At 53.7% G+C, this 57,671-nt stretch carries 52 protein-coding genes and 1 riboswitch (1 of these 53 cut by a window edge); of the genes, 38 read left to right on the forward strand and 14 right to left on the reverse strand.

Annotation, left to right across the window (positions count from 1 at the left end):
• Positions 1-237 precede the first annotated feature (237 nt).
• Positions 238-2,304 (reverse strand): TonB-dependent receptor domain-containing protein, encoded by a 2,067-nt coding sequence (locus tag NHM04_RS16660; protein WP_254264879.1) that lies wholly within the window; start codon positions 2,302-2,304, stop codon positions 238-240.
• 148 nt (positions 2,305-2,452) lie between these two features.
• On the opposite strand from NHM04_RS16660, the gene NHM04_RS16665 reads away from it, so the two are divergent.
• The 9 genes from NHM04_RS16665 (at position 2,453) to NHM04_RS16705 (ending at position 12,976) form a co-directional block, all read left to right on the forward strand.
• The gene (locus NHM04_RS16665) at positions 2,453-3,418 is read left to right on the forward strand and encodes a helix-turn-helix transcriptional regulator (protein WP_254264880.1); all 966 of its coding nucleotides are present in this window, start codon (positions 2,453-2,455) and stop codon (positions 3,416-3,418) included.
• 198 nt (positions 3,419-3,616) lie between these two features.
• On the forward strand, positions 3,617-5,485 hold the full coding sequence (locus NHM04_RS16670) for a metallophosphoesterase (protein WP_254264881.1): 1,869 nt from the start codon (positions 3,617-3,619) through the stop codon (positions 5,483-5,485).
• Positions 5,486-5,815: 330 nt separating this feature from the next.
• Positions 5,816-7,132 (forward strand): PAS domain-containing methyl-accepting chemotaxis protein, encoded by a 1,317-nt coding sequence (locus tag NHM04_RS16675; protein ID WP_254264882.1) that lies wholly within the window; start codon positions 5,816-5,818, stop codon positions 7,130-7,132.
• A 193-nt stretch (positions 7,133-7,325) separates the two neighbouring features.
• Positions 7,326-8,246 (forward strand): hypothetical protein, encoded by a 921-nt coding sequence (locus NHM04_RS16680; RefSeq protein ID WP_254264883.1) that lies wholly within the window; start codon positions 7,326-7,328, stop codon positions 8,244-8,246.
• Between the two features lie 62 nt (positions 8,247-8,308).
• Positions 8,309-8,725 (forward strand): DUF1801 domain-containing protein, encoded by a 417-nt coding sequence (locus NHM04_RS16685; protein ID WP_254264884.1) that lies wholly within the window; start codon positions 8,309-8,311, stop codon positions 8,723-8,725.
• Between the two features lie 27 nt (positions 8,726-8,752).
• On the forward strand, positions 8,753-9,085 hold the full coding sequence (locus tag NHM04_RS16690) for a YnfA family protein (RefSeq protein ID WP_254264885.1): 333 nt from the start codon (positions 8,753-8,755) through the stop codon (positions 9,083-9,085).
• Between the two features lie 20 nt (positions 9,086-9,105).
• Entirely contained in the window at positions 9,106-9,435 is a 330-nt protein-coding gene (locus tag NHM04_RS16695; protein ID WP_254264886.1) for a multidrug efflux SMR transporter, read from the forward strand.
• Positions 9,436-9,618: 183 nt separating this feature from the next.
• Complete coding sequence (locus tag NHM04_RS16700; protein ID WP_254264887.1) at positions 9,619-12,489, forward strand: SprB repeat-containing protein; 2,871 nt, start codon at positions 9,619-9,621, stop codon at positions 12,487-12,489.
• Positions 12,490-12,544: 55 nt separating this feature from the next.
• Positions 12,545-12,976, forward strand: coding sequence for an MmcQ/YjbR family DNA-binding protein (locus tag NHM04_RS16705; RefSeq protein ID WP_254264888.1), 432 nt, complete (start codon positions 12,545-12,547; stop codon positions 12,974-12,976).
• A 1-nt stretch (position 12,977) separates the two neighbouring features.
• Here NHM04_RS16705 and NHM04_RS16710 read toward each other — a convergent pair whose 3' ends face one another.
• On the reverse strand, positions 12,978-14,075 hold the full coding sequence (locus tag NHM04_RS16710; RefSeq protein ID WP_254264889.1) for a Gfo/Idh/MocA family protein: 1,098 nt from the start codon (positions 14,073-14,075) through the stop codon (positions 12,978-12,980).
• Positions 14,076-14,295: 220 nt separating this feature from the next.
• Positions 14,296-14,423: riboswitch (cobalamin riboswitch) on the forward strand.
• A 101-nt stretch (positions 14,424-14,524) separates the two neighbouring features.
• Between NHM04_RS16710 and NHM04_RS16715 the strand changes: the two genes are divergently transcribed.
• The 12 genes from NHM04_RS16715 to NHM04_RS16770 all read left to right on the forward strand — a co-directional run bounded on the left by NHM04_RS16715 (position 14,525) and on the right by NHM04_RS16770 (position 26,222).
• The gene (locus NHM04_RS16715) at positions 14,525-16,345 is read left to right on the forward strand and encodes a TonB-dependent siderophore receptor (RefSeq protein ID WP_254264890.1); all 1,821 of its coding nucleotides are present in this window, start codon (positions 14,525-14,527) and stop codon (positions 16,343-16,345) included.
• Positions 16,346-16,500: 155 nt separating this feature from the next.
• Complete coding sequence (gene cobO, locus NHM04_RS16720; RefSeq protein ID WP_254264891.1) at positions 16,501-17,112, forward strand: cob(I)yrinic acid a,c-diamide adenosyltransferase; 612 nt, start codon at positions 16,501-16,503, stop codon at positions 17,110-17,112.
• Positions 17,113-18,579, forward strand: a complete 1,467-nt coding sequence (locus tag NHM04_RS16725; RefSeq protein ID WP_371872559.1) for a cobyric acid synthase — start codon at positions 17,113-17,115, stop codon at positions 18,577-18,579.
• A complete protein-coding gene (locus tag NHM04_RS16730) occupies positions 18,576-19,613 on the forward strand; it encodes an iron ABC transporter permease (RefSeq protein ID WP_254264892.1) in 1,038 nt (345 codons plus the stop codon). Before NHM04_RS16725 ends, NHM04_RS16730 begins: the two co-directional genes overlap by 4 nt.
• Positions 19,610-20,386, forward strand: coding sequence for a heme ABC transporter ATP-binding protein (locus tag NHM04_RS16735; RefSeq protein WP_254264893.1), 777 nt, complete (start codon positions 19,610-19,612; stop codon positions 20,384-20,386). Before NHM04_RS16730 ends, NHM04_RS16735 begins: the two co-directional genes overlap by 4 nt.
• 30 nt (positions 20,387-20,416) lie before the next feature.
• Positions 20,417-20,959 carry a bifunctional adenosylcobinamide kinase/adenosylcobinamide-phosphate guanylyltransferase gene (gene cobU, locus NHM04_RS16740; RefSeq protein WP_254264894.1) on the forward strand — a complete coding sequence of 181 codons (543 nt, stop codon included), beginning with the start codon at positions 20,417-20,419 and terminating at the stop codon, positions 20,957-20,959.
• Between the two features lie 18 nt (positions 20,960-20,977).
• A complete protein-coding gene (gene cobT / locus NHM04_RS16745) occupies positions 20,978-22,021 on the forward strand; it encodes a nicotinate-nucleotide--dimethylbenzimidazole phosphoribosyltransferase (protein WP_254264895.1) in 1,044 nt (347 codons plus the stop codon).
• Complete coding sequence (locus tag NHM04_RS16750) at positions 22,011-22,607, forward strand: histidine phosphatase family protein (protein WP_254264896.1); 597 nt, start codon at positions 22,011-22,013, stop codon at positions 22,605-22,607. Before cobT ends, NHM04_RS16750 begins: the two co-directional genes overlap by 11 nt.
• Entirely contained in the window at positions 22,591-23,364 is a 774-nt protein-coding gene (cobS, locus tag NHM04_RS16755) for an adenosylcobinamide-GDP ribazoletransferase (protein ID WP_254264897.1), read from the forward strand. The genes NHM04_RS16750 and cobS overlap by 17 nt, the downstream gene beginning before the upstream one ends.
• Complete coding sequence (gene cbiB, locus NHM04_RS16760; RefSeq protein WP_254264898.1) at positions 23,358-24,278, forward strand: adenosylcobinamide-phosphate synthase CbiB; 921 nt, start codon at positions 23,358-23,360, stop codon at positions 24,276-24,278. The genes cobS and cbiB overlap by 7 nt, the downstream gene beginning before the upstream one ends.
• Positions 24,275-25,324 carry a threonine-phosphate decarboxylase gene (locus tag NHM04_RS16765; RefSeq protein ID WP_254264899.1) on the forward strand — a complete coding sequence of 350 codons (1,050 nt, stop codon included), beginning with the start codon at positions 24,275-24,277 and terminating at the stop codon, positions 25,322-25,324. The genes cbiB and NHM04_RS16765 overlap by 4 nt, the downstream gene beginning before the upstream one ends.
• Before the next feature lie 19 nt (positions 25,325-25,343).
• On the forward strand, positions 25,344-26,222 hold the full coding sequence (locus tag NHM04_RS16770) for a cobalamin-binding protein (protein WP_254264900.1): 879 nt from the start codon (positions 25,344-25,346) through the stop codon (positions 26,220-26,222).
• A 46-nt stretch (positions 26,223-26,268) separates the two neighbouring features.
• Here NHM04_RS16770 and NHM04_RS16775 read toward each other — a convergent pair whose 3' ends face one another.
• Positions 26,269-27,138 carry an EamA family transporter gene (locus NHM04_RS16775; RefSeq protein ID WP_254264901.1) on the reverse strand — a complete coding sequence of 290 codons (870 nt, stop codon included), beginning with the start codon at positions 27,136-27,138 and terminating at the stop codon, positions 26,269-26,271.
• A 56-nt stretch (positions 27,139-27,194) separates the two neighbouring features.
• On the opposite strand from NHM04_RS16775, the gene NHM04_RS16780 reads away from it, so the two are divergent.
• Complete coding sequence (locus NHM04_RS16780) at positions 27,195-27,434, forward strand: DUF3565 domain-containing protein (protein ID WP_254264902.1); 240 nt, start codon at positions 27,195-27,197, stop codon at positions 27,432-27,434.
• On the opposite strand, the gene NHM04_RS16785 is transcribed toward NHM04_RS16780, so the two are convergent.
• From NHM04_RS16785 to glk, 5 genes are all read right to left on the reverse strand, one after another.
• Positions 27,417-27,779 carry a hypothetical protein gene (locus NHM04_RS16785; protein WP_254264903.1) on the reverse strand — a complete coding sequence of 121 codons (363 nt, stop codon included), beginning with the start codon at positions 27,777-27,779 and terminating at the stop codon, positions 27,417-27,419. The two genes, NHM04_RS16780 and NHM04_RS16785, sit on opposite strands and share 18 nt — an antisense overlap.
• Positions 27,780-27,808: 29 nt before the next feature.
• Positions 27,809-28,222, reverse strand: coding sequence for a roadblock/LC7 domain-containing protein (locus NHM04_RS16790; RefSeq protein ID WP_254264904.1), 414 nt, complete (start codon positions 28,220-28,222; stop codon positions 27,809-27,811).
• Positions 28,212-28,790, reverse strand: coding sequence for an ATP/GTP-binding protein (locus NHM04_RS16795; protein WP_254264905.1), 579 nt, complete (start codon positions 28,788-28,790; stop codon positions 28,212-28,214). The genes NHM04_RS16790 and NHM04_RS16795 overlap by 11 nt, the downstream gene beginning before the upstream one ends.
• Positions 28,787-29,587, reverse strand: coding sequence for a BLUF domain-containing protein (locus NHM04_RS16800; protein ID WP_254264906.1), 801 nt, complete (start codon positions 29,585-29,587; stop codon positions 28,787-28,789). The genes NHM04_RS16795 and NHM04_RS16800 overlap by 4 nt, the downstream gene beginning before the upstream one ends.
• A gap of 204 nt (positions 29,588-29,791) precedes the next feature.
• Complete coding sequence (glk, locus tag NHM04_RS16805; RefSeq protein ID WP_254264907.1) at positions 29,792-30,772, reverse strand: glucokinase; 981 nt, start codon at positions 30,770-30,772, stop codon at positions 29,792-29,794.
• A gap of 251 nt (positions 30,773-31,023) precedes the next feature.
• Between glk and NHM04_RS16810 the strand changes: the two genes are divergently transcribed.
• The 6 genes from NHM04_RS16810 (at position 31,024) to cynS (ending at position 38,583) form a co-directional block, all read left to right on the forward strand.
• Positions 31,024-33,486, forward strand: a complete 2,463-nt coding sequence (locus NHM04_RS16810) for a glycoside hydrolase family 3 protein (protein ID WP_254264908.1) — start codon at positions 31,024-31,026, stop codon at positions 33,484-33,486.
• Between the two features lie 217 nt (positions 33,487-33,703).
• Positions 33,704-35,950, forward strand: a complete 2,247-nt coding sequence (gene relA / locus NHM04_RS16815) for a GTP diphosphokinase (RefSeq protein WP_254264909.1) — start codon at positions 33,704-33,706, stop codon at positions 35,948-35,950.
• 117 nt (positions 35,951-36,067) lie between these two features.
• Complete coding sequence (gene mazG / locus NHM04_RS16820) at positions 36,068-36,874, forward strand: nucleoside triphosphate pyrophosphohydrolase (RefSeq protein WP_254264910.1); 807 nt, start codon at positions 36,068-36,070, stop codon at positions 36,872-36,874.
• 1 nt (position 36,875) lies between these two features.
• Positions 36,876-37,115 carry a hypothetical protein gene (locus tag NHM04_RS16825; RefSeq protein WP_254264911.1) on the forward strand — a complete coding sequence of 80 codons (240 nt, stop codon included), beginning with the start codon at positions 36,876-36,878 and terminating at the stop codon, positions 37,113-37,115.
• The gene (locus tag NHM04_RS16830; protein ID WP_254264912.1) at positions 37,108-37,863 is read left to right on the forward strand and encodes a trans-aconitate 2-methyltransferase; all 756 of its coding nucleotides are present in this window, start codon (positions 37,108-37,110) and stop codon (positions 37,861-37,863) included. The genes NHM04_RS16825 and NHM04_RS16830 overlap by 8 nt, the downstream gene beginning before the upstream one ends.
• 279 nt (positions 37,864-38,142) lie before the next feature.
• Positions 38,143-38,583, forward strand: coding sequence for a cyanase (gene cynS, locus NHM04_RS16835; RefSeq protein ID WP_254264913.1), 441 nt, complete (start codon positions 38,143-38,145; stop codon positions 38,581-38,583).
• Positions 38,584-38,647: 64 nt separating this feature from the next.
• Here cynS and NHM04_RS16840 read toward each other — a convergent pair whose 3' ends face one another.
• From NHM04_RS16840 to NHM04_RS16850, 3 genes are read right to left on the reverse strand one after another with little or no spacing between them, the layout of a single operon-like run.
• Entirely contained in the window at positions 38,648-39,553 is a 906-nt protein-coding gene (locus tag NHM04_RS16840; RefSeq protein ID WP_254264914.1) for a histone deacetylase, read from the reverse strand.
• Between the two features lie 47 nt (positions 39,554-39,600).
• Positions 39,601-40,101 carry a transcription elongation factor GreB gene (greB, locus tag NHM04_RS16845; RefSeq protein ID WP_254264915.1) on the reverse strand — a complete coding sequence of 167 codons (501 nt, stop codon included), beginning with the start codon at positions 40,099-40,101 and terminating at the stop codon, positions 39,601-39,603.
• Entirely contained in the window at positions 40,101-42,092 is a 1,992-nt protein-coding gene (locus NHM04_RS16850) for a prolyl oligopeptidase family serine peptidase (protein WP_254264916.1), read from the reverse strand. Before NHM04_RS16850 ends, greB begins: the two co-directional genes overlap by 1 nt.
• Before the next feature lie 59 nt (positions 42,093-42,151).
• Between NHM04_RS16850 and tilS the strand changes: the two genes are divergently transcribed.
• From tilS to NHM04_RS16890, 8 genes are all read left to right on the forward strand, one after another.
• On the forward strand, positions 42,152-43,507 hold the full coding sequence (gene tilS, locus NHM04_RS16855) for a tRNA lysidine(34) synthetase TilS (protein ID WP_254264917.1): 1,356 nt from the start codon (positions 42,152-42,154) through the stop codon (positions 43,505-43,507).
• A 161-nt stretch (positions 43,508-43,668) separates the two neighbouring features.
• Positions 43,669-45,291, forward strand: coding sequence for a CTP synthase (locus NHM04_RS16860; protein ID WP_254264918.1), 1,623 nt, complete (start codon positions 43,669-43,671; stop codon positions 45,289-45,291).
• Positions 45,292-45,347: 56 nt separating this feature from the next.
• A complete protein-coding gene (kdsA, locus tag NHM04_RS16865) occupies positions 45,348-46,199 on the forward strand; it encodes a 3-deoxy-8-phosphooctulonate synthase (protein ID WP_254264919.1) in 852 nt (283 codons plus the stop codon).
• A gap of 41 nt (positions 46,200-46,240) precedes the next feature.
• Positions 46,241-47,530 (forward strand): phosphopyruvate hydratase, encoded by a 1,290-nt coding sequence (gene eno / locus NHM04_RS16870; protein WP_254264920.1) that lies wholly within the window; start codon positions 46,241-46,243, stop codon positions 47,528-47,530.
• Positions 47,531-48,370: 840 nt separating this feature from the next.
• Positions 48,371-48,718, forward strand: coding sequence for a hypothetical protein (locus tag NHM04_RS16875; RefSeq protein ID WP_254264921.1), 348 nt, complete (start codon positions 48,371-48,373; stop codon positions 48,716-48,718).
• A gap of 73 nt (positions 48,719-48,791) precedes the next feature.
• Positions 48,792-49,046 carry a hypothetical protein gene (locus NHM04_RS16880; protein WP_254264922.1) on the forward strand — a complete coding sequence of 85 codons (255 nt, stop codon included), beginning with the start codon at positions 48,792-48,794 and terminating at the stop codon, positions 49,044-49,046.
• Between the two features lie 107 nt (positions 49,047-49,153).
• On the forward strand, positions 49,154-49,552 hold the full coding sequence (locus tag NHM04_RS16885) for a hypothetical protein (RefSeq protein ID WP_254264923.1): 399 nt from the start codon (positions 49,154-49,156) through the stop codon (positions 49,550-49,552).
• Between the two features lie 513 nt (positions 49,553-50,065).
• Entirely contained in the window at positions 50,066-50,356 is a 291-nt protein-coding gene (locus NHM04_RS16890) for a hypothetical protein (RefSeq protein ID WP_254264924.1), read from the forward strand.
• Positions 50,357-50,509: 153 nt separating this feature from the next.
• Here NHM04_RS16890 and NHM04_RS16895 read toward each other — a convergent pair whose 3' ends face one another.
• Genes NHM04_RS16895 through NHM04_RS16905 form a run of 3 tightly spaced genes read right to left on the reverse strand, consistent with a single transcriptional unit; the run spans position 50,510 to position 52,949 of the window.
• Positions 50,510-51,121 (reverse strand): response regulator transcription factor, encoded by a 612-nt coding sequence (locus tag NHM04_RS16895; RefSeq protein ID WP_254264925.1) that lies wholly within the window; start codon positions 51,119-51,121, stop codon positions 50,510-50,512.
• Entirely contained in the window at positions 51,111-52,199 is a 1,089-nt protein-coding gene (locus NHM04_RS16900; protein ID WP_254264926.1) for a sensor histidine kinase, read from the reverse strand. Before NHM04_RS16900 ends, NHM04_RS16895 begins: the two co-directional genes overlap by 11 nt.
• 54 nt (positions 52,200-52,253) lie before the next feature.
• Complete coding sequence (locus NHM04_RS16905) at positions 52,254-52,949, reverse strand: tetratricopeptide repeat protein (RefSeq protein WP_254264927.1); 696 nt, start codon at positions 52,947-52,949, stop codon at positions 52,254-52,256.
• A gap of 622 nt (positions 52,950-53,571) precedes the next feature.
• On the opposite strand from NHM04_RS16905, the gene NHM04_RS16910 reads away from it, so the two are divergent.
• On the forward strand, positions 53,572-55,410 hold the full coding sequence (locus tag NHM04_RS16910; protein WP_254264928.1) for a lytic polysaccharide monooxygenase: 1,839 nt from the start codon (positions 53,572-53,574) through the stop codon (positions 55,408-55,410).
• 111 nt (positions 55,411-55,521) lie between these two features.
• Positions 55,522-57,671, forward strand: partial view of a glycoside hydrolase family 9 protein gene (locus tag NHM04_RS16915; RefSeq protein ID WP_254264929.1) — the 5' portion only. Its footprint extends 991 nt past the window's final position; the window shows 2,150 of its 3,141 coding nt (coding positions 1-2,150); its start codon is at positions 55,522-55,524; its stop codon lies beyond the right edge, outside the window.

The raw sequence follows: 57,671 nt of genomic DNA on the forward strand, positions 1-57,671 counted from the left end.
TCGCAGGTTATAAAAGTGCTGCCAGTATTTATTGTCTTGTCTATTGCACGGTAGAAGTAACGCGCAAGTGGGGAGTTGCCGGGCTTATCAGAACATAACCTGGTCAGTTGAATGCCCTGTAAATACCACGTTAGCCTTGTAAGTTATCTGCCCATTCAGAGGCAAAGCGGCGTCACTAGTGCAATGACGCCGCTTTTTATCATGCTATTAAGCGCGCTATATCAGCGCTTCACCGAGTTAAAACTGATACGCGACAGTGGCTTTCAAGTTGCGTCCAGGTTCGTAGTCGGTGAGGAACAGCTGACCAAAGCGCGGGTGAAAGCTGGTGCCGGTACGGGAGGACTGCGAGGCATAAAACTCATCAAACAGATTGTCTACCCCGGCGGTTAGTAACAGCCCTTGGGTCGGTTCCCAGCTCATGGAAACATTATGGACCGTATAGCCATCTTTAGAGTTTTCCAAAGTGGCACCGTCCAAATCCAGCGCCGCCGGCACATCACCCACTAACAGAACATCGTAGTGGAAGTTCATGTTTAGCGAGCCGAGGTCGTAGTCGAGGTTCAGGCTCCAGGTGTCCCCTTGCTGGCGGTCAAGTCGCGCGCCTTCGTACTCTTCGTAACCCTGGTAGGCCGAGAGATCGCTTTCGGCATCCGAGTAAGTCAGCAGGGTGCGCAAGCCACCAATGTCGTAGCCGATGTAGGCTTCGCCACCGGTAATTTCCATATCGCCGATATTGTCCATAACCGGGCTGGCGTATTGGTAGATATAACCTTCGATTTCGGTGCGGAACAAAGTGGCGCCCAGCGAAAAGTGACTGGCACCCAACACCGAGTCGCCGTAGGCGAATGAGATTTCATCGTTGCGTCCGGTTTCGGCTTCAAGCTCGGGGTTTGGATCTTCGAACAGGCCAGCGCCTGTGAATACTTCAGACAACTCCGGGCCTTTGAACAGCTCGGTTGACGATACTTTAAAAATCAACGCATCGGTGGGCTGAAATTCACCGGCCAGCGAGAAGGTGACATCGTCGTAGGTATTATCAACAACCGCTGAGTCGATGTCGTAATCGTTGTAGCGCGCCCCTGGAATGATCGCGAAAGCGCCAATTTCAATTCGGTCTTGAATAAACAGCGCCGCATCGGTCGCCTCTTCACCGGCCTCATCAACGCCGCCTTCTACGTAGGTGGCCTGGTAATCGGTTTCGTAGTTAATGACATCCAAACCATAGGTCAGGGTTTGCTGCACAGAACTGCCAAATACGGTTTCGGCTAACACATTAAAGCCGGTATTTTTCGCATCGCCATCGACAATGGCCGCCCAGGCGGCAAACCCCGGGTTTTGCGCGTAGCCCGATTCGTCCCGCCACAGATTACTCTCATTCATAAACGCGGCAGCTTTTACGGTGGTGCCGCCAAGCTGAAGGTCATAATTGGCGGTGTAGGTATCCCGTGAAAACTCGGTAGGCCACAGCAGGGGTACTTGCAGTGATTCGGTAATGGCAAGATCGGTCGCCAGTCCCATATCCGGGCGGTAACTGTAGTCGCCCTCATCGATGTAACGCTCGTAGCCAAACTCCAGACGTTGGTCGGGGGTCAGGTCAAAGCCGACCTTGATCAGTGCATCGTCCAGCTCGCCCGCCAGCCCTCGGACCATGCCGTCGGTGCCAGGCAGAACATTGCCATCGGCGCCCTTGATTTCGCCGCCGCCGACTTCGTAGTCGTCGCGATCCACATGGTTGTAGTAAGCCAGTAAATCGACGCTATCGCTCAACTGGGCAAAGGCGGCGATGGAGTAGTTGTAGCCGGAGTTGTCGCCATAGGTGGCAGAAACCCGGCCGCCAAAGCGCTCGCCATCGCTCAGCATGTCTTTCGCTTCTTTGGTTTCGAAACGTACGGCGCCGCCCAGACCGCCGTTAATGACCGAATTGGTACCCACGTCGATATCGACGGACTTGAGGATATCCGCGTGAATCTGCAGATTGCCCATATGGTGGTACATATAAGTGTTTTGGTTGGCGCCATCAATGCTGATACGCAGGTCTTTGTCGTCCATGCTGCGGATGGTGATGCGCTGGTTCATCGAATGCGCGCCGCCTACATCCACGCCGGGAATGGTACGCAACAGGTCACTGATGTGGTCTGCCTGACGCATTTCAATATCGGCAGTGCTCATATGAACTGATGAGGCACGAACTTCAGTGCCCCAAACGACCAGTTCTTCGATTTTCGGCTGTTCGGTGCTGTTTTGTGCCCAGCTGTTTGATGCCGCCGCCAGCAGTGCTGTTGCGGCGCAGAATGTCTTTTTCATGCCTTTCCCGTATCCGTTTGTTGTGAATATAAAAAAACCTCGGTTGCGAATGAATTTCGCCATCGAAGGTTTATCTTTATTAGAATCATTCTTATTTATGATACAGTGGACGACCGACCAAAACAGCCTGCAAAATCGTCAAGCTATTATGAGAAATAGTCACCATGGGTCTGCGGCCGCCCCACGGCTGAGCGCTAGCGAACTGCACCGGAGGGTCCGCCCCTGCAGCCCCGACCATAGTATCGACAGTGCGCCGGATGAGCCGCTTCTGGAGGGCCACCTGCGTTTCTATCGCATCGGTAACGACGTGTCCGTGCACTGCGTGGATGCCACCGAATTAAGCGACAGCCGCAGCAGTGGAGAATGCCCGGCAGGCCTCAGCGTTAATATTTTGCTAAAGGGGCAGGTGAGCTTTGCTCTGGGCACTAAGCACTACCGTTGCAGTGCTGCGCCCGGGCCGATGGGCGTGGTGCTTGCGTTGCCCAAGGCGGAACCCTTCACCCGCTTTCTAACGGCCGGAGCTCAGGTATGCAAAGTCAATGTCAGTGTGTCGCGGCAGTGGTTAAAAGAGCGCCTGGGGGCTGCGCAAACCGATCGTGTACTGCAAGGGGCCGTCCGGCTTTGGTCTGCGGATGCTGAACAGACTCGCCTTGCCCGAAAGCTGCGCGCTTTGAGTGAGACCCAAGAGAGCTCGACCATTGCGATTGAAGCTCTTGCACTGCAGTTAATCGGCCGGGTGTTGCGCGCTAGCGAGGATACCGTTCAGACGCTATCGCCCGAGTTGTCGGCGCATTCAGATGTGCAAATGCGTCAACTGGTGGCACCTTATTTGGAGGGGCAGTGCGATCTGGCTGGCATAGCCTGTAGCCTCGGTATGAGCGTTAGTACCCTGCAACGGCGCTTTAAGCAGCTGTGCGGTGTCACGGTTATGGAGTATGTGCGAAGTCAGCGTCTAGAACGGGCGCGCCGCGCTCTGTTATTAAAGGGAATGAGTTTACAGCAGGCGGCTTATCTTGCCGGGTACGATCATCCTTCAAACTTTGTCAGCGCTTTTAAGCGAGCCTACGGAACCACTCCCGCCGCTCTGGTGCGGGCACATCGCGAGCCGAGCTGAGGGCGCAAGCAGACTGTGGAGTTATTGCGTGCTAAGGGATAATAAAAGGCTGGCTATGAATAAAACCTGCGATTGCGCCATAGATATCGATGGAGTCGGAGCAGGGCAAGCTGCGACAAACTGATTTATTTCGCTGGATAGACACTGTCACATTCCCGTGATTAAACTGCGGCCAAAGCAACCGGCAAGGGAAAGACTATGCGTTTGGTGTTAGTGCGTTTTGTGGTCGCCGCTGTGGCGGCAATTGGTTCGCTGCCTACTTGGGCTCACTCGGATCATCAACATTCTCACGAGCAATCCCAGGGGATTATTATCGACGGCGCCGCTGCGGCGACCCCCTGGACGCATCTTAAATTTAACAATGATCCGCAGGCTTTTCAGTTTGCCATTGTCACTGACCGCACCGGTGGTTTGCGCCCCGGGGTCTTTTCTCAAGCCGTAGATAAGTTGAACTTATTACAGCCCGAGTTTGTGGTGAGCGTTGGCGATTTGATTGAAGGCTACACCGAAGAACGTGCCCAGCTTGAGTCCGAGTGGAACGAGTTTGATGCGATGGTAAAAAGGCTGGACATGCCGTTCTTTTACCTCGCCGGTAATCACGACTACACCAATAGTGTGATGGCAGAAGTATGGCAAGAGCGTTACGGTGACAGCTACTACCATTTTGTTTACCGCGATGTGCTGTTTGTTATGCTCAACTCTAACGATGGAGGCAAAACCCATACTTTTTCGCAGCAGCAAATCGACTGGCTGAGTAAAACGCTAAAGGATAATCCCGAGCCCAAGTGGACACTGATTTTTACCCACTCACCTCTGTGGGATCGGGATGATAAAGATCGGTGGGGCGACATAGAAGCATTGCTTAGCGATCGTAAGTACACGGTGTTTGCCGGCCATCATCATCGTTATGTCAAAGATAAACGCCACGGGCAAAAATATTTCACTCTCGCGACCACCGGCGGCATTACCAGTGGCCGCGGCACCCGTTTTGGCGAATTTGATCATGTAGTGTGGGTCACCATGGCCAACGACGGACCGATCATCGCCAATATGATGCTGGACGGAATCTGGGGTGAAGATGTGCGCACCGCCGAAATGCGAGACCTGCAAACGGATATGATCGACAAGGGGCGTTTGTCGCTGCCGGCCATATTGTATCGTGACAAATTTAAACAAGGCGAAGCCAGGCTGCGCCTTAAAAACGATTCCGACCTGCCTTACCAGTTTAGCGCTCGCTACCGCTCTTTGGGGGATGTGGCATTGACCGGTGAGAAAACGCTGAACATACAGGTGCCGCCCAATGAAATTGTCACCCCGGCTATCGCCATCGCGTCGCCGCGCACGCTTAGCGATGATCGCAATGTCGTGGTCGTTGATTGGACCCTGAGTTATCAGCTTGACGGGGAAGCCATTGAATATACAGGCGCAGAGCAGCTGGCAATCGCCCGTGAACGGCCATTGAAAAAGCTGCGCAAGCTTACTCTGGATGGCGATCTGAAAGAGTGGTCAAGCCGCAGTTTTCACGTTAATGCCGAGGGCGCCTTTTTTAATACCCAGGGGTTCAGTGGCGATGCCGACGCCAGCTTTCGCTGGGCAGCTGCTCGGTTTGATAACGGCCTGGCACTGGCGCTGGAGGTAACTGATGATCATCTGCAGCGCAGCGACGATGGCGTGATCCCTAAGCAGGACTTTGCCTTTTTTACCATTGATGCTCGCACCAAGGCGCGCCGCAGCATCAAACAAACCTATGATAACCGCGTGCCCGGTGAGCTGACCCTGGCGCTGTTGGCACCGTCAGACGCCATAGCGGCCGAGCTGCGCGGTGATCCTGAACTGCCGGCTGGGGTTGACTATGCCTCGAGCATTACGGCAAAGGGGTACAGCGCCGAAATATTTATTCCGCAGCAGGTGCTGGATGGCATTCACGGCGGCAGTTGGGATGGCGTACGGTTAAATGCTCAGCTACGCGACGCTGACCCGGGCGAACCTGGCCCCACTGGCCGCGAGTGGTTGCCCTCGTGGGGTACTGAATGGGCTATAGGCGGCGCAGGTAATTTTTACCGCTGACTGTTGTGGTAAGCCTTTCTACTAGCTACCCCGATACAGCGCCCGCTTTGCGCTGTATCGGCGGGGCTCTGCATCCGTAAACCCAACGTTTAATCCCGTCTCTTTAAACCGTAAAGTCTGGTAGTTATTGGCCGATAGGTTAGCAAGTAGCTGCAGATACGTTGTGCCGGTATCGTCGAGTTATTGGCAAAAAAAGTTCTCGGCCAGATCAGCGACTAATGGGTTTTGCTGTCTATACTGGATGAGCAGCTTATTCCAATGGAGCAGGAAGGGGCGCCTTTTGTTGGTGTGGGTGACCCAGCCCTAATAATTAGATCGAGAGTGGACCTTATGTTTTTCAAGAACAAAGAGCTTAGTGCCCGTATTGCGCAGCTAGAGCAAGAGCTACAGATATTCTCGGATATTCAAAACGACCTACAGCAAGAGATGATCAGCTTTTGGCTGGATGCCAGAGGAGTCATTGCCGGAGTGAATGAAAACTTTTGCGACTGCACGGGCTATGGCAAAAACGAACTGGTGGGCAGACAGTTTCAAGATTTGTTGGTGCCTTCATCTGTGGATAAAGAGCACTGCCGCCGCATGCTTGATTCCATTGCCCAGGGGCGGCACTGGCATGGCGCCGTCCAGCTGGTAAAGAAAAACGGCGCCGAGGCGTGGCTGCGCAGTATTTTCCAGCCTAGGGTGAAAACATCGGGTGAACCCACTGAACTTGTGACTTACTCCACCGAGTTGACTCGCACTATTTCTGAATCCCGAGAAACGCAGGACATGATGCAGGCGTTAACTCGTTCCTCAGCGGTGATCGAATTTACCCTGGACGGCATTATTCTTAATGCCAATGACAACTTTCTGCGCTGCGTTGGCTATAGCAAGGGCGATATTGTCGGTAAACACCATAGATTGTTTTGTACCCGAGAAACGGCTGAATCCCAAGAGTACAGAGATTTTTGGCAGCGACTGGGCCGTGGTGAATTCGTTTCGGATCGGTTTCAGCGGGTCGGGCGTGACGGCAATATTATCTGGTTGGAAGCAAGCTATAACCCCATTCGCGACGAGACCGGTAAATACTACAAGGTGGTCAAGTTTGCCACGGATATTACCGAGCAAATGAAGCGCGAAGCGGCCATTTCCGAAACCTCCAACATTGCCTATGAAATATCGCAGAAAACCGATGCTGATAGCACAGAGGGCCTCAAGGTTATCAACTCGACCGTCGAAACCATGAAGGGATTGTCTGCGCTGATGCAAGACGCCAGTCAAGGCATTAACGAGCTGGACACCCAATCGGAAAGGGTGTCGGCGCTGGTCGATAGCATCAAGGGCATTGCTGATCAAACCAACCTTCTGGCCCTGAACGCCGCCATTGAGGCGGCGCGCGCGGGCGAACAGGGGCGTGGGTTTTCGGTGGTGGCCGATGAAGTAAGGCAGCTGGCCTCAAGAACCAGTGCCGCCACCGAGCAGATTATTGAAGTGGTTTCAGAGAACAAGCAGCTCACCAAAAAATCAGTATCGTTAATCGAATCCAGTCTCGCCGATGCTGAGCGGGCTCTACAGCTTTCTAGTGAATCCGGCAGCATGATGAATGAAATTCAGTCCAGTGCGCGCCAGGTAGTAGATGCTGTAAGCGAGTTCAAACGGACGCTGTAATACTCTCAAAGGCCCGCTCGGGCCTTGTTTCTCTCACCGCCCTCGGTTAACGTTTAGCCCCACTATAATTCGATAATCACTGTAAAGCTGTTTCCTCTGTGGCGAGCCATTGGCTGTCGACCACGGGGGCTAGAGCCATCTGCAGCGCAGAGCCACTTAATTGATATTTACCCTATGTGGAACAGGAATACTCATGAGCACTAACTCGACTCAGTTAATTAAAGACGAAGCCAATGGCAATAGCTGGTTATCGCTGCCCGGCGAGACAGAGGTGACGATACACGACTGTGGTATTAAACCCACTGTGCTGGAAACGGAGGCCGACGTTGGCAAGGCAATGCTGAACGAACTGCTTGACACCGCCGCCAGCAAAGAAGGGGATATCAATATCGCCCTGTTGGGCGGGCGCGGCGCCCAGCAATTGCACCGGCTTTTGGGTAAGCTGGCGCGCTCGGGCGAGCGCGATGAGCTTTTGGCACGTCTCAATGTGTTTACCCAGGATGCACTGGCCCCCATGAGTATGGGCAACTGTTTTAGCTTTGTGCGAGATTTTGAGCGTATTCTGGGCGACGAATTTTTCCATAAAATTAAAAGTTTTACCCCTATGCGCACCGATGCCGCTGACCTTGAAGCCGGTTTGGTTGAGTACCTGCAAAAACTGGAATCTCTGGGTGGCCTGGATATTTTCTTTATTGGTCACGGGCCGGAAGAAAATCAAGCGTCGCATCTGGCTTATATTAAGCCTTACTCCGGCGCCCAGCAGCATCATGTAGCGGGAATAATTCCTATCTCCAGCAGTATTCTGGAGCATCACATCAGTAAATTTAAGGCCGGCGGAAGTGAAGTGAATGCCGCTGACGAGGCCGAGTGTCGCGCTGCTCAATATATTCTCACCCTGGGTCCCGCCGCCATTTTGCAGGCCAAAAAGGTGGTACAGTCGGTGGTCGATGCCGACTCGGCGCCGGCGAAAGTCAAAACCTACGCAAAGGTGCTCAACACACGCTTAAGCGATAACAAAAGTGAAGCCCTGCAGCAGCTAAACGAGAACCCTGGTTTGTGGATTCGCTTGCACCCCAATAGCAAATCGTTTGTTCTGCCAAACCTTGGCGTGTAACAACTATCTGCCGCTCTCGCGAGCTGCTTAAAGGCTCGCGAGAGCGGCAAAGGAACAAAATAGTGTCGCCAAGTTTACCTGCACAAATTGCGGCTGTTTTTAATGCTTACCCCCAAGCGGCCCGAACTCAGTTACTGGCTATTCGCTCACTTATATTTTCTCTGGCTGTTGAACATAAGCTTGCGGCGGTGGACGAATCGCTAAAATGGGGCGAAGCGAGTTATCTGGTAAAAGGCGGTACGGCCATTCGTATTGATTGGAAAGAACAAACGCCGCAGCAGGTCAAAGTGTTGTTCCATTGCCAAACAAAGTTGATAGAAACCTTCCGCGAAGTTTATCCCGGCGAATTTATTTATGAGGGTAACCGTGCAATGGGTATTGCCTTGAGTGCGGATATTCAAAAGTTGCCTCTAGCTCATTGCTTGCAGCTGGCAATGCACTACCAACGAGTAAAACACTTGCCGCTTTTGGGGCTTTAGCCGCTCTTATTAATCAGGAGTTATCTTTTGCCGGAGTTTAAAACTGTCGCTTTATTTGTGCTAACGGCCCTGGCCGAAATTCTTGGCTGCTATCTTCCCTACCTATGGCTACGGGAGGGAAAAACGATTTGGCTACTGTTGCCAGCGGCGCTTAGTTTGTCCCTGTTCGCCTGGCTGTTAACCTTACATCCAACGGCCTCTGGCCGCGTGTACGCAGCTTATGGCGGCGTCTATATCGTAATGGCTATTTTCTGGCTGTGGACAGTAGACGGCATTAAGCCTACCAGCTGGGACTTGCTCGGTTCTGCTGTAGCCCTGAGCGGTATGGCAATTATTATGTTCGCGCCGCGTGGTGCTTAATCAAATCTAGAGGGAAACATATGGCCTGGCTTTATTTAGCAGTGGCGATTATCTCCGAAGTAATAGGTACCTTAGCGTTAAAAGCCTCCGACGGCTTCAGCGAGTCCGGCCCCAGTACCATTTGTATAGTGGGCTACGCAATAGCTTTCTATGCACTGTCGCTGGTGGTCAAAACCATACCCTTGGGGATTGCCTATGCCATTTGGGCCGGAGCTGGAATTGTGTTAATTACCGCTGCAGGAGCGCTCTGGTACAAGCAGTTGCCCGACGCGCCAGCGCTGATTGGCATGGCATTAATTGTTGCCGGGGTGGTAATTATTAATGTCTTTTCAAGCAGTGTAAGTCATTGATTTGTAAAATCTGGAGGGCTGCATAGCATTCTCATCAGTACTGTTTGTAGCCGCGGTGTGCTCTTGTGTGTTGCTACCCAAATATAGGTATGACTTTGCACAGGCAGGTTTATACTTTTTAAGGTCAGCGTTGAAAATACCCGATATAATTCAAAGCTAAGCATTTTGATTGAGGGTTTTGGTATGGCGGGTGTAGCAACTGTGTGGATGAGGTGCGGTATGTTTGCCGCAGCGCTGTTAGTAGCCGGGTGTTTTGATGATGACGATTCAGATAATGGATTTTCGTCGTCGAACTCATCGCAAAGCAGCTCCAGCTCAGTTGTTTCTAGCTCATCCGAGTCCAGCTCTTCCCTCTCTAGCAGTGTAAGCTCCTCCTCCGACAGTAGCTCATCACAATCAAGCAGTGCCAGCTCACTCGCGACTGTTTATGTATCCGATACCGAGCGTTCAGTCACCGCCGGGCAGAAGGTGTCCGTACATTCCTACATTGAGGGGCTTGATACCGATGCAGCCACCTACACCTGGGAGCAAATCGCCGGGCCTAAATTAACCTGGTTGGTAAACGATGCCGCCGATGCCACCTTTATTGCCCCTCAGGTAGAAGGTTCGGAGTTGATCGCCGTTAAGGTATTGGCAGAGTTGGACGGTGCTTCAGTAGAGTCCACCAAGGTGAATTTTACTGTAGAGCCCGAGCAACACTTGATTGTTAAAAGCCTGACGCCCACGCAGCGTGTGAATGTTGGCGATACCGTGCGTTTGCACGCCCAAGGGTTCGGCGCGAGCAACCCCGAGTGGCTGTGGACTCAGGTGTCACCCAGCTATCCCCAAGTGTCGATTGTTGATGCCGATACGGCCTCGCCCCATTTTGTCGCACCCAATGTAAGTGGCCAGACTTTTCGCTTTGAATTGTTTTACCGCGATGGCGACAGCGGTGCCTCCGCCGTCGCGTTTACCGATGTGACCGTGCACAGGCCGCCAACGCACAGTTACACTACCGCCCTTAATTTAGTGCCAAGCCAAGCTATACCGGTCGCCATCCCAGTGCCCCCGGTCGTGCCCGCCAACGAAATCCCTCCCCAGGCCTTGGCGTTGTATCCGGCCCCCGACAGAACCATTATTGAAGGGACAAGCGGCAATATTGCGATGACAGTGACCGGCGGCACGCCGCCATATACTTATTTATGGGAGCAGGTCTCTGGCCCCGCGGCGAGTATTGCAGGCGAGCAGACTCAGCTTTTATCGGTAACCGCGCCCGATGTTGCTGCCGTAGAAACCTTAACTTTTAAACTGACAGTAACAGACGACAACGGGGCCGGCAGTAGTCTTACCGCCAGTGCACGGGTACAGGCCGTGCCTGCGCCGGATACCAGTGTTCCCCCGACGCCGGTGGCCGATATCGTGACTCCCATGCCGGTTCTCAGTGCCAACGTGGGTGTGCCATTAACCATCAGTACCGAATTGCAAACGCCTGTGTTTACCCAAACCGGCGGCAGCCTGGGCAGTTTATCTACCCCGGAGGTCCAAGGCGGGCGTACGCATGTAAATTTCACTCCAGCGGCGATAACCACCAACAGTGAGAGTGCGAAAATTACGATAACGGGTACCGATTCAAACGGCAACAGTGTGCATCAGATTATCCCGGTGACCGTTTTTCAGGCTCCCGGCACCGAAGTGGTGGTGGCGCCGCCTGTTGCTACCATGCCCGTGCCGGGTAAAAACCCGCCCTTGGCGGCTCAATCGTGCGGTGCGACTATCGCCGACGAAGGTCAGCAAGCGGTTGTGTTAGGAGTGTGCGCCAGTGGTGGTACTGGCACGTATCAGTATCAGTGGCAGCAGGAGGCACCTGTAAGCCCGGTGTTGGCCTTGAGTGACAGCAATGTGAGCCACCCGACGGTGGACGCTCCTATTCTGGAGGCGGGTAAAGGGCTTTATGTGTTCCAGGTGGCGGTAACCAGCGGCGCCGAGACGGTTCATGTACGAACGCATTTGGCGGTAGAGAATATTGCCTCTCAACTTTATGTGGGGGCTCAGTCCGATCTCACGGTAACGGGTGGCACTGGTGTCAGCTTGCACTTGCCAACGGTGACGGGGGGCGTGCCGCCTTATAGCTGGCAGGTAACCCAAAGCGCCGGGCCCAGCGTTATGCTAATTAATACAGCTGTTGCTACCAATAAAGCCTTCGCCGCGCCAGTGTTGCATGCCGGTGCTGCCGATGAAGTGTTGCAGTTTGATATCACCGTTAGCGATAGCTTTTTAAACAAAGTAGAGACAAGCCAGCGCGTTATCGTCAAAGCGCCGGTGGCTTTGGCCGCAAGCATTAGCGGCCCGGCATCGGCTAATCAAGGCGAGGCAATCCACTTAAACAGCAAAGTGAGCGGTGGCGTTGCGCCTTACACCTATGCTTACACCGTGGTTGGCGCATCGCTGACGGTACCGGCAACCGCTAACCCCGAGGTGACATTACCCAGCTTGAGCGCGGGTGACAGCGAGTTGCCACTGGATATCAGCCTGGAAGTTACGGATGCCCACGGCGATACCGTGGATGCCGGCACGGTGCATATTACGGTAACGCCACCGGCAGTCGCCGCTTCATCCGCCGTGGCTGATCACGCTCTGGCACAAGCGACGCAAACCCTTAGCCAAACTTTGGCCGCGCCGGGCGGGTCGGCAGACGATATGGCCGATGATTTGTTTCAGGCGATGGCCGATGCCGCCAAAGATATTCCCGAGAGCGAGTTGACCGCGACTATTGTTCCTCCGGAAAAAACTCAACTGTTGGCAGGTTGTGGTATGAGCACCGATGCTGTGGCGGCTGATGCTTGTAGGGATAGCTATGTGGGCGGTGCTGCGGGTGCGTGCGATGCCAGCTTTGGGGGTATGTACGAAGATCCTTCCATCGCGTGCTGGGTCTTGCCGTTATGCACTAAGTCCGCCGGTGCCTGCCAGGGCGTGACCCCGGAAATGAAAGCAAAAATGGATGACGCAATCAACCAAATGACGCAATGGTTTCAGGATCATCCCGGGTGCGGCACTTACTTAGATCCAAATTGCTAAATTTTTAAGCCTCCCGCTGAGTTGTCGTCTTGGCAACCCAGTGGGAAAGCTTCGTTTGTTTCAGTGGATATTTTGGTTGTTCAGTCTGGTACGGTTAATGGATTACGATCAGTTCAATGAGTATTGCCGTTCACTGCCCGCGACCACTCACGTAGTGCAGTGGGGCGGGGCGCAGGTGTGGAAAGTGGGTGGTAAAGTCTTCGCCATTGGCGGCTGGGCAAAAGCCAATAACGGAACGGGTAACCCGGCCTTTACCTTTAAAACATCCGAGCTGCACTATGAACTGTTAAAAGATGAGTCCGGCTATCGCCCGGCTCCTTATTTGGCATCGCGGGGCATGAAGTGGATACAGCAGGTGAGCACTGATAAATCTTTGGATGAGCCGTTAACTTATTATTTACGCGAGTCTCATCGATTAGTCTCGCTAAAACTAACCAAAAAATTGCAACGCGAGCTGGGTTTAAACCAGCCCGCCTGTGATGAATAAATTACAACCCAATCCGCTTTTTCTTATCTGACGACTCAATCGCCGCGCGCACAATGGCGATGTCTTTTAACCCCTCTTCACCTGGCACTTTTACAGGCGTGTTATTGATAATGGCCAGGGCGTCGTTATCCATCTGCGCCGCCTGCTGGTTGGCGATAAATTTATCCAGCTTTTTGCCGTCGCTGGTGACGCCTTGCACACCGTTATAGGACTGCATGGGGGCCAGCTCGTACCAGCCTTCGGCGCAATCAACACGCAGTTTGTTGCCGGGTTCAACCACCGACGTACGACACTTGGCAATAATCCCTTTTGGAAATTCCAGGGTCAGGCTGGTGGTGTTGTCCACCTCCTCGAATTTGGGGTGGCTAAAATCACGGGTGGCTGTGACGGCAACAGGCTCCAGGCCCGCCGCGTAGCGGGCGCCGTTAATAGCGTACACGCCCATATCGTAGAGTGCGCCGCCGCCTATATCCGCTTGCATACGCCAGTTGTCCGCCGGTAAACCGTTACCCGCGTAGGCGGCAGTGGCATTAATGGTTTGCAAGGCACCGTAGGGGCGGCTGTGGGCGTACTGCATAACGGTCTGGGTGTTGGGCTCGTGCTGCATGCGGTAGCCCACCGACAATTTCACCTTGTTTTTACGGCAGGCATCGATAATGGTTTGGCACTCTTGCACGCTCATGGCCATGGGTTTTTCGCACCACACATGCTTGCCAGCATTGGCGGCGATAATCGAGTACTTCATGTGCAGCCCGGTGGGCACCACAATATAAATAACATCAATATCAGGGTTATTGGCCAAGCGGTGCATATTGCCGTAGTTGTACACATTGGCGTCTTTAATGCCGTATTTCTGCTGCCATACCGGAATTTTCTCGGGGCTACCGGTCACAATACCGCGCAACTCGCAGTGTTCGGTTAACTGTAGCGCCGGTGCCAATAAGTCGCGGCTGTAGTAACCCAGCCCCACCAGGGCCACACCCAGTTTGCGTTTGGGTGTGGCAGCCCAAACCTGCCTGCCGGCCCCCGTGCTTAAAAGCGCGGCGCCGATACCGGCGCGTTTGATTAGCTGGCGGCGAGAAGTGTTTAACTTGTCCATGGCAAATCCCTCTTGGTGATCACAATTTGTTCATTGCAGCAAGGCGCAGAGGTGAGCGCAACGGGATTTACACTTTCTTGCTGAACGCTGAACGCTGAACGCTGAACGCTGAACGTACCGCGTCTTGCGTGCGGCGTTCCGCGGAGCCTAGGCTCCGTAAATTGACAAAACCCCCGCCACGCCTTACATTGCGCGCCACGATAGCAGGTGCCTGCTGCGTTTAGGGTCACTGACTCTAGGCGCTGAGTAGGTTAAACGGGAAGTCCGGTCAATCCGGCGCTGCCCCCGCAACGGTGATCAAGCTCCAGGCTTGTCAGCCCGATACCGGCCTGTATCGCAACGCGATGGAGCGGAGGGCTACCATCAGCAAGTATCACGCGCCTTAGCTGGCGGGTGCCGCATGCTATTCCTCCCCTCGATCCCACTTTACGTTTGTTAGGGATTGAACTGTGAAAAAGACTATTCTTGCTGCAGCGATAGTCGCTGCCGCGCCCGCTGTGGCGCAAACCGAAAACACGCAAAAAGACCTGTTACCCAACCTGGAAACCATTGTGGTGGTTAGCTCGCGCCAGCCCGAAGCTATGCGCCAAGTAGCCACCTCGGTATCGGTGCTTGATGAAACTCAAATCAAGGCGCGCGGTTTTACCGCCTTGCAGGACGTACTTCGCGCTATGCCTTCGGTCTCGGTGACCAACTCGGGTGGCATGGGTAAAGCCAGCTCCATTCGCGTGCGCGGCGAGTCCGGCTACCGCACCATGGTGCGAGTGGATGGGGTTGATGTCACCGACCCCACAGGCACCCAGGCCAGCGCTCAAATTCAGCATATTATGAGCGCCGATGTTGGCAAGGTAGAGCTGCTGCGCGGCCCCCAGGGTTTGATGTACGGCGCTGATGCCGGCGGTGTGTTGAATATCGATACCGTAACACCAACGGGCGAGACCCAGATTAAGTTGTCCGCCGAGGGCGGCAGCTTCGACAGCCAGCGCTATAACGCCAGTGTCGGTGGTGGTAGCGATGTGGTGGATTATTTTGTCGGTGCTTCATACGCCGACACCGAAGGTTTTAACACTAGCCTGAACGATACCGAGCTGCAGGATGATGATGGCTACGAAAATACCACCTTGCATGGCCGTGTCGGCTGGAACCTGACCGAAGCGCTGCGCTTGGAAGCGGTTGCGCGCGATACTGAGGCGACCAATGAGTTCGATCAATGCGGTTGGCCTTATGTTGACGCCTGCGTGGGTGACTTTGAACAAACCAATGCCCGCGTAAGTGCAGCCTATAATACCGGCGACTTCAATAACGAATTGGCGTATTCAACCACTGATGTTACCCGCAAAAATTACGCTGAGGGCGCCGTCTCTTACGACACTGAAGGCGAAATCCAAAAGCTGGAGTGGTTGGGCAGCGCTAAACTGAACGATATTCACACCATTGCTTACGGATTAGAGCAGCGCGAAGACACCGTTAAGGAAATGAGTCGCGATCAGTGGGGCGCCTACGCCGAGTATCAGGGTCATTATGGTGAAGGCCTGTACGTTACCGCCGGTATGCGCCACGACGACAGCGACGACTTTGGCGATTACGATACCTACCGGGTAAGCGGCGCCTATGTATTCGATCTGGCGGCCGGTTCGCTCAAGTTTAAATCCAGCTATGGCACCGGGTTTCGCGCCCCCAGCCTGTTTGAAATTGACTACAATCGCCAGCAAAACAATCCTGATTTGGCGCCGCTCACGCCCGAAGAAAGCGAAGGTTGGGACGCCGGGGTAGAGTATTACGCAAACTCCGGCCTGCACTTGGAACTGGTGTATTTTGATCAGAGCGTTGAGCGTGAAATTGACTGGGATGGCGGCTATGTACAAAGCGCGGGCGAGAGCACATCCGAAGGTGTTGAGGTGATTGCCGATTTCCCCGTCGCCGACTGGCTGGTGGTAAACGCCAACTACACCTACACCGATGCCAAAACCGCCGAGGATGCCGTGCGCGCCCGCCAACCCGAAAATATGGCAAACCTGGGTTTCACCTTTATACCGGTCAGCGCTCTGCAGGCATCGGTTAACCTACGCACTGCCGAGGGTACTTATGACCGCGTCGGTGATCCGATCGGCAGCTATCAGGTACTCGATGCCAGCATCCGCTATGCATTGAGTCCGGCGCTGACTTTTTATGTGCGCGGCGAAAACTTAACCGATGAAGATTATGTTGAGGTGCCTGATTATCGCACCGCAGGCGCCTCGGGTTATGCGGGCGTGGAAGTCACGTTTTAACCCGGTGCCGATCTGAGAGGGCTCGGGGTGGCCGCGCTTGAAACGCGCTGTAAACCCATCCCTGGGAGCTCGGCGCCCGAATCCCTCGGGCGACGGTTTTAAGCACGACCACCCCAAGCCCTTTGTGCCATTTACAACCTAAAAGGTTAGACACCATGAGCGACGAGCAGAGCAAAAACGAACGCCATAAAAAGGCGATGGAAAAACAAAAAGCCAAAGTGGATGCACGCATAGAAGCGGCGGATACCGAACGCGGTGTGGCGATACTGCTCACCGGTAACGGCAAAGGAAAGTCCAGCTCGGCCTTTGGTATGGTGATGCGCGCCCTGGGTTACGACCATAAAGTGGGAGTGGTCCAGTTTATTAAGGGTGAGCAGTTATCCGGCGAAGAGCTGTACGTAAAAAACCACTGCCCGCAAGTTGAACTTTACCAAATGGGTACCGGCTTTACCTGGAACACCCAGGATCGTACGGGCGATATTCGCGAGGCGGAAAACACCTGGGCGGTCGCCGAAAAAATGTTAGCCGATAGTAGTCTGGATTTAGTAATACTGGACGAGCTGACCTATATGATTGCCTATAAATATTTAGATGAAGAAAAAGTCTTGCAGGCTATTGCCGATCGCCCCCGCGAGCAAAGCGTGGTGGTTACCGGTCGCGGTGGCGGCAGTGCTTTGCAAGAGCTGGTGGATACCGTCTCCGAAGTGAAAGATATCAAACACGCGTTTAAGTCGGGCATTAAAGCGCGCAAAGGTGTGGATTACTAAGTGACCTGTTTAATGGTGCAGGGGACCACCTCCGATGCCGGTAAAAGCACACTGGTAGCGGGCCTGGCACGCCTATTAAAGCGCCGGGGCGTTAAGGTCGCACCATTTAAACCGCAAAACATGGCACTAAACAGCGCCGTCACCGCCAACGGCGGTGAGATAGGCCGCGCCCAGGCACTGCAGGCTCAGGCGGCTGGGTTACAGCCACACTCGGATATGAACCCGGTTTTGCTAAAGCCCTCATCCGATACCGGCGCCCAAGTGATTATTCACGGCAAAGCCATAGGCAATATGCAGGCGCTGGATTATCACGCCTACAAAGCCACCGCCAAGCAGGCAGTAATGGATTCTTTTAACCGGCTGAAAGAACAATACGACTGTGTATTGGTGGAGGGCGCCGGAAGCCCCGCCGAGATTAACCTGCGCGAAAACGATATTGCCAATATGGGTTTTGCCCAGGCGGCGGACTGCCCGGTCATTCTGATTGCCGATATCGACAGGGGCGGGGTGTTCGCTCATTTGGTGGGAACTCTCGCGTTGTTATCGCCTGAAGAGCAGGCGCGGGTTAAAGGCTTTGTCATAAACCGTTTTCGCGGCGATATTGCTCTGTTGCAATCCGGACTCGACTGGTTAGAAGATTACACCGGCAAACCCGTGCTGGGAGTGTTGCCTTACTTACACGACTTTTACCTGGATGCGGAAGACGCGATTAGCACCGCGCAAGCGTTAACGAATAAAAAGTTTACGGTGGTAGTGCCGGTGCTGCCGCGCATCAGTAACCACACAGACTTTGATGCTCTGCGACTGCACCCGCAGGTAGATTTGCGCTATGTGTCGGTCGCGGATGAATTGCCTCCCTGCGATTTGGTTATTCTGCCCGGCAGCAAAAATGTGCGCGCCGATTGCGCGTCGCTTAAAAACAATCAATGGCAGAAAAAACTCAACCGCCACCTGCGTTACGGCGGCAAACTCGTGGGTATTTGTGGCGGCCTGCAAATGTTGGGGAACAGTATTGGCGACCCCGACGGCATTGAAGACATTCCGGGCGAGATTTCCGGCTTCGGTTTTTTGCAATTAACCACCCGCTTAACGGATTCTAAAACGCTCACCAATGTTAGCGGACAGCTAGTTTTAAACGATGAACAGGCTGACTTTAATGGCTACGAAATCCACTGCGGTATCAGCGAGGGGCCAGCGCTCGAATTGGCGCCAGTTGTGTTTAGAAAAGGCAGTCGCAATTGCACCGACGGCGCCCTTAGCGCAGACAACCAAATACTCGCCACATATTGTCATGGCATTTTTGATACCCCCAGTGCCTTGCAATTAATCCTGCAGTGGGCGGGACTTAGTGACGCGCCTAGCTTTGATTTACAAAGCTATCGTGAAACACAGCTCAACAGGTTGGCCGATACTTTAGAGACGCACTTAAATGCCCGGTGGCTGACCGAGTTGGAGTCCTGCCAGTGACGCCCGCCTCCAATCGCAAGCGCCGCATAAAAGTGGCGGCCGTCATTTTGGCGGCTTTGTTGCTCGTCAGTTTTTTACTGGCGCTGGGCCTGGGCGCTGTGGCCATTGCACCGGTGGATGTGTTGCGCGCACTGCTGGGCAGCGATTTTAGTGATTACAGCGGAGAGATTATTACCAGTATTCGTTTGCCGCGCGCGCTTTTGGCTGCGGGCGTCGGCGCCTTGCTTGCCGTATGCGGCGCTTACCTACAGGGATTGTTTCGCAACCCCCTGGCAGATCCGTCGCTGATTGGCGTAACGGCCGGTGCCTCGGTGGGCGCCAGCCTGGCTATTGTGCTGGGCGGGGGGGCTATGCTGGGCAGCGCCTGGGGCGGTTTGTCACTGGTTTCTATGGGCGCTTTTGTCGGCGGGCTTTTATGCGTTTGGCTGGTGTACCGGGTGGCAACGGGCATTAACGGCACCTCGGTGGCTACCATGTTGTTAATGGGTATAGCCGTTACGGCTTTGGCCGCCAGTTTAACCGGGCTTATGGATTACTTTGCCGATAACGAACAGTTAAGACGCATGAGTCTGTGGCGCATGGGCGGCTTGGATGGTGCCAGCGGTGCCCGCGCGACGATTATGCTGTTAGTGCTTGGTGTGTTGTTACTTAGCATGGGCCAGTGCGCACGTCAGCTAAATACTCTGTTGCTGGGCGAGTCTCAGGCGCGGCATTTGGGAGTCGATGTTGAAGCGTTAAAAACCCGTTTGATTGTTCTGGTGGCTTTGGGCGTGGGGGTGTCTGTGGCCATGGCGGGCAGCATCGCGTTTGTCGGTTTGGTGGTGCCACATATGGTGCGTTTGTGGGTTGGGCCGGATCATCGCGCGCTGGTGCCTTTATGCGCTTTGGGCGGCGCCAGCTTATTACTGCTGGCCGATACCCTGGCTCGCACCGCGCTTGCGCCCACCGAATTACCTGTTGGCCTTGTGACCGCCCTGGTGGGGGCACCTTTTTTTATTGTTCTGCTCAGACGTCAGCGAGGCTGGGTGCAATGAGTTTGCTTGAAGTGCAACAACTGCGTGTCAGTGCAGACGATAAACTCTTACTGCGCGATGTTGATGTAAGTTTGAGCGCTGGCCAGGTAGCCGCCGTTATTGGGCCCAATGGTGCGGGTAAAACCACCTTGCTCAAAGGTATTTGTAACGACATTCCCGCCAGTGGCCAAGTGGTGTTTGCGGGCCAGCCATTATTGCAGTGGGCCGCAGCTGAACGCGCGCGCAAAATGGCGGTGCTCAGTCAACAGAACTCGCTCGCCTTTGCTTTTACTGGCGCCGAGGTAGTATCGCTGGCACGTGGGCCTCACAGCACCGGGGCGAGTATTGATTCGCAAATTTGCATTGAAGCCATGGCCGCCATGGACGTGTTGCATTTATCTGCCCGCCTATACCCAACGCTGTCCGGTGGTGAGCAGCAGCGCTTGCAGCTGGCGCGGGTGCTGGCGCAAATTTGGCGCGCCGAGGATGCCGGCGAACGCTTGCTCTTGCTGGATGAGCCGGTAACCAGTTTGGATATTGGGCATCAGCATCAACTGATGCGCGCGGTGCGTGAGTTTGCCGCGAGCGGTGTGGCGGTGTTAATGACCGTGCACGACATCACCCTGGCTGCGGCACACTGCGACCATATGCTGGTACTGCACGAAGGAAAGTGCGTTGCCAGTGGCACGCCTGAACAGGTGGTTACCGAAGCGCTTCTGGCTGAGGTGTTTGCCACCGACGTGCGCGTTATCGCGCATCCGGATACGGGCAAGCCTATAGTGGTTGCGCAATAAATAAAAAGAATACGGAGCAAACACAAAATTATGCAGCTTATTTTAGGTGGTGCACGCAGCGGTAAAAGCCGCTTTGCACAACAACAGGCCGAGGCTTGGCAAGATCAAACCGGCGGCCAACTGCTTTATTTGGCCACCGCCGAGCCCGGCGATGACGAAATGCAAGCTCGCATTCAAATGCATCAGGGCGACCGGGGCGAGCGCTGGCAAAGTTTGGAAGAGCCACTGCAGTTGGCCAATGCATTGCGACAAAACAGTGGTTCTGATACTTGTGTGGTGATTGACTGCTTAACCCTGTGGGTAAACAACTGCCTGCATCACGCACAATGGGAGGCGCAAAAAAATCAGCTCCTGCGCACTATTGATGACGTATGTCGCGATGGCCCCGCGCCGCACTGGATATTTGTCAGTAACGAAGTGGGCTCGGGCATTGTGCCTCTGGGGCAGTTATCTCGCGAGTTTGTCGACGCCAGCGGCTGGTTGCACCAGGCGCTGGCCGCTCGGGCCGAGTCGGTTACCCTGGTGGTGGCGGGCCTGCCACTTGCCCTCAAGACTGCAGCGCAACAATTGTAGACACGTTAAGCAAAAAATATGAATAAATATCCTCAGTGGCTAAACGACGCCATTTCACCGCCCGACAGTCAGGCCATGAGTGCCGCACGCGCAAGACAAAACCAGCTGACTAAACCGCCTGGTTCCCTGGGCCAGCTGGAGTCGATCGCCGTGCGCTTTGCCGGGTTTCAAGGGCGTGAAAAGCCCTCTTTAAATAAAGTGTTAGTGCGGGTGTTTGCCGCCGATCACGGTATTGCGGCAAAAGGTGTATCGGCATTTCCGCAGGCGGTAACCGCGCAAATGCTGCAAAACTTTGCCCGCGGGGGCGCCGCTGTGTGTGTGCTGGCGCAGAGTCTCAACGCCGATTTTCGCGCGGTCAATGTCGGTTGTATTCATGAAATAGACCCGCAAATATCCGTGGTACACAACCCCATTGCCTCAGGCACTGCCGATTTTTCTCGCCAGTGCGCTATGAGTCAGGCGCAGCTCATCCAGGCGCTTGAGGTCGGTGCCCAGCAAACAAGCAGCGCTGATTTATTTATTGGCGGTGAAATGGGCATAGGCAATACCACTTCTGCCGCGGCGATTTTTGCCGCTGTGTATCAACTTGCCCCCGAGGCAATCACCGGGCGCGGCACGGGGGTGGATGATCAAACACTGGCTCGTAAAACTGCGCTGATTGCGCAGGCCCTAGAGTTACACGCGGCGCAATTACATCAGCCGCTATCAATACTGCAGTGCCTGGGTGGTTTTGAAATTGCGGCTTTGGTGGGGGCGTTTATTGCCAGCGCCCAGGCGCAAACCCCTGTGCTGGTGGATGGTTTTATTGCTACCTCGGCCGCAGCGCTGGCGCTGGCTATTAATCCGAGCATTGAGCCCTGGTTGCTATACGCCCACCGCTCGGATGAACAGGGCCATGCCCTGGCGTTGCAGCAGGTACAGGCCGAGCCATTACTGCAGCTGAACATGCGGTTGGGGGAGGGCAGTGGCGCGGTGTTGGCTAGCAATATCATTCGCCAGGCTCTGTTGCTGCATTCTCATATGGCCACGTTTGCCGAGGCTGGAGTGTCCGATGCAGATTGATCTTCTGCGCCATGGCGAATGTGAGGGCGGCCGTATTTTTCGCGGCCATACCGATGTCGCACTCACTGACACTGGCTGGCAGCAGATGTTGGCGGGCTTGCAATCGCTAGAAGATAATTGGCAGGCAATAGTCAGTTCGCCTCTTCAGCGCTGCCGCCGTTTTGCGCAAGTGTTGAGCGAGAATAGACAGCTTCCCTTAACCGTTATGCCGGGTATTAAAGAAATAAATTACGGCATATGGGAAGGCCAACAAGTGGCGGATGTTTGGCGCGAGCAAGAACAGCAAGTGCTGGCCTGGAGTCGCGACCCTGAGCAATATGGCCCGCCAGAAGGTGAAGCGTTTAGCCAATTTCGTGAGCGTGTTTTGCAAACGGTGCTGAGTTTGGCTGAGACGGGTGATAACAAATTGTTGCTGATTACCCACGGCGGAGTCATTAAACTTCTGCTTAGTATTGCCAACAATAAACCCCCGCCATGGATGATGCAGCTTAATATTGGTTATGGTTTTACCGCTTCGCTGCAGCTACAGGCGGGGCAATTATCAGTGTTATATCCGGAAGCTAGCCATTATGTTTACCCAAGCTAAACAGGCATTTTTATTTGCCTTGGTGTTTTTAACCCGCCTACCGGTGGCCCGCTGGATGCAAAAGCCAGAAGCCAATACTTCTACCAATGCGGTCTACTGTTACCCGCTGGTGGGGCTAGTGATTGGTGTGATCTTAGCGGCAGTGGCCATTGCCTTATCTGGCTTGGGTGATTTGCTTGGCGCAGCCTTGGTGCTGGCGCTATGGGTCGCTGTTACCGGCGCTTTACATCTGGACGGCTTGGCCGATTGCATGGATGCCTACTACGCCGGCCATAAATGCACGGATGCCGAGCAAAGGCGCGAGCGTATCTTAAAGGTGATGCACGATCCGGCCTGCGGTGCGGTAGCGCTGGTGTCACTGGTGCTACTGTTGCTGGTTAAATTCTCCGCTCTGGCGAGCCTGACGTCCGCCTGGCAGATGGTGGCGGGATTGATATTGGCCCCGGTGTTGGCCAGAACAGCCATTCTGCCGTTTGTTGCACTGTCGGAATACGCCCGTTACCAAGGCAAGGTGCCGGATAATTTAGTCACCAACAGCCAACGCCTGTGGTTGATTACCCTGTTGGTGGCGGCGTTGTGCGTGGCAACGGTGGGGCTGGTGACCAGCGCGATTTTAGTGGCTGCTGTGGCAGCTCTGCTGGTGTATTGGCGCTCGCTGTGGCAACAGCAAATAGGCGGCTACACCGGCGATTGCCTGGGCGCCTTGGTGGAACTCACTGAGACACTGGTGCTGATAATTCTGGTAGCGGTGTGGTAGTTGCCCTGGCGCTATTGCTGGGGTTTGCACTGGACGCCAGCTTTGCCGAACCGCGCCGCTGGCATCCACTGGTGGGTTTTGGTTATCTGGCGGGGCGGTTGGATTTGGCATTCAATAGGGGTCGGTTTTTACGCTTGCGAGGTGCTCTGGCTGTGGTTGTTTTACTTCTGCCTCTCACTTCGCTGGCGGCATTGCTGTGGTCGTGGTTAATCGCGCAATCTGCCTTTGCCGCTGTTATCACGGGCGCGCTGGGGCTGTACTTGGCGTTGGGCGGTAAAAGCCTGATTCTACATATTCAGCCAATTATTAACGCGTTAAGTGCCGCTGATACGGCGGCGGCCAGAGCGGCTGTACAAAAAATTGTCAGCCGCGATTGCGCCGAGCTTGAGTCAACCCAAGTGGCACGCGCGGCGACGGAATCTTTACTGGAGAACACCTCTGATGCGGTGGTAGCGCCGCTTTTTTGGTTTGCCCTTGCGGGTTTACCGGGCGTAATCGTGTATCGCCTTGCCAATACGTTGGATGCCATGTGGGGCTATCGCTCAGAAAAATATTATTACTTTGGCTGGGCGGCGGCGCGCCTGGACGATCTGTTGAACTTTATTCCCGCGCGCTTATGCGCCCTGGCTTTTGTCGCCTGCGGTGATGCCTCAGGTGCTATCAAAACCTGGCGGCTGTGCGCCAAAGCCTGGGCTAGCCCCAACGCGGGGCCGGTTATTGCCAGTGGCGCTGGTGCTCTGGGCATCAGTGTGGGAGGCGGCGCATCTTATCATGGTAAATGGTGCGATAAGCCGATAACACCCGGCCGCGCGGCGAGCGCAGAAGGTTTGCAGCAGGGGCTGAGTTTGGTGCGCCGCGCGAGTACATGTGTGCTGATAGTGTTCGCGCTTTTTTGTTGGGGTGTTTATTTGTGAGCGATGCCAGTGAGCACGGCGGAAACCTGCAAGCCGCGACAAAGTGCTTTGGGTTGCCGCACAACGGCTGGCAGGATTTATCCACGGGAATCAGTCCGTGGGGTTATCCGGTTAACAATGTCCCTGACGATGTGTGGCAGAACTTGCCCGTTAATTCTGAACCCTTACTTCATGCGGCACAAAAATTTTACGGGGTAGACAAGAATTATATTCTTCCCTTACCCGGTAGCCAGGCTGCAATTTCCTCTTTGCCGCGCTTATTGCCAGCGGCGCGCGTGGCGCTGCCAAGCTGCGGTTATCACGAGCACGAATACCATTGGACAAACGCTGGCCATATCCCGGTTTTTTATACAACCATGGATGAGCTACTGCGGTTAACCGAAAATGGCGCGGTTGAACATGCGGTGGTTATCAACCCCAATAATCCGACCGGTCAGATCTTTGGCTGTGACATACTGCAAAAGGTTTATCACAAAATTGCCGGTGTGCTATTGGTAGACGAAGCTTTTATGGATTGGCAGCCAGAGAACACTATGGCCGCGTTTGTGGCGACGCTCCCACGTTTGATTGTGTTGCGCTCGGTAGGAAAGTTTTTCGGTCTTGCCGGCATTCGCTTGGGTTTTGTTTTAAGTGCTAATGGGAAAGTTGAGCAAATAAAAGCAGCGTTTGAGCCCTGGGCCGTTAATGGCCCAGCGATGTGGGTGGCTGAGCGAGCCTTAACAGATTTCGCCTGGCAGAAAATGCAAAGGCGACGAATCGACAAGGTATATCAGACCCTTAAACATATTTTGCAAAATTTCATTCGACCTTTAGAACGCTCGGTGACGCTAGTGGGTACCGGGCTATTTGTGTCTTTGGCCGGCGATTCGAACCTCTTGGGTGCATTACATAAAGCCCTGGCCCTGCGGGGAATTTACACCCGCTGGGGTTATCAATGCGCCCCTTCCGCTACTGCCTATTTACGTATCGGCTTGCCCCCTGACGATGGTGTACGCTTGCAAGCTGCCCTGCACGGGATACGAGAGCAGTGGGAGCAACAGTATTGAAAAAACAGGAGTGGAAACAATGAGATTTGCCTTGCTTATAACCGCGATGTTTGCAGTGTTTTCCGTGCATGCAAAGGTTATTGAAGTTGTGGACGCGCGCGGTAAAACGCTTCGCTTGCAGCAACCGGCCGAGCGTATTGTGGCTTTAGCTCCACACATTGTGGAAAACGTATACAGCGCCGGAGCGGGGCCTAAGCTGGTGGCGGCAGTGAGCTATAGTGATTACCCGGCCGAGGCCCAGGCGTTGCCGCAAGTAGGCAGTTATAAAGCCGTCAATTACGAAGCGATACTTGCGCTCAAGCCCGATCTAGTGCTGGGCTGGGCCTCGGGTAATGGCCCCGAGGTTGCGCGCCAGCTGGAGCGTTTGGGGTTGACGGTTTATGTAGATGAGCTGCGCACCATGGATGATATTGCCGCCGAGGTGCGCACCATTGGTCAATTGGCCGGAACTTCATCGGTGGCTGAACCAAAGGTCTCGCAATGGCAGCAGAGACTGGAGCAATTAAAACAAGCGTACCACGGCGCCGAAGCTGTCACAGTGTTTTATCAGGTGTGGAATGATCCGCTGCAAACTCTAAACGGCGAGCACTTGGTCAGCGATGTGATTCGCCTGTGTGGTGGCGAAAACATTTTTGCTGATGCTATCTCGCTGGCGCCAAAAATTAATATTGAATCAGTATTGGCCCGCGACCCCGATACCATTATTGCCAGTGGTATGGGGGAGCAGCGCCCCGAATGGCTGGAAGAATGGAAGCAGTACACGGCGCTTTCAGCGGTAAAAAACCAGCACTTGTATTTTGTTCCGCCGGATATAATTCAGCGCCATACCCTGCGTATTCTCGATGGCGCCGATACCATGTGCCGTCAGCTGGACAAAGTGCGCGCCAAGAGCAAATAATAGTGCCGCACAAACAAATAAAAGTGACCGAATAACCTGATATAGGTTAATGGGTTTTGCGGCATACCCACACAGATAGCGCGATAACAGCGCCGCCTATTAACAGTCGCCCCCACTCGGCGTCGCGGCTCCAGAACATCACATTGACGAGAATGCCCGCCGGTATTAACAAATTGTTCATGGTTGCGAGCTGGCCGGTATTGACGCGCTTACTGGCCATGGCCCAGGCCAAGTAACCAAAACCCGAGGCCCCCAGCCCCAGCCAAATCAGCACCGACCATTGAATGGCGGTAGTGGGCACCAGACTCCAATCGGTAAACAGCAGCGTGCCCAGCCCCGATACCAAAGTCGCGCCCAGGAAAAAGCAGGCAAAGGTTTGTACCTGAGCCCTGCTACTGCCAAGCTCTAAGCGCTTATAGCCAACCTGACCTGCGGCAAAGCACAGGTTGGCGGCCTGAATCAGTAAAAAGCCTGTGATAGCATCGGCGCTGATATCTTCGTAGCGAATAATAGCGGCACCGGCAACCGCCAGCGCCGAGCCCACCCACCAGCGAAAAGGTAGATGCTGCCGACGCAAAATCAGCTCATCGATTAAGGTAATCCACAGCGGTGTAAAAATTGTGAACAGCAATACCTCGGCGACGCTGATATAGCTAAAGGCATGGTAGAGAAACTGATAGGTAACCCCCACTTGCAAAGCGCCGATAGCGGTTAAGGCCAACAGGGTTTTAGGGGGCACTTGTGCCGGGCGAAAAAAGGGCAGAAAAATTGCCAGAGCCAGCGAGACACGAATCAGCACGGCCAAATAACTGTCAACATGGCCGCTCAGGTAAACGCCTATAAGGGAAAAGCTAAACGCCCAAATTACAGTGACCAGGCACAATACGACAATAGCGGGAAATTGTTTAAACAGCATTTAAGGTATTCAGGCTATAGTGGGGCGCGCAGTTTAACACAGCGGGGATTTGGAGCATGCAACAGCCTATTGTCGGATATCACAAAGACGATGAAGACCACTGGGTGGCCGAGCTGGCCTGTGGCCACAATCAACATGTACGCCACAATCCGCCTTGGGTGGTGAGGGACTGGGTAACCACGCCGATGGGGCGCGCCGCGATGTTAGGGCATAAGCTTGAATGCAAACTGTGTGACGATACGCGGCGGGGGCAAAATCGGCCGCCCGCCGCTGAAGGCTTAGACTCTCTGCAGTGATTTTTCCAGGTCGGCGGTTTTGCGCCGTGCCAGTGCCAAGTTGGAGGTTTTTCGATCTAACACCAGATAAATAAACAGCCCCTCGTTGGATGTGCTGGGGCGAATAATATGCAGCTGGTTTTCGAGAGTAATCAAAATATCCTCAATGCCGCCTTCAATGCCGAGGCTTTTCATGGTTTTCATTTTTGCTTTAACCACCTCACTGTTGCCCGCCGCTGCGAGTTCGAGATCAACCCCGGAGCCTTCGGACGCTAATAGCATACCGGTAGTGAAATCGACAATGGCACAACCCAGTGCGCCATCAATTTCCATCAAACCCTGGGTGGTTTCTTTTAAGTTGCTCATCGTTATCTCCTGTGTATGAACAATACTGCCTATACCGAGGCAATCGCGGGTGAAGTTGAATGTTCGTGAAGCTCTTTGGCTAGGCGAGTAATCAGAAGCCGCAGACTGGCGATATTCAGTGTTTGCGCGGCGGACATGACCAGTACAAAGTTTTTGCCGCTCAGCTCAAGGTCGACAAACGCCACATTGCCTTGCTGCGCTTCGATAAAAGTAACCTTAAAGTTTTTACCCAAAATCTGGCGGGTGACGGCGTTGCTAACCGAGTGTAAGGTGCTGGCGGCAGCGGCGAGGTTATCCTGCTCTATTGGTACGGCCGCACAATTGTTCGTATAGACGGGAAATCCGTCTGTAGTGGCCAAAGAAATGACTTCTATAGCCTCGTTATCCGCGTAACGATTTATCAGTTGGATGGCTCGCTCTTTTAACGCGTCGTCAAATGGCATCTTGTTGCTCCTCTGGGTAGAGGTTATTGTTCGCTTGGTTTATCGAATCAAACAGCTGCAGTAAGCTCAGCGATGATTCGACGTCGCGTGCGTCCAAACACACGACGGGCGCGGTCAGGTTAAATTCGTTTAGCGCAAATTGGAGAATGTCGAGAAACAGGTCCAGCTGCTCGTCGTCTTCGGCCTGGTCGCCGTGCGTTAAGCCGACCACCAAGGGCACCTCCGATTGCGCCGGCTGAAAATGATCGAGAATATCGGCGATGGAGTTGACGTTCAGTTCGTCGTTGTATTTGACCAGTAACAGCAGGCCCCATAGCTCTTTGTTTACCATGTCCCACAGCATGCTAAAGCGCTTTTGTCCGGGCAAACCGTAAAGGCCCAGCGCAATGTCTTCGCCGAGCGAGAGGCGTCCATAATCTATGCCCACGGTGGTGAACTCCTTGCCTATGTCCACAGTGGATTTGGCCTCGGTCATAAAAGGTGATATTTCGCTGATGGTATGAATCAGCTGTGTTTTACCCGCGCCAACTTCGCCCACGATAGCCAGCTTTTTATAGATTTTAGTCATTGGTGGCTTCCCCCTTTGGCGCGATGTTGCGAGATAAACTGGCGCAACGCCTGGCTGAAGGAGTGACTGCTTTTGGGAGCCTCAGGCTTGCTGGCGGTTTTCAGTCGGTGTGGTTCACCCGGGGACTTTTGCTGGGTCACTTGTAGCGCATTGATTTTGTGCAGTTGCAATAAGCGCCTGTCTAGCTCATCGTTCTGCGCGAATATCTGTAGCTCTTTGAGGCGGTCGTAGGCCACCGTTTTATGAATCAGTAGAGGGCATATTTTCATCAGTCCAGCATCCATTCTCAGGGCCGTGGGGCGCGGCCAGGACTTCATCGACAGTAAGGTATTGCTAAAGCTGGGCGGGGTGTCAGAGAACTTTTCGTTTTGCTCTGTGTTATCCCGGGCAATGAGTTTTTCGTAGCGAATTTTGTCTAGGGTGGAGGAGAGCCGGAGGTTTGGTTGTAACAGCCGATTAATTTTGTCCAAATACTCACTGTGGGCGGCGCTGGTGTCGTGAATGAGTTTTAGATTCCAGCGCGTAAACTTTAAGGTGGTAATTTCCTGGTTGGCAATGACACTGATTTGGGTCAGGCGCGGATCGCGATTGGTGCGGTAGATTACCTGGGCTAACTCATTGCCATCACCTTCAAAAATTTGCAGCAGGGTATCCTGGTACACCAGAAAAATACCCACAATCGCATGCTCTTTGTTATAGCGCCGAGCACTGTCGAATATCTGGTACACCTGTTCGGAATAACTGATGACCTTCTCGGGCGATAAGATACTGCTTAAACAAGCAATGCGTTTTGCCAAAACAAGATTCCTTCTAATGGATATCCGTCTAATAATTTATGCGGCAGTAGGAATCTTAGTAGAGTTATAACAGCTAACAACAAGGAATTTATTCTAATTTTAAATAAAAAGAGAGAGGTTGTTAAAAAAGACTTTTATCGAAGGCGGGAATGTGGTTATAGGCGTCAGGTTGCCGCCCGTAAAATGTACGGGCGGCAATTTTGCTTAAGATTGCAGCGCTTGGGTGGTATCCACCAACCAGGCGGCGGCGCCAATTAGAGCCGCTTTATCATTGGTAACCATACGCACGGGAATATCTTCAACGTAGCCGCGCATAACGCCTTTGTTTAAATAGCGTTTAATAAAATCCGTTTGCGGCAGATAGTGAGCAATTTTAGGAACAATACCACCGCCTAAGTAAATGCCACCCATGGCGCCCCAGCTTAAGGCTTTATCGCCGGCCACCGAGCCTAAGATAGCGCAGAAGGTTTGTACCGCTTCTTCGCACAGTGCTTCTTTATGTTTGATGCCGCGCTCGCTGACATCGGCAGGGGACAAGTCTTCCGCGTCTACCCCTTTAAGGGCGGCCAAGGATTTATAAATAGAAACCAAACCCTGACCTGACAGCATATGCTCAATGGAAACATGCGGATGATGTTTGCGCATTTGCTGCAAAATACCTATTTCGGTATCGGTGGTGGGTGCAAAGCTGCAGTGGCCGCCCTCGGTGGGAATGATTTTCCAGCCGGTGGAGATCGGGGCCAAGAGCGCTGCGCCAAAACCGGTGCCGGGGCCCATAACGCCGATGGGGGCGTAGGGGTTGGCATCGGTGCAATACAGGCTAGCCGTATCGCCTTTTTGTAAATGCGGCACGGCGTAGGCGAGGGCAGAGAAGTCGTTGATTACATCCAGCGCCTGCATGTTCAGCTCATCGCGCAGACGCGAAATAGAAAACTCCCAGTTCAGGTTGGTGACTTTTACATGGCCGTCTTGAATCGGCCCCGCGATGGCCAGGCAGGCAAACTTGGGCATGGCTACGCCAGCTTGCTTAACGTAATCGCGAATCATGTCGGCGAGAGTTTCGTAGTTGGCGCTCGGCAGGCTGATTTGCTGCTCGGCGTTGTAGCCTTTGTTATGACTACAGGCATTAACCAGACCGAAGCGGCCATTGGTGCCGCCGATATCGGCAACCAGAATAATACTCATGGGGTGATTCTCCTCGCGCAGACGTGATTGTTTTATCTTACTTATCAGACGGACAAATGCCCAGAGGGGGCCATGTTATCGATATAAATTTGTGCGCAGTCTAGTTTGAATTGACAGCGCTGTCAATAATGGTGTAGTTTGCGCCGCAATTCGCTATGCTAGTGCGCCTAATATAAGGCGTCTGCCCATAAAAATGCCCAACATAAAAATAGCGACGACAAAACCCTGACAGATACCTTCGGAGGTAAATTGTGCCTTGGCCCAAAGTCACCAGTGTGGTTGCGCCCGACCCCGCTATAGAAGAAAAAGTTGAAGCAATACTCGCGCAAATGAGCGTAGAGGAAAAAGTTGGGCAAATGATTCAGCCCGAAATCAAGCAGGTAACCCCGCAAGATATTAAAGACTTTCACATCGGCTCGGTACTGAACGGTGGTGGCTCTGTGCCCAACAACGACCGTTACGCCAAAGCCTCGGACTGGGTTGCCCTGGCCGACAGCTTTTTTGATGCCGCCGCCGATTGCTCTGACGGCAAGGTGTACGTTCCTATGATGTGGGGCACAGATGCGGTACACGGCGTGGGCAATGTAGTCGGTGCGACCTTGTTTCCCCACAATATCGCTCTGGGGGCGACGGGTAATCCAGAATTAATTCGCCAAATTGGTGAAGTAACCGCGCGCGAAATTGCCGCTATTGGTATCGACTGGGATTTCTCGCCCACCGTTGCCGTGGTGCGCGACGACCGCTGGGGGCGCACTTACGAATCCTACTCGGAAGATCCGAAAATCGTTTACGACTATGCCGCCAAAATGGTTGAGGGCTTGCAGGGGGCGGGCGATGGCGATGAGTTTTTAAACACCGAGCATGTGATTGCCACGGCCAAGCACTTTATCGGCGACGGCGGCACCATCAACGGCATTGACCGCGGCGACTGTGTGGATGATGAGCAAGTGCTGTGCGACATTCACGGCGCCGGTTACATCAGCGCTATTGAGGCGGGCGTGCAAAGTGTAATGGCCTCATTCAACAGCTGGCACGGTGAAAAGCTGCACGGTCACAAGCATCTGTTAACCACTGTACTCAAAGACACCATGGGCTTTGATGGTCTGGTGGTGGGCGACTGGAACGGCCACGGCTTTATTGAGGGCGCCAGCGTGCTGGATTGCCCCCAGGCCATTAATGCCGGGCTGGACATTTTTATGGTGCCGGACCCGGACTGGAAAACGTTGTTCAATAACACGGTGGAGCAAATTAACAGCGGTGTGATTCCTATGGAGCGCGCCGACGATGCAGTGCGTCGTATTTTACGCGTGAAACTGCGGGCCGGTTTGTTCGAGCGTGAAAAGCCTTCCAAACGCCCATTGGCCGGTCGCGATGAGATTATTGGCTCTCCCGAGCACCGCGCCGTGGCCCGTCAGGCGGTGCGTGAATCTTTGGTGATGCTAAAAAACAAAAATCAGTTGTTACCGCTTAACCCCAAACAAAAAATACTGGTGGCCGGCGACGGCGCCGACAATTTATCCAAACAGGCCGGTGGCTGGTCGGTTACCTGGCAGGGTACAGGCACCACCCGTAAAGACTTTCCCGGCGCCAGCAGCGTGCTGGACGGCATTCGCGATGCCGTAACCAGCGCTGGCGGCAATGTGGAATTTAATCAAGACGGCGCTTACAGCGAAAAGCCCGACGTCGCCATTGTGGTATGGGGCGAGTCGCCCTATGCCGAAATGCAGGGCGATGTACAGAACTTGTTGTACAAAGAATCAGCCGGCCGCGATTGGGCGCTGTTGCAAAAGCTAAAAGCCGAGGGTATTCCGGTAGTCTCATTGTTTATCACCGGGCGGCCTTTATGGATAAACCGCGAGCTGAATGCCTCCGATGCCTTTGTGGTGATTTGGCAGCCGGGCACCGAAGGCGCCGGTGTTGGCGATGTGCTTTTTACCACGGCAAGTGGCGACATCGCGCACCCGATAAAAGGCAAGCTGACTTTCTCCTGGCCGCGCACGCCAGATCAGGGCCCGCTAAATGTGGGCGATGCCGACTATGACCCGCTGTTCCCCTACGGTTTTGGTCTGACTTACGGTGAGGCAGACACCCTTGGCGACGATTTGCCCGAGGAATATGACGCGAGCTTTGAAGCCAGCGATGAAATGCCCGTATTTAATCGGCGCCCCATGGAGCCCTTTGGCATCATCCTGGAAGGCTGCAAAAACGACCGAGTAGCTTTAACGGGCAACGCCGCGGAAACCACCAGCGTTAGTGTGAGTTGCGTAGACCGCGAGGTGCAGGAAGACGCCCGCCGTGTGCTCTGGAATGGCGCGGGCGAGGGGTTTGTCGCCCTGTCGACCCGCGACCGCCAGGTAATGGTGGATTACCTCGAAAACGACGGCGCGCTGGTGTTCGAGGTAAAAGTCGATAGCGCCCCCACCGCACCGGTTACATTGCGCTTAGGCTGTGGCCCCAATAGCAACTCAGACCTGGATATCACCGAAACGGTTAAAAACCTTGTGGACCAAGGCTGGGCAAGGGTGACGGTACCCCTGCACCTGTTCCCCGATGTAGGCTCGGACTTTGGCTTGGTGCTGCCGCCGGAAGAGTTTTTCTACCGTGTTCTGGAGCCTTTTACTCTGGTTACCAGCGGCGAGTTGGATTTGCGCTTTTCCTTTGTCGAGGTGCAAAAACATAAGGCCGGTAAAGCGATACAGGTAAGCGCTTGTTAACCTTCTGCCATTAACTTGGCTCGAGAAGCCCGCTCTTGCGAAAGAGCGGGCTTGATTAACCCCCACAAATGACTACCATAGCGGCCTTACGGAAGTAGGCGCCCAGAGAATCTCTGCGAACTTTTGTCGTCCACGCGTGTCATACGCGCGTTACGGATCTCCCTGTGCACGGGAGGACAAAAAATAAGCGCCAGACGCAGCGCAAGCGAAAAATACTATGGTTAAAGTCCGCCAAGACCACCCCATTGCCGCAGACGGCAGTGTCGATATCGATGCCTGGCTGCAGCGCCTGGAAGGCATCGAGCAGCAAAGCTCACCTACGTTGGCCGAAATTAAGCGCGCCTGCGAACTCTGCCAAAGTGTCGATATTCTACCCAGTACCGACCCCCACAGCTGGGGCGAGGGCACCAGTTGCTTTCGTATCGGTCTGGAAATGGCCGAAATTCTCGCCGACTTACAGCTGGACCAAGACACCCTGGTCGCCGCCGTGCTCTACCGCGCGGTACGAGAGGGCAAGCTCGCACTCACCGGGGTAGAGGCGCAGTTCGGTGAAACCGTCGCCAAGCTGATTAAGGGCGTACTGCGTATGGCGGCCATTAGCTACCAGCGCAATGAGTCCGATGAAAAAGTATTCGGTAAACAGTCCGAAGAGCAGGCCGACAACATTCGCAAAATGCTGGTGGCCATGGTGGATGATGTACGTGTCGCACTGATCAAACTGGCCGAGCGCACCTGCGCCATTCGGGCGGTAAAAACCGCAAGCCCCGCGCGCCGTCGCCAGGTGTCGCGCGAGGTGTCCGATGTGTACGCACCCCTGGCGCACCGCTTGGGTATCGGCCACATTAAGTGGGAGTTGGAAGACCTTTCTTTTCGCTACCTGGAGCCCGCCGATTACAAACGCATTGCCTCGCTGTTGGACGAGCGTCGTATCGCCCGACAAGAATACATCGACAATGTGCTGGAGCTTTTGCGTGGCGAACTGAAAACCGCCAATATCGACGGCGAAGTGAACGGTCGTGCCAAGCATATCTACAGCATCTGGCGCAAAATGCGCCGCAAGGGCATCGGCTTTTCTCAGGTGTACGACATTCGCGCCGTGCGTATTCTGGTACCCTCGGTGCGCGACTGTTATACCGTGCTGGGTATTGTGCACAGCCTGTGGCGCAACATCCCCCACGAGTTTGACGACTACATCGCCTCGCCCAAAGAAAACGGCTACCGCTCGCTGCACACCGCGGTAATCGGCCCGGAAAACAAAGTGTTGGAAATTCAGGTGCGCACCTACGCCATGCACGATGAAGCTGAGCTGGGTGTGTGCGCCCACTGGCGTTACAAAGGCACAGATACCGATGCCGCGCAGGACGGTTACGAACAAAAAATCTCCTGGCTACGCCAAGTGCTTGAATGGCACGACGAGCTGGGCGGCAGCAGCGAGCAGCAGCTGCAGGATGATCTGAAAGCTTTCGATCAAGACCGCATTTATGTGTTTACCCCCGAAGGCCATGTGGTGGATTTACCGAAAACCGCCACGCCTTTGGATTTTGCCTACCGCATTCATACCGATGTTGGCCACCGCTGTCGCGGCGCCAAGGTGAACGGGCGCATTGTGCCGCTTAACTACCACCTGAATACCGCCGATCAGGTAGAAATTCTAACCGGCAAGCGCGAAGCGCCCAGCCGCGACTGGTTATCGCCGGCGCTCGGCTACGTCAACACCGCCCGCGCCCGCGCCAAAGTGCAACACTGGTTTAAAGTGCAGGCCCGCGATGACAATATCGCCGAAGGGCAGGCGCTGCTGGATCGCGAATTTAAACGCCTGGCGCTGCTGGATTTAGATTTTGAAGCGCTGGCGAAAAAGCTCAATATGCAGACTCTGGACGATCTGTACGCTGCGGTAGGGGCCAGCGATATCGGCGTGGGCCAGGTGCTTAATGCCGCCCAGCGTTTGATTGATAAAGAGCATCCCAAAGAGCCGGTTATTCCGTTTAAAGCCCGCTCACCGAAAACGAAAAAAGATTCGGATGTGTACATCGAGGGTGTGGGTAACCTGCTGACGCAAATCGCCAGCTGCTGTAACCCGGTACCGGGCGATGCCATTACCGGCTACATAACCCTGGGCCGGGGTGTCTCCATTCACCGCGCCGATTGCAGTAATATTTTGCAACTGCAGGCGGATGAACCCGAGCGCATTATCAAAGTGGACTGGGGTCGCAAGCCCCAGAGCAGTTACTCGGTGGATATTATGGTCGAGGCCTACGACCGCTCGGGCCTGCTGCGCGATATTACCTCACTGCTGGATCACGAGCGCATCAACATCAGCGCCATGCAAACCCTGTCCGACAAACAGAAAAACTCGGTGGATATGCTGATTACCGTAGAAATTCGCGGCTTTGATGAACTCAGTCGCGTGCTAACGCGGTTAAATCAATTGCCGAATATTGCGTCGGCGAGAAGGAAGTTGTGATTAATGTCAGACGTCTGATGCCGGACGTCTGACGTTTCAGTCTTGCCAACTTCCAAGCTTTTGCGTCTGACCTCAGACGTCCGACATCCGACGTTTCAAGACATAGGATACAAATTCATGCCCACTCCAACCTACACCCTCGACGATTTAATCTACTTAATGCAACGCCTGCGCGATCCGCGCGATGGTTGCCCGTGGGATTTAAAACAAACCTACGAGACGATAGTGCCGTCGACGATTGAAGAAGCCTACGAAGTGGCGGATGCGATTGAGCGCGGTGATTTGGATCACTTAAAAGAAGAGTTGGGCGATTTACTGTTTCAAGTAATTTTTTACAGTCAATTCGGCACTGAAGAGAAACGATTTGATTTTTATCAGGTGGTGGATACCTTAGTGGCCAAGCTGGTGCGGCGCCACCCGCATGTATTCCCCAACGAAAATTTGCGCGAGCGCTACGGCGATCAGCCCGCCGACGAAGCCGCTATTAAGCAGCGTTGGGAAGACATCAAGCAGGAAGAGCGCGAGGCCAAAGGCGTGCGCGGTACGCTTGACGATATTCCGCTGAATCTAGCCGCACTCAGCCGCGCGGCTAAGCTGCAAAAACGTGCGGCGCGCACCGGGTTTGATTGGGACGACATCAAAGGCCCCATTGCCAAGGTACGCGAAGAGCTGGAAGAAGTAGAGCAGGCGCTGGCCTCGGGCGATATGGAGGCCGTAGAGGCCGAGATGGGCGACTTATATTTTGCCGCAGTGAATATCAGCCGTTATTTAAAGCAAGACCCCGAGGCATCGTTGCGCCGCGCGAACCGCAAATTTGAGTCGCGGTTTCGCTACATTGAAGCCAATGCGCCTAAACCACTGGAGCACATGAGCCTGGAGGAAATGGACGCCCTGTGGGACAAAGCAAAACAAGAGGGCTTGTGACATGAACAACGCCGCACAGCAAAAAGCCATCGCCGCTATTGAGCAAGGTGATTGGCATGGCGCACACGAGCTGGTGCAGGATGGCAACGACTCGCTGTCGTGCTTATTGCATGGTTACCTGCACAGAGAAGAGGGCGACCTGGCCAATGCCGCTTACTGGTACCGCCGTGCGCGCCAATCTATGCCTGATAATTCTTTGGCTGATGAGCTAGAGCGTATTAAGACGTTGGCCGGTGAATAATAATAGCTTGAGTTTTGATACGGTCGCATCTGCCTATGCGCGCTTTAGACCGGGGCCACCTCAAGGGTTATCGCCGTGGATTATTGATCACGCACAGTTACAGCCCGGGGCTAAAGTACTGGAAATCGGCTGTGGTACGGGCCAGGCGACGCTTCTGTTTAAGGCACTCAACCCCGATCAAACCAGTATTGATCCCGGTGAGCGTTTACTTGAAATTTGTCAGTCAGTTTGTCGTGCTCACGCGGGCTACCAGTTTGAGTGCGCCACCTTTGAAAACTATAACTCTTCGTTCGAAGCGTTTGATTTAATTTACGCTGCCACCAGTTTCCATTGGGTAGAAGCCGCTGTCGGCTACCGGAAGGTCGCAAGCCTTCTAAAACCGGGTGCGCACTTTGCGGTAATAGTTGATCGTCCGGCAGCGCGGACGGGCTTTTTCACGGATGTTCAGAGCGTGTATCAGCGCCACGCTCCTGAACTTAAAAAGAGCAGTCTTGGCCCACAATTATCTGAGCCTGAAGCAGACGTTGGCTTAGAACTTGTCGCGCGGACAAGCTTTTCTCGTGTTATTCACTATACAGCCGATGAATATGTCGGGTTGCTGGGAACCTTCTCTGACCACATTGCTCTGGGCGACAATCGACTCGCTGCTCTACAAAAAAGTGTGCGCAATTTGATCAATAAAAAATACAGTGGTCGAGTTGAAAAACCTCTATTAACAGACGTTTCTCTGTATCGTCGTATAACCTGATGTGAAAGTATTTTTTCAGGTTTGGCTAAGGCTGAATAAAGTGGGCGCCTTCCGTTGGTGCACTTTCTTTATTTTTGCTCCAGAAAAGATCCCGGTTTATCGATAATTCCGCCAGTATCCGGTGCGCGCCCTAGTGTTTACTGGGCCATTTTAGTCCATAGGGCCTGAGTGCTTGCCCTGCTAATCACCGCATGATGGTCCGTACAATTGCTAGTGAAGAAGTTGGCCTGTGCCTTGCTCTAGCTAGCCTAACGCAAATTGAAACCGTTAGGAGTTTTTATGGATAAGCAAGCAATGACCGATGCACTGGTAAGCGCTAAAGCCGCGAAAGGGTTAACCTGGGAAACTATGGCCGCTGATATTGGCGTCTCGCCGGTGTGGTTGACTTCGGCCTGCTTGGGTATGAACAGCTCGCCCGCCGATACCGCCAAAAAAATAGCCGACTATCTTGAGTTGGGCGACGATGTTGCCAAAGCCTTAGAAGCCTTCCCCACGAAAATATGGGATCAAGCCGTACCCACAGATCCGCTGATTTATCGCCTGTACGAAGTGGTTGGCGTTTACGGCGAAACGCTGAAAGAAGTGATTCAGGAAAAGTTCGGCGACGGCATTATGAGTGCGATTGATTTTTCTATGGAAGTGGACAAAATTGAAGACCCGAAAGGCGACCGCGTACTGCTGACCTTAAACGGTAAATTCTTGCCTTACAAAACCTGGTAAGCGGGAGCAGCTTGCTGTTGTACTTACTGTTAGTAAGTCGCGCGAGCGCAAACTGAGGTTCGCGCTAAGCCCATAGCTGGTGCGCTTGCTTTACCACCAAAGCGTGCCGCTTGGCCAAGGCTTTGCGGTCATCGTCATACCCACCGCCAATAACCGTGGCGGTGGGTATGTTGCGGGCCTGACAAATACTCAGCACCAAGTGATCACGCTCGGCAATACCCGCTTCGCTGACTTTTAATAAACCGAGCGGATCTTCACGGTAAATATCAACGCCGGCATCGTATAAAACCAGCTCGGGTTGCTCTTGGTTTATCACTTCTGCAAGGGTTTTCTCAACCGCCTCTAAATAGTCATTATCCGTAGTGCCGGGGGGTAGGGCGACATCAATATCGCTGATCGCCTTGCGCGCGGGAAAGTTTTTTTCGCAATGAATCGAACAGGTAATCGCGCGGGGTTCGTCGGCTAAAATGGCGGCGGTGCCGTCCCCTTGGTGGACATCGCAATCGAAAATCAGCAGCTTTTTAACTTTTCCCTGAGCGAGCAGCGTACGTGCGGTAACCGCTAAGTCGTTAATAATGCAGAAGCCTGAAGCAAAATCGTAATGCGCGTGGTGGGTGCCACCGGCAAGGTGACAGGCAATGCCGTAACTTAGGGCAAGGTGGGCGGTAAGCAAGGTGCCGTTAGGAGAGATCAGTGTGCGTTTGCGCAGGCCTTCACTCCAGGGCAGGCCCATGCGCCTTACTTCGCTGGCAGACTGTTCGTTGCGACAAAAACGCTCTATGTATTCGGGGCAGTGGGCACCGTAAAGTACGGCTTTGCTCGCAGGGCCAGGGCGAAAGGTATTGTTAGGCGTCAGTATGCCTTGTTCGCTCAGGTAGTCGTTAAGCAGGCCAAACTTTTCCATGGGAAAGCGGTGGCGCCCGGGAAAGGCAAATGAATAGGCGGGGTGAGTGACCAGTGGAATTGTCATTCGGTTGGCTCAATAGCGAGAGGCGAGCTTAAACTCGAAAGGTGGGTTTAGGCTTCATAGTCAATCGCACTGATGTAATAAACCTTTTCGCCTTCTTCGTTGCGCAGCACCACCTCGTCGTCCAGCTGCTTTTTTAACATGGCGCGGGCCAGCGGTGAATCCATACTAATCAGACCTTCGCGCACGTTAAACTCGTCCGGCCCCACAATGCGGTAGCGCGATTCTTTGCCATCGTCATCTTCCAGTGTTACCCAGGCGCCAAAAAATACCCGGTCGCGGTCATCGGGCAAACGGTCAACAATGGTTAATGCTTCCAGTCGTTTGGTTAAAAAGCGCACGCGCGAGTCAATTTCGCGCAGGCGCTTTTTGCCGTAAATGTAATCGCCGTTTTCCGAGCGGTCGCCGTTTTTGGCGGCCTCGTGCACTACGTCGGTTACCTTGGGGCGCTCTTCTTTCCATAGGTAGCGAAGTTCGGCGCGCAGTTTTTCCGCGCCTTCAGCGGTAATGTAAGCCGAGCCTTTGGGGCGCGGTGGTCGCCAGCGGCCCATTAAGCGCTGCCTAAATTTAATTGCTGTTGGTAAAACGCCAGCTCTTCGCGCGCGGCGGTTTGGATCGCCTCGGCGCTTCTAAAACCGTGGGCTTCATCGGCGAAGGTTACGTAACGGTTGGCTATGCCTTTTTGCTCCAGTGCGGCGACCATTGCTTCGGCCTGCTCGGGTGGCACGACTTTGTCTTTTAAGCCTTGCAAAAAAATCACCGGGCAGCTGAGCTGCTCAATGTGGTGAATAGGCGAGCGCTCGGTGTACACGGCTTTGGCCTCGGGGTAGGGGCCGACCAGTGTGTCTAAATAACGGGATTCAAACTTGTGGGTGTGCTCGGCCAGCGCCGATAAATCGCCAATGCCGTATAAGCTTGCGCCTACGCTGAAGGTATCAGTAAAAGTAAGGGCGGCCAGCACGGTGTAGCCACCGGCGCTTGAGCCGCGAATAATCAATTTGCGTGAATCCGCCAAACCTTGATCCGCCAAGTACTGGGCGCCAGCGGCGACATCGGCGACATCGGCGACACCCCAGTTACCTTTTAAGCTGTCGCGATAGTGACGGCCGTAGCCGGTGCTACCGCGATAATTAACATCTAAAACCGCAAACCCGCGGCTTGTCCAAAATTGCAGCTTTTCGTTTAGGGCGCTGCTGGTGGCGCCCGTCGGGCCGCCATGGCACATCACAATCAATGGCGGTTTGTCTCCTTCTGGCGCGGTAAATTTTGCGTTGGTTGGGGCGTAGTAAAAACCGTGGCAGCTTGCATTGCCTGAGGTTGCAAAACTAACCGCCTGGGGTTTGGCTAAATCTTCCGGCTCAAAGCTTGCGGGCTTTGAGCGGCGCAGCTGCTGCATGGGGGGCGCGGCTTTGTGGCCAATAGATTGGCTGAGAAAGTGAAATAATGTGCTGGAGCGCTCGGCGTTGCCGCCGGTAAATACAATGTGGTCCGCGTTTGCCTGAATATTGCTGATATCGGTGAGCGGGCTTGCCAAGGCGCTGAACTGATAACCGCGCGCGGTCTTTTTGCGGGTGATTAACCCCAGTGACCACAGGCCATGTTCGCTGTAACAGCAGATGATTTTATCGTCGCTTATAAAACCATAGGTAGACATGCCAAACACCCACTGGGGGGTGGCAAATTCGGCTTCGCGGGCCACCACGCACTGATGCTTGCCGCCATCGTAGCGATATAAGTTCCACCAGTTACTGCGGTCACTCACATAGTACAAGTCGCCTGCAGGACTCCAGCTGGGCTGAAAAATGGATTCGGTGGCGCCACCGGCGATCACCTCGTGGTTCTCTATCTCGCCTTTTTCGCTCAGCTTGGCCAGGTTCAGCTCGGTGCCGTCCCAGGGCATATTGGGGTGCTGCCAGCTCAGCCATAGCAGCTCGCGGCCATCGGGTGACAGGCGCGGGTTGCTGTAAAAATCGGCGCCCTCGGCGAGCGTTGTCACCTTGTCGTTGGCGTTGATGTCTATGGCCACCAGTTGGGCAACTTCCTCGCCTTCACCGGTATGATCTTCACGCACCGCAATTAAGCGTTCGCGCTTGGCATCAAAACAAAAATCCGCGTAGCGATAGTCGCCTTCCGGCGTAATGGCAACGGGGGTAAGGGAGTGGCCCTGGCGCAGGGGGATTTTATAGATGCGCTGGTCGGCGTCGAACACGGCAAAAACGGCATTTTCTGTGGCCAGGTAGGCGCCGCCGCCATATTCGTTGGCGCGGGTGCGTACGCTCACGCTGGCGTCCAGCAGCTCGCGCGGGTCTTTGCCCAGCTCCTGGCGCATTAACACATTGCGTCCGCCCTCATCGGGGCGCGACTCTAGCCAATACACAATGTCGCCGCACAGTTGCGGGGCATCCAAACGCAGAGAGTTGGCGGTGAGTGCTTCCGGGGTAATGGGGGAGTCCCAAGTGCCGAAAGGGGCGATGTGTTTGGTGTTTTTTGCGCTCATAGGCTCGACAGGGTTGTGAATTTCAGGGCTCTGAACACTACCCATTGTGGCTTCTAATCGCAAGAGTTGTTGCCCGCTACCCGCGCCTGGGGTTAAATGCCGCCATGACTCATCCCGTCGTTCGCACACTGCAAGATCTTGCCTTCCAGCACCACGCCAGCCGGTGGCTGGTGGGCTTTAGTGGTGGCTTGGATTCAACCGTACTCTTGCATAGTTTAAGTGCTGCCCAGCTGAGCACGCCGGTAGTTGCGGTGCACGTTCACCACGGTCTGTCGCCCAATGCCGATAGCTGGCAGCGCCATTGTAAGGCGGTGTGCGACAGCCTTGAGGTGCCGCTACTGACTCAGCGGCTAGGTTTGCATTCGCCTACAGGCAACCTTGAAGAGCGCGCCCGCCAGGCTCGTTATCAGGCGATCAAAGAGTTAACCCAGCCCGGCGATGTGGTGCTGTTGGGGCACCATCGCGACGATCAGGCCGAGACGTTACTGTACCGATTGATGCGCGGCGCCGGGGTCAAAGGCCTGGCGGCGATGGGTGAGCATCGCCGTCTGGGCAATGCCAACCTTTGGCGGCCGCTGCTCCATTACAGCCGGGCCGAGCTGCTCGCCTACGCTCGCGAGCACGGCTTGCAGTGGATAGAAGACGAGTCCAACCAGCAACTGCATTTTGATCGCAATTATTTGCGCCAGCAGGTGTTGCCCGCACTAACCGAGCGCTGGCCCGAGGCCAGCAAAGCCATGACGCAAAGTGCTGAGCACTGCCGTGAGGCGCAATCACTGCTTACCGATTTAGCCATTCTGGATAGCCAACAACTGGCCGAGCGCCCCGAGCCCGGCGGTTGCAGTGTTGATCTTGCGCATCTGCGTGCATTACCCCCAAGGCGGCAGAAAAACTACCTGCGCTACTGGCTCGATGAACGTTTCGGGGTCAGCATCAGTCGTCAGGCGCAAGTGGATATCGAGCAGCAGCTGCTGGGAGAGGGCACCAGCGTGGCCGCCAGAATCTTTGTGGCACAGGTGCAACTGTGCTGCTTTGCCGACCGGCTTTACGCGCTCGATGCCCGCGCCCAGTGGGCGCCGGGCGCGGATGAGCCGAGCTTGCCTTGGCAGACGGTTACCAAGCCACTGGCCCTACCGGGCGGCGATTGCCTCAGTCTTAAACCTGCCACCTGCAAGGGCATCCACCCCGATTACTTAACGGGCAAGCTCGAGGTGCGCTGGCGCCAGGGCGGCGAGCGCTGCCAGCCTGCCGGGCGCGGGCATTCACAAACCCTTAAAAAACTGCTGCAAGAATACCAAGTGCCCACTTGGCTGCGCCCACGGGTGCCGCTGTTATTTATTGACGGCGAGCTGGCGGCCGTGGGCGATTACTGGGTTAACCAGGCTTTTACTGGCGAGGGGGCTCGTGTAATGGCGTTGCAATGGAGTTTCGAACCCCGACAAAGCCCAACTTCTGATTGAGCATCAGGGGGCTTTCTGGTATTCTGGCGCCCCATCTGAAAGCACTTCTTGAGCCATGGATGCGGTCCGCACTGATCGCTGCAAAGCCTTTGATGTGCACCGAATGAGCCCGCGCTCATTCTCCCCAATTTCTCTTAACGCTAAGCTCTACAAGGCTATACATGACGCGCTATATATTCGTAACCGGTGGTGTTGTTTCGTCGCTGGGCAAGGGCATTGCTTCTGCCTCGCTGGCTGCAATTTTGGAATCCCGCGGCCTGGCGGTAACCATTATGAAGCTGGACCCTTACATTAACGTCGATCCCGGTACCATGAGTCCCTTCCAGCACGGTGAGGTATTCGTAACTCAAGATGGCGCCGAAACCGATCTGGATCTGGGCCATTACGAGCGGTACATCCGCAACAAAATGACCCGTCGCAACAACTTTACCACCGGCCGTGTGTACGAAACCGTATTGCGCAAAGAGCGCCGTGGTGACTACCTAGGTGGCACCGTTCAGGTTATTCCCCACATTACCGACGAAATTAAGCGCCGCATTCTTGAAGGCGGCCGCGACGTTGACGTAGCGCTGGTAGAAATCGGCGGCACCGTGGGTGATATTGAGTCCCAGCCTTTCCTTGAAGCGGTGCGTCAGCTCAAAGTCGAGCTGGGCCCGCAACACGCCATGCTGGTGCACTTAACACTTGTGCCCTACATTGCCACCGCCGGTGAAACCAAAACCAAACCTACCCAGCACTCGGTAAAAGAGCTGCGCTCCATCGGCCTGCAGCCCGAAGTACTGTTGTGCCGCTCGGAAGTGGCTATCGATGACGACTCGCGTCGCAAAATCGCGCTGTTCACCAACGTGCCCGAAAAAGCCGTGGTACCTGTGCCGGATGCCAACACCATTTACGCCATTCCGCGCCTGTTGCACGAATACGGCCTGGACCAAATTGTGGTGGACTACCTTAACCTTGAGTGCGGCCCGGCGGATTTGTCCGAGTGGGACGCCGTAGTCGATGGCAAGCTCAACCCCGAGCACGAAATCACCATCGCCATGGTGGGCAAGTACATGGACTTGCTGGATGCCTATAAATCATTAAACGAAGCCCTGAGCCACGCCGGTATTCACACCCGCACCAAAGTGAATATTGACTACATCGACGCCGAGCGCATCGAGGAAGAGGGTATTCAAATTCTGCAAAACGCCGATGCCATTCTGGTGCCCGGTGGTTTCGGCAACCGCGGCGTTGAAGGCAAGCTGGCGGCGGTGCGTTATGCCCGTGAAAACAAAGTGCCCTACCTGGGTATTTGCCTGGGCATGCAATCGGTAGTGATTGAATTTGCGCGCAACGTGCTGGGCTTAAAAGACGCCAACAGCACCGAGTTTGACCGCCACTGCAAAGACCCGGTGATCGGCCTGATTACCGAGTGGGTGACCGCCGATGGCGACGTAGAAACCCGCGATGAAAAATCCGACTTGGGCGGCACCATGCGCCTGGGTGCGCAAGAGTGTCGTTTGGTTAAAGACTCAAAAAGCCGCGACATTTACGGCCAAGACGTCATTGTCGAGCGCCATCGCCACCGCTACGAAGTGAACAACAATTATGTTGATCAACTGCAGCAGGCGGGTTTAAAAATTGGCGGCTGGTCCAGCGACGACACCCTGGTTGAGGTGGTGGAAATCTCCGATCATCCCTGGTTTGTGGCCTGTCAGTTCCACCCGGAGTTTACCTCCACCCCGCGCGATGGTCACCCACTGTTCACCAGTTTTGTGGACGCCGCGTTAAAAAATCGCACCTAACCTTACAATGCCCGGTACGCCGGGCATTTTCGTGACAGCGACAAGTGAGCCAAATAGTGACTGATAAAATTGTTAGCGTCGGCGGTATAGAAATCGCCAACAATCGCCCCTTTGTATTGTTCGGTGGTATGAATGTGTTGGAGTCTCGCGACCTGGCCATGAAAACCGCCGAAGCCTACAAAGCCGTGACCGATAAGCTGAACATTCCTTACGTGTTTAAAGCGTCTTTCGACAAAGCCAACCGCTCTTCCATTCACTCCTTTCGTGGGCCGGGAATGGAAGAGGGCTTAAAAATTTTTCAGGAAATTAAAGAGACCTTTAACGTTCCGGTGATTACCGATGTGCACGAAACCTTTCAGTGCGCGCCTGTGGCCGAAGTGGCCGATATTATTCAACTGCCCGCGTTTTTGGCCCGCCAAACCGATTTGGTTGAAGCTATGGCCAAAACCGACAGCGTTATTAATATCAAAAAGCCGCAGTTTTTAAGCCCGGGGCAGATGAAAAACATCTGCGAGAAATTCCGCGAGTGCGGCAACGACAAACTGATTCTATGCGATCGCGGCAGCAACTTTGGCTACGACAATTTAGTGGTGGATATGCTGGGCTTTTCCACTATGCGTGAAGTGAGCGGCGGAGCGCCGGTTATTTTCGACGTTACCCACTCGCTGCAGTGCCGCGACCCCATGGGCGCCGCCTCGGGCGGTCGTCGCCATCAGGTGGCAGAGCTGGGCCGCGCCGGTATGGCCGTGGGCCTCGCCGGTTTGTTCCTGGAAGCGCACCCAGACCCGGATAACGCCAAGTGCGACGGGCCAAGCGCACTGCCATTAGACAAATTAGAGCCCTTTTTAACCCAAATGAAAGCAATTGATGACACAGTAAAAGCGCTACCGCCTTTACACATTGATTGATCATTAATTTTATTGAAACGACAACTGGAGCACATAGATCGATGAGCAAAATTGCCGATATTAAAGCCTTTGAGGTACTGGACAGCCGCGGTAACCCCACCGTAAGCGCTGAAGTGATTCTGGAATCCGGTGCGGTAGGTTCTGCCTGCGCCCCATCTGGCGCTTCTACCGGTTCGCGCGAAGCTCTGGAGCTGCGCGACGGCGATAAATCCCGCTACCTGGGTAAAGGCGTGCTGAAAGCCGTTGCCAACATTAACGACACCATCAAGCCAATTCTGGTGGGTATGGATGCTGCCGATCAGCGCGCGCTGGATAACGCCATGCTGGAAGCCGACGGCACCGACAACAAATCCAAGCTGGGCGCCAACGCTATTTTGGCCGTATCTCTGGCCGCCGCTAAAGCCGCCGCTGCGGACAAAAACATTCCGCTGTACCAGCACATTGCTGAAGTGAACGGCACCGCTGGCAAGTACACCATGCCAGTACCGATGATGAACATCCTGAACGGTGGTGAGCACGCCGACAACAACGTTGATATTCAGGAGTTTATGGTGCAGCCTGTTGGCGCTAAGTCATTTGCTGAAGCACTGCAAGTAGGCGCTGAAATTTTCCACGCGCTGAAAAAAGTACTGAACGAAAAAGGCCTGAACACCGCCGTAGGTGACGAAGGTGGCTTTGCCCCTAACCTGCCGTCTAACGAAGAAGCCCTGTCTGTTATCGGCACCGCCGTAGCCAACGCCGGTTACAAGCTGGGTGAAGACGTAACTCTGGCTCTGGATTGCGCCGCCTCAGAATTTTACAAAAACGGCGAGTACAACCTGTCTGGCGAAGGCAAAACCTTCAACTCCGAAGGCTTCTCTGACTACCTGGCCGATCTGACCGCCAAGTACCCCATCATCTCTATCGAAGATGGCCTGGACGAAAGCGACTGGGACGGCTGGGCTTACCTGACCAAAATTCTGGGCGACAAGGTTCAGTTGGTAGGTGACGACCTGTTCGTAACCAACACCAAAATCTTGAAAGAAGGTATCGAGAAAAGCATCGGTAACTCTATCCTGATTAAGTTCAACCAAATCGGTTCGCTGTCTGAAACTCTGGACGCCATCAAAATGGCGCAAGACGCTGGCTACACCGCGGTTATCTCACACCGCTCTGGTGAAACCGAAGACACCACCATCGCCGATCTTGCCGTTGCTACCTCAGCCGGTCAAATCAAAACCGGTTCACTGTGCCGTTCAGACCGCGTAGCTAAGTACAACCGTCTGCTGCGCATTGAAGCCGAGTTGAACGGCAGCGCGCCTTATAAAGGTCGTGCGGAATTTAAGGCGTAAGTTTTTGACGCTAATATCGCTTTAAGTTTTGGTGGTGCGCCTTTGGGTGCACCGCCTTTAAGAAAGCCCCGCTTTGGTTGCAGAGTGGGGCTTTTTTGATTTTTGGGGCCGCTAAAGCGGGCTTTTTTATATGCCCGGGTCGCCGGGCGTGCGAGTTACTTTTTTCGGCAAAAAGTAACCAAAAACCTCGCCCAACAACTGGCCCCTGCGGGGTTCCCTCGCTCCAGCCAATTTTAGCGGTCGATCTAAACCGCACATCCATGTGCGCTTAGACCTTTCGCGCTCGTCCAGAGCGCTCAACCCCTAAAATCGGCTTCCACTCGGCTCAGTCGTAAACGGGCGAAAACCCCACGCGAGCTCGTTGCTTTATAGCTCTGAAATTACTTTTCTGCATCAGGCGCAGAGTGGGTGGGCTACTTCTTTGTGGGGCAAATAAGTAGTCAAGAGGCTCAACCCGAAGATCTAAGCCTTCGGCGCGAAGCGTCCGGCCAGTAAGCGTAGCTGGCTGTAATTTTTAGCGCCGGTGTCGGATTATTAGCACTGCACCCCGTGCTCAAGGGAAACCTTTGAATACTGGGGGTGAAGGGGAGGTCGGAGAATAATATTTTTCTCGATAATTCAATAAGTTGCTGGATCTTGCACGGTAGAATAAAAAAGATTAAATTAAACCCTCAATAAATACGAGTCGCACTTTCCCCAGACAAGGAGCTGTCAAAATATGTCTTTTCCCCTCTATTTTCAACGGCTTCCATACTTAACTTCATCCAGTCTCTATAGGGGATAGGGTGATAGGTGAAAGTACGACTGAGTCGCATGAATTAGCTGTTATGGCTTGAAGAGATGAAGACACTTTCGATTGCAATCATTCTTTTCGTTGTCGGATGCAGTTCTACCAACGAACAGTGGGCAACCGTAGAGCGGGATTGTCAATTCACTTCAGCAGAGCGCGAAGCTGCTTGGGGCAACGTTGTATCCCATGTTCGCTCTGAACATGAAGATCATGCTAAGTTTTGCGAACTTGAAGAGTCCTCTGAACAGCAAAGTTTTTTGGTAGTGCAGGGCGAATGCCGTGTATACCTTGGTTGCTCAAAGACTGTTGATGGTGAATTTCTCACGCATGGGGACATGCTTGTGGTAGTTGATGAAAAGACCCAAGAAGTTGTAAGAGCATACGGTGTGAAATGGTAGGCCGCAGCCATAACAAACGCGTCAAACGCGACGCTCGTACCTCGCGCGCTTTACGCGGGCGTTAAGTGTCTACATGAATAAAATGCAATCAACAAAAGAGTTTTGGGTTTCATTTTTGGCGGCATCCTTATTAATGTTTGGGCTTGGTATAGTTCTACACAATTGGCTGGCTGCTATCTTGGTAATATTTGTATGTATGGCTTTCTCAATTAGCGTAGCGTTTAATAAAAACAAGCCTCTTATTGCAGGCACTTATGGCGGGGTTGTTACTGGAATGGGCTTGTCACTTTTATTTCTGCTTTTCGGCCCTATTCAATTTTATGGCTAAGAACTTAACAAGTTTATTAAAAATCGTTACGGCCAAAAAAAGCGGCCTTCACTGGACAGCCTACGCTACGCTTCGGCTGCTGTTTATAAAGGCGTTAGGAGCAATCGATGCTGAGACCCTTGCTAATTTTGTGCACTCTGGCAGCAAACTTTGCTTATGCCGAAGATGTCTTCACGTACCGTATTGCGCCCGAGTGCATTGTTGACATCGAAATCGTTGAAAACGCCAACATCTATCCTCCCGAAAAGAGAAAGTACCAGATCAATATTCGCCTCGAAGACAGCGAAGGAGAAAAGTTCGAGAAATTCACGAGAGAAATAATCGGATCGAAACTAGAAATCACAAACGGCTTCGGTGAATCGTTGAACTTTCCATCCAGTAAGGTGGTTACAGAAATCGGTAGCACATTTCGCCTCTCGCCATACGCAACGCTATTAAAATCGGAAGAAGCCGTTAAAATACTTAAAGTAAAGGGAGGGCGCTGTGGCAGAGACCGAAGCTCCTAACAAACGCGTCAAATGCGACGCTCGTACCTCGCGCGCTTTACACGGGCGTTATGCGAAATGAGAGCGTCATGAATCTAAGTCGCCTAGAGTATTTGGCAATGGCCCTTGGTGGGTTGGTAGCAATTATGGCTATCCTATAGGTGCTAAGCGGCCTCCAGCAGCCCGAAATAGTACTCGAAACAAGAAAGTTGATCTTTTGCTTTAGTGGGTATGTTAAATATGTGATGAGCATATCAGTTATAGTTTTCTTTCTGACATTGGCTTATACAGTTTACTCCGGGCGAAAATTGCTAGAATCTAGCAATAAAAAAATAGTCACGGTAGGGGGCAGGTCATCTTTCGCGGTCAGTATCTTTCTATTATCTATGGCTAGTATTGTTATTTGCCTCATCATGGCGAGCCGCAGTTGTGCTTAGCTCACATAACAAGTTTGTCAACGAACGCACTTCGTGCTGGACAGCTAAAAGCGTGGCTTCGCCACAACGCTGCCCGCTACAAAGGCATTACGTGTGAATGGAAAGTATGAATTTAACTCAAGAAGAAAAAGCGGTTGTAGAACAATATCTACATGACGACCTAAGTTTCCGATACGCATTGATGGCGTATTGGCCTTATTTGATCCCATCTGTTTTTATGGCTGGCTACGGCCTTTTAAATAAAGAATATGTCGCTTTGTCTATTGCATTTGCTCTGTTATTCTCAATGGCAATTTGGTTTTTGTATAACTCTGGCAAAGCTGGCAGAACGTTACAAAGCGCTCTAAAAAAATATCACCAAGCGTCCACGATATCGAATGAAGAGTAAACACGTAACAAACGCGTGCAATTCGCCGCAAAAACGCGGCCCGACTCGCTACCGCTCAGAGGTTGAGGGTCAAGTCTCTGAGTTTTGATCTTTACAGGCATCTGCCTGCCAAGGTAATCAAGATGAAAACCCTTTCTGATTACTATGAAAACGCTACAACCACCCCTTCTGCTGTGCTATTCGTGCGGCGTCTATGCGGTTGGTGGCGTTGAGTTTGGCGATCGCTTCCGATAAATAATTGCGCACGGTGCCTTCCGATAAAAACAGTAATTTGGCTATTTCTGCCGTGGATTTTCCTTCGCCCGCCAGGCGCAGGGCTTTTCTTTCTTTGTCGGATAGTGGGTCGGTGTCATCCAGTGCGGCTATGGCAAGCTCGGGGTCGATGACCTTTTTGCCGGACATGACTTTGCGTATGGCCTCGGCTAGCTGTTCTGAAGGGGCGTCTTTTAGTAGGAAGCCATCAACCCCAGCGCCAAGGGCTCTTTTGATGTAGCCCGCACGGCCGAAGGTGGTGACGATTACCGTTTTGAGTTGAGGAAAGTGCTGGTGTGCGTATTCGATCAGTTCAATGCCGCTGATAAGCGGCATTTCTATATCGGTTAGGAGTAGGTCCGCTTCAGCCTCTTGTAGCAGCTCTTGAGCGCGCTTGCCGTTTTCGGCTTGGGCTACTACTTCTAAATCGTTTTCCAGCTGTAGAAGTGCGCATAAGGCGCCCCTTACGAGGCTTTGGTCTTCTGCGAGTAAGATCTTTATATTATTCGGCATGGGGGATAATAACCCTGATCTGAAAACCGTTAGTGTTGCTTATTTCTGCGCCGCCTCCAAGTTCTTCGGCGCGCTCTTTTATACCGCGCAAACCATGGCCGTAGGCAAATTGACCCGTGCTGCCATCATCGGAAACGATAAGCTGAATATCTTTGTCGGATTCAGATAAGTGAATGGACGCGGCGCTGCCCGAGCTGTGGCGAACAATATTGGTGACGGATTCGGTGATGATTAACATCAAGGTCGCTTCAATAACGGGGGCAGGTTTTGTTAGTTGTTGGCTAACCCTAGTGGTAAAGCCTGCGGCTTTGAGCTTTTCCTTTAGGTTGGCGAGTTGTTCGCCGAGGCCGGTTTTGCGATAGCCGCTGATGGCTTGGCGCACTTCGGATAATGATTCGCTGGCAAGTGTGGCAACCTCGTTAATTTCGCGCAGCGCTTGCTGGGTGTCGCCCTTATCGCCCAGCTTTTTTGCCAGCTGTGCCTTTAGTGCAATGCTTGATAACGTGTGGCCCAGTGTGTCGTGAAGGTCGCGGGCGATGCGTTCGCGTTCGGCGACTTTAATTAACTGGCGTTTTTCTTCGGCGTTTTCTTCTTCGCGGATGGCAAAGCGAGTGGTTGTTTGTATATAAAGCCCCATAAACGCCATGCAGACCGTCGGAATGATTGATGGCAATATAAAGTAGCTGTGCCACAGGTTATGCACGTGTGCAGCAAAGAATATAGAACTACAGATAACGCCTAGGGCAACCAATGCTTGCCAGCGGTTGAGATAAAAGCCGGCGAAAAAGGCGGTGTAGCCAAATATTACCCCCGCCGAAGGGTTGTAGCGCGTGGAGATGATGGCCAGCGTGAGCATAACCAACAGCATAGGAAGTACCCAGGGCAGGGGGCAGTCGGTCAGGCGCGCGTAGCACAGCGTAAAAAGCCCATAAAAGAACAGTGATGTCAGCACAAAGTGGCTGGTAAGCGGCATGGAAAAAAAGGAAAAAAAGTAAAACGCACTGAACATAAACGATAGCCAGCTCCAGGGCCGACTGATTCTTAATCTGTCAGGTGCTGCATTGCTCTCGGCGTACATAGTCTCTCCGACTGGCTGGCACGTCCTTGTGCCGAATCATAAGATGGGTGGGCTTTATTGAGAGTTGCTGCTTAGTAAATGTTGGGCCCAGCTGTTGTTGGGCTCCAGCTCAGTCGCCGTTTGAAAGTGCTCCAGCGCTTCGTTTTTGTCACCCTGTTCCATTAGCGTTAGGCCTAACCAAATATGCGCTTCAGCGTGGCCCCAATAGATTCCGGAGTTTACATCATCCTGGTAGTATTTTACGGCTTTGGTCAGTGATTGACGGGCGTTTTCTTTGCTGCCGCCATAGGCCACCGGGGTATTAAATTCAATAATGCCTTTGATCATGTTGACTCTGGGGCTAGCAGGCGCCAGGGCTTGGGCTTTTGCCAGGGCGTCGTACGACTTTTGCCCGTAGCTTGCGGCTTTGCCCGGCTCTAAAGTGATGGTGTACCCATGCACATTAGCCAGCAGGGCGAGTGCTTCGGCATCGTCGGGGTGCTCGGCAAGGTGTGACTCGAGCTTTTCGATCAGGTTATTAAAAGTGTGTTTAGCTCTTTCGGCCTGTTGTGAAAAGCTATAGAGCATACCCAGGCGGTATTCCGCCAAGAGCTGGTCATAGCCCCGCGTCTCATCGACTAGCGATGCCAGGGTATCTGTCTGAGCCTTTTGGTAGGCGTTTTCGATCGCATCAATGTCAGCTTGTCCGGCTAATGCCGATGTGGTTGTGGCGAGTAAAACGGTTGCGATAAATCTACTGAATCTGTTCATTGTGTTTCTCCTTGAGTAAACCGCTGTGTTGTGAGGTGTTTCCGTTGCTGCGGTGAAGCCAGTTTCTGCGATTTGTTAGTGCTGCGTAATAGAGGTTTGTCATCTCTTGGTATGACTTTTGTCATAAATAGAACTCAAGGCGTTTAATGGCGTGGTTGGGTAAGGGTAGAGAACTGGGGAGTGCTGTATCTTTCTTATTCTGGCCTGCTTTAGAGGTGTCGCATTGCTAGGGTTATTGCAAGTAAAGCTAAATGGTTATGTTCATTTTATCGATAACATTAGGGCTGTCTTAAGCGTCAATTTTTTCCCTTAATTAAGAAAAGTTCTGTCAAAAAATTCGGTATCGATAACAATAAAATAAAGCTGATCTGGCGCTAAAAAAACAAAAATGATTCTTAAGCCAAAATCCGCTTTCACTGCGGCAAGGTTCTCAAAAATCCCAGTTAAAAATTGATTTTCACGCGGCAAAAGCTCTCAATAAACGGCGATTGATGCCGGGCTGCGAGTGTGTCGCAGTAATGGCAAAAATCCTTTAACGAGTCATTCATAAAGTTGGCGCGATTCTGTAGCCCATAAAAATCTGAATCGCGTCGCTACACAATAATCGTTTTGGAGCCCATGTATGCGTAAGTCATTAATGCTTTGCAGTTCTCTCGCCTTGTTGGCCTCGGCCAATGTTTATTCACACGGTTTGATGTCCGATCCCGCATCCCGTAACTGGACATGTGGGGCCGTGACTAAACCCGATCAGGCCCAGCCGGGTACGGCGTGCGCCGAAGCCTTTGCCGACGATTTTAACGGCGGTTATCAGTTTATGAGTGTACTGACCCACGACGTAGGTCGCGCCGGGGTCGAGCCCTTGCCGGATAACGTCTGTGGTTTTGACAGTGAAACCTGGAGCGGTGGTGCCACCCCTTGGGATAAACCCATTGACTGGCCTACCAACCCCATGAGTGCCGGGGAGCAGACTATTACCTGGAACATCTCCTGGGGGCCACACTATGATGACACCGAAGAGTTCCGCTACTGGATTACCAAGCCCGGCTTTCAGTATACGGTGGGCGAGGCGTTAACCTGGGATGACTTCGAAAGTGAAGCCTTCTGTGTACTGGAGTACGACGATTCCAATCCCAACGCTAGTCCACTGGTGGTACCCGATAAAGGTAACTCACTGTTTCACACCACCTGTACGGTGCCCGAGCGCGATGGCCGCCATGTAATCTACGGCGAGTGGGGGCGCAATTATTTTACCTACGAGCGTTTCCACGGCTGTATTGATGTGGAGTTTAACGGCGGAGGCGGACCGGTTCCGGTGGTAGCGGATATTCAGATGTCCCCCGAGGTTTCCACCGTCACCGGCGCCGGCCAAGTGTCGCTGAGCGCGGCTAACTCGCAAGGCGATGATCTTAGCTATCAGTGGAGTGTGTCGCCCCAAAGCGCGGCCTATAGCCTGAGTGATAGCACAGGTGTAGACACCGTACTAACCCTGAGTGACACCGACAGCGAGCAAACCGTCACTGTGTCGCTAGAGGCTAGCAATGCCGACAGCAGCAGTATTACCTCGGTGACTATCGATCACCTGCCCGAAGCGGCCTCGAACTGGGATAGCTTGGGCGCATTAACCGATACCGCACAAACCTTAAATGCCGGTGATACCGTACAGCTTCGTCTGGTAACCGATGGCGGTACCGATGTGTACCTGCCCGACAACGCATTGGAGCTAAGTGAAGAAACCGCTGCAGCAAGCGCGTGGACATTGGCATTAGCCGAAGCGGTTAACGAGCTCAATACTGATGTTCGTATTGGCGTGGTGGACAGCGACGGTGATGTAGCGCCGGTAGCAAGTGCTACTGAAAACCGTGTCTATGCCCAGGCGCCAACGCAGTATGTCAGTGCGTTTGTAGTGGTAGACGGTGGTTCGTCGTCATCCTCTTCTTCATCGTCTACCCCGACGGGCAGCTACTGTAATTGGTATGGGACCGCAACGCCTTTGTGTGAAAACACGCAAAGCGGTTGGGGTTATGAGAATGGCGCCAGCTGTGTGTCGGTAACCACCTGTGAATCTCAGCCCGAGCCTTATGGTGTGGTTGAGGGCGGTGCTTCCAGCTCCAGCTCTTCTTCCAGTAGTTCTTCGGTTTCCAGCAGCTCCAGCTCTTCGGTTCCCGCCAGCGCTAACTGCGCTCATACCGTTAGCAACTCGTGGGGTAACGGATTTATCGGTGAAGTGACAATTACCAACGACAGCGACACTGATATTAACGGTTGGAATGTGCAGTGGGAGTACGACGAAAACGTTGCCATTACCAATAGCTGGTCGGCGGATATTACCGGTAATAACCCCTACCAGGCATCGGCCGCTGGGTATAACCAAACCATTGCCGCTGGGGAGTCGATTACCTTTGGCTTCCAGGCCAGCGGATCGCCCGGTGAGGTTCAGGTAACCGGCGATATCTGCGACTAAGTCAGTATTCCAACGGGCGCTTAAGGCGCCCGTTTGGTTTGCCCGCTGTGTTCATGTGGTGGGACAGTGGCTGTAATCACAATAACTATGTTCGAGAGACCAAAATCCATAATGGAGGATTCCACCTTGCAACGGATAAAACTTATAACCTTAGGTGCGTGCGCCGCCGGTGTGCTGATGTCGGCATCGGCCAATGCCCAACAACAAAATTACGGCGAAGCGCTGCAAAAATCTCTGTACTTTTACGAAGCCCAACAGGCGGGCCCGCTGCCCGAATGGAACCGCGTACCCTGGCGCGGTGATTCGACCCCCAATGACGGCGATGATGTAGGCCTGGATTTGCGCGGTGGTTGGTTCGATGCGGGCGACCACGTTAAATTTGGTTTTCCTATGGCTGCCACTACCACATTACTGGCGTGGGGCGGGGTCGATTATCGCCAGGCCTATGAAGATTCTGGCCAGATGGAGCACCTGTTAAACAACCTGCGTTTTGTGAACGATTATTTTATTAACGCCCACCCCGAGCCCAATGTGCTTTATGGCCAGGTAGGTATAGGCGGGCAAGACCATACCTTCTGGGGCCCGGCGGAAGTCGTGCACCATAAAATTCCCGACTCCCGGGTATCAATGAAAATTGATATGAACTGCCCCGGCCCGGATTTGGCGGCCGAGACGGCTGCCGCCATGGCGTCGTCTTCCATGGTATTTAGCCCCACCGATTCGGCTTACGCCAGCGAGCTGTTAACCCACGCCGAACAATTGTTTGCCTTTGCGGAAGCGACCACCGGGACCGACGGCGTGGACAACGCGTATTCCAACTGCATTACCGATGCGCAGCAGTTTTATAACTCTACTTATGGTGTCTACTGGGACGAAATGGCTTGGGGTGCGGTCTGGCTGTGGCGCGCCACAGGCGATGACGCCTACCTGGATAAAGCGCTGGCCTATTACGATCAAATGGGCACCGAGAATCAATCCACTACGCCGGTTTATACCTGGTCATTGGGTTGGAACGACAAAGCCTATGGCGTTTACGTAATGCTGGCTTCCCTGCTGGATGAAGAGCGTTTTCACACTGATGCCCAGCGCTACTTAGACCACTGGAGTGTGGGCGATGGCAATCGCACGCCGGGCGGAATTGTGGTGGTGGATAGCTCGGGTTGGGGCGTCAACCGCTACGCGGCCAATATCGCCTACCTGGCTTTGTACTATGCCGATTCGCTCGATAGCAGCGACCCATTGAAGTCGCGTTACCAAGACTTTGGTGTGACGCAAATCGATTATATTTTGGGGGAAAACCCGGCTAACCGAAGCTTTTTAATCGGCTATGGCAACGACTACCCCACCAACGTTCACCACCGTGGCTCCCACGGCAGCTGGGCCGACAGTTTGCAAACGCCTGATCAGCAGCGTCATGTTTTATACGGCGCTGTGGTGGCGGGCCCGGATGCGGACACCAACTATGTCGAAGATCGCGGCGACTACATCATGAACGAGGTGGCCGTGGATTATAACTCGGGCTTTACCAGTGCGGCGGCGGCCATGTTTGCCGATTACGGCGGCAGCGCCTTGCCCGACTCGCAGTTCCCACCTAGCGAGGAGCGCGGCGACGATGAATTCATCATTGGCGCTAAGGTGAACAGCTCGGGGCCACGTCATGTGGAAATTCGCGCGGTACTGCAAAACCGCAGCACCACGCCGGCCGAGGGGCGCGATGATTTCTCGTTCCGCTATTTCTACGATTTAAGTGAAGCCTACGCCGCCGGATATACCGTGGACGATATCACCATGACCTCGGGCTATTCTCAGGCGACCTCCATCAGCCCGCTGCAAAGCTGGGGTGATCCGGTCGATCATATTTACTACACCGAAGTCAGCTTTGCCGGTGATATGATTTTCCCCGGCGGCCAGTCGGCGCATCGCCGCGAGGTACAGTTCCGCGCGTCTCTGCCCACCAATACCAATGAAAACGTGTGGGACAGCAGCAACGACCCGTCCTTTGATCCGGCCTATCAAAATACTTCAGAGCAATACGGCCACCCCTCTACGGTGATTCCGATTTACACCTCGGAAGGATTGATCAGCGGTGAAGAGCCCGGTGGTGGCTGCGGTGGCGATACCGGTGTTAACTGCGTGCCCAGCGCCTCGGATGTGTCTGTTAGCACCGAGTTTGAAACGGCCGTAGACGTTACCCTGCAGGGCAGTGACGATGACGGCAGCGTGCAGAGCTATAACATTCTTGAAGCGCCACTTAATGGCAG

This window comes from Gilvimarinus sp. DA14 (assembly GCF_024204685.1).
Taxonomy (GTDB): domain Bacteria; phylum Pseudomonadota; class Gammaproteobacteria; order Pseudomonadales; family Cellvibrionaceae; genus Gilvimarinus.

Excerpts from the sequence above, each read along its gene's own strand:
- NHM04_RS16665 (WP_254264880.1), top strand. The coding sequence starts at position 2,453 with ATGAGAAATAGTCACCATGGGTCTGCGGCCGCCCCACGGCTGAGCGCT.
- NHM04_RS16860 (WP_254264918.1), top strand. The coding sequence starts at position 43,669 with ATGACGCGCTATATATTCGTAACCGGTGGTGTTGTTTCGTCGCTGGGC.
- cobU (WP_254264894.1), top strand. The coding sequence starts at position 20,417 with ATGCAGCTTATTTTAGGTGGTGCACGCAGCGGTAAAAGCCGCTTTGCA.
- NHM04_RS16775 (WP_254264901.1), bottom strand. The coding sequence starts at position 27,138 with ATGCTGTTTAAACAATTTCCCGCTATTGTCGTATTGTGCCTGGTCACT.
- NHM04_RS16785 (WP_254264903.1), bottom strand. The coding sequence starts at position 27,779 with ATGAGCAACTTAAAAGAAACCACCCAGGGTTTGATGGAAATTGATGGC.
- NHM04_RS16850 (WP_254264916.1), bottom strand. The coding sequence starts at position 42,092 with ATGGGTAGTGTTCAGAGCCCTGAAATTCACAACCCTGTCGAGCCTATG.
- NHM04_RS16680 (WP_254264883.1), top strand. The coding sequence starts at position 7,326 with ATGAGCACTAACTCGACTCAGTTAATTAAAGACGAAGCCAATGGCAAT.
- NHM04_RS16910 (WP_254264928.1), top strand. The coding sequence starts at position 53,572 with ATGCGTAAGTCATTAATGCTTTGCAGTTCTCTCGCCTTGTTGGCCTCG.
- NHM04_RS16700 (WP_254264887.1), top strand. The coding sequence starts at position 9,619 with ATGGCGGGTGTAGCAACTGTGTGGATGAGGTGCGGTATGTTTGCCGCA.
- glk (WP_254264907.1), bottom strand. The coding sequence starts at position 30,772 with ATGAGTATTATTCTGGTTGCCGATATCGGCGGCACCAATGGCCGCTTC.
- NHM04_RS16900 (WP_254264926.1), bottom strand. The coding sequence starts at position 52,199 with ATGTACGCCGAGAGCAATGCAGCACCTGACAGATTAAGAATCAGTCGG.
- mazG (WP_254264910.1), top strand. The coding sequence starts at position 36,068 with ATGCCCACTCCAACCTACACCCTCGACGATTTAATCTACTTAATGCAA.
- NHM04_RS16795 (WP_254264905.1), bottom strand. The coding sequence starts at position 28,790 with ATGACTAAAATCTATAAAAAGCTGGCTATCGTGGGCGAAGTTGGCGCG.
- NHM04_RS16880 (WP_254264922.1), top strand. The coding sequence starts at position 48,792 with ATGAATAAAATGCAATCAACAAAAGAGTTTTGGGTTTCATTTTTGGCG.
- NHM04_RS16885 (WP_254264923.1), top strand. The coding sequence starts at position 49,154 with ATGCTGAGACCCTTGCTAATTTTGTGCACTCTGGCAGCAAACTTTGCT.
- NHM04_RS16660 (WP_254264879.1), bottom strand. The coding sequence starts at position 2,304 with ATGAAAAAGACATTCTGCGCCGCAACAGCACTGCTGGCGGCGGCATCA.
- NHM04_RS16710 (WP_254264889.1), bottom strand. The coding sequence starts at position 14,075 with ATGGACAAGTTAAACACTTCTCGCCGCCAGCTAATCAAACGCGCCGGT.
- NHM04_RS16675 (WP_254264882.1), top strand. The coding sequence starts at position 5,816 with ATGTTTTTCAAGAACAAAGAGCTTAGTGCCCGTATTGCGCAGCTAGAG.
- cobS (WP_254264897.1), top strand. The coding sequence starts at position 22,591 with ATGTTTACCCAAGCTAAACAGGCATTTTTATTTGCCTTGGTGTTTTTA.
- NHM04_RS16670 (WP_254264881.1), top strand. The coding sequence starts at position 3,617 with ATGCGTTTGGTGTTAGTGCGTTTTGTGGTCGCCGCTGTGGCGGCAATT.
- NHM04_RS16890 (WP_254264924.1), top strand. The coding sequence starts at position 50,066 with ATGGAAAGTATGAATTTAACTCAAGAAGAAAAAGCGGTTGTAGAACAA.
- tilS (WP_254264917.1), top strand. The coding sequence starts at position 42,152 with ATGACTCATCCCGTCGTTCGCACACTGCAAGATCTTGCCTTCCAGCAC.
- NHM04_RS16895 (WP_254264925.1), bottom strand. The coding sequence starts at position 51,121 with ATGCCGAATAATATAAAGATCTTACTCGCAGAAGACCAAAGCCTCGTA.
- NHM04_RS16905 (WP_254264927.1), bottom strand. The coding sequence starts at position 52,949 with ATGAACAGATTCAGTAGATTTATCGCAACCGTTTTACTCGCCACAACC.
- NHM04_RS16780 (WP_254264902.1), top strand. The coding sequence starts at position 27,195 with ATGCAACAGCCTATTGTCGGATATCACAAAGACGATGAAGACCACTGG.
- greB (WP_254264915.1), bottom strand. The coding sequence starts at position 40,101 with ATGGGCCGCTGGCGACCACCGCGCCCCAAAGGCTCGGCTTACATTACC.
- NHM04_RS16695 (WP_254264886.1), top strand. The coding sequence starts at position 9,106 with ATGGCCTGGCTTTATTTAGCAGTGGCGATTATCTCCGAAGTAATAGGT.
- cobT (WP_254264895.1), top strand. The coding sequence starts at position 20,978 with ATGAATAAATATCCTCAGTGGCTAAACGACGCCATTTCACCGCCCGAC.
- cobO (WP_254264891.1), top strand. The coding sequence starts at position 16,501 with ATGAGCGACGAGCAGAGCAAAAACGAACGCCATAAAAAGGCGATGGAA.
- relA (WP_254264909.1), top strand. The coding sequence starts at position 33,704 with ATGGTTAAAGTCCGCCAAGACCACCCCATTGCCGCAGACGGCAGTGTC.
- NHM04_RS16875 (WP_254264921.1), top strand. The coding sequence starts at position 48,371 with ATGAAGACACTTTCGATTGCAATCATTCTTTTCGTTGTCGGATGCAGT.
- NHM04_RS16735 (WP_254264893.1), top strand. The coding sequence starts at position 19,610 with ATGAGTTTGCTTGAAGTGCAACAACTGCGTGTCAGTGCAGACGATAAA.
- NHM04_RS16825 (WP_254264911.1), top strand. The coding sequence starts at position 36,876 with ATGAACAACGCCGCACAGCAAAAAGCCATCGCCGCTATTGAGCAAGGT.
- NHM04_RS16770 (WP_254264900.1), top strand. The coding sequence starts at position 25,344 with ATGAGATTTGCCTTGCTTATAACCGCGATGTTTGCAGTGTTTTCCGTG.
- cynS (WP_254264913.1), top strand. The coding sequence starts at position 38,143 with ATGGATAAGCAAGCAATGACCGATGCACTGGTAAGCGCTAAAGCCGCG.
- NHM04_RS16840 (WP_254264914.1), bottom strand. The coding sequence starts at position 39,553 with ATGACAATTCCACTGGTCACTCACCCCGCCTATTCATTTGCCTTTCCC.
- eno (WP_254264920.1), top strand. The coding sequence starts at position 46,241 with ATGAGCAAAATTGCCGATATTAAAGCCTTTGAGGTACTGGACAGCCGC.
- NHM04_RS16790 (WP_254264904.1), bottom strand. The coding sequence starts at position 28,222 with ATGCCATTTGACGACGCGTTAAAAGAGCGAGCCATCCAACTGATAAAT.
- NHM04_RS16750 (WP_254264896.1), top strand. The coding sequence starts at position 22,011 with ATGCAGATTGATCTTCTGCGCCATGGCGAATGTGAGGGCGGCCGTATT.